The sequence below is a fragment of the Paenibacillus piri genome, assembly GCF_004354045.1.
GTDB lineage: Bacteria > Bacillota > Bacilli > Paenibacillales > NBRC-103111 > Paenibacillus_S > Paenibacillus_S piri.
This window is the reverse complement of record NZ_SMRT01000003.1, coordinates 57,672-115,342: the sequence shown is the minus strand read 5'-3', so window position 1 is coordinate 115,342 and position 57,671 is coordinate 57,672. Positions and strand designations below refer to the sequence as shown.

Annotated in this window: 47 protein-coding genes (2 of these 47 cut by a window edge); 11 read left to right on the top strand and 36 right to left on the bottom strand. The window is 52.5% G+C overall.

Annotation, left to right across the window (positions count from 1 at the left end; translation table 11 throughout):
* Window positions 1–506 carry the 3' portion of a methyl-accepting chemotaxis protein gene (locus E1757_RS08800; protein ID WP_133226864.1) on the top strand. Its footprint begins 751 nt before the window's first position, so the window shows 506 of its 1,257 coding nt (coding positions 752–1,257); its start codon lies beyond the left edge, outside the window; it ends in the stop codon at window positions 504–506.
* Between the two features lie 47 nt (window positions 507–553).
* Here E1757_RS08800 and E1757_RS08795 read toward each other — a convergent pair whose 3' ends face one another.
* Window positions 554–2,341 (bottom strand): M3 family oligoendopeptidase, encoded by a 1,788-nt coding sequence (locus E1757_RS08795; protein ID WP_133226862.1) that lies wholly within the window; start codon window positions 2,339–2,341, stop codon window positions 554–556.
* Between the two features lie 163 nt (window positions 2,342–2,504).
* On the opposite strand from E1757_RS08795, the gene E1757_RS08790 reads away from it, so the two are divergent.
* The 3 genes from E1757_RS08790 to E1757_RS08780 are packed head-to-tail and all read left to right on the top strand — an operon-like array spanning window position 2,505 to window position 4,064.
* A complete protein-coding gene (locus E1757_RS08790) occupies window positions 2,505–2,690 on the top strand; it encodes a YycC family protein (protein WP_133226860.1) in 186 nt (61 codons plus the stop codon).
* A 3-nt stretch (window positions 2,691–2,693) separates the two neighbouring features.
* A complete protein-coding gene (locus E1757_RS08785; protein WP_133226858.1) occupies window positions 2,694–2,933 on the top strand; it encodes a hypothetical protein in 240 nt (79 codons plus the stop codon).
* A 48-nt stretch (window positions 2,934–2,981) separates the two neighbouring features.
* Window positions 2,982–4,064 (top strand): GGDEF domain-containing protein, encoded by a 1,083-nt coding sequence (locus E1757_RS08780; protein ID WP_133226856.1) that lies wholly within the window; start codon window positions 2,982–2,984, stop codon window positions 4,062–4,064.
* A 669-nt stretch (window positions 4,065–4,733) separates the two neighbouring features.
* On the opposite strand, the gene E1757_RS08775 is transcribed toward E1757_RS08780, so the two are convergent.
* On the bottom strand, window positions 4,734–5,438 hold the full coding sequence (locus E1757_RS08775; RefSeq protein ID WP_133226854.1) for a DUF2225 domain-containing protein: 705 nt from the start codon (window positions 5,436–5,438) through the stop codon (window positions 4,734–4,736).
* A 47-nt stretch (window positions 5,439–5,485) separates the two neighbouring features.
* Complete coding sequence (locus tag E1757_RS08770) at window positions 5,486–5,881, bottom strand: globin domain-containing protein (RefSeq protein ID WP_133226852.1); 396 nt, start codon at window positions 5,879–5,881, stop codon at window positions 5,486–5,488.
* 535 nt (window positions 5,882–6,416) lie between these two features.
* Between E1757_RS08770 and ylbJ the strand changes: the two genes are divergently transcribed.
* The 4 genes from ylbJ to E1757_RS08750 all read left to right on the top strand — a co-directional run bounded on the left by ylbJ (window position 6,417) and on the right by E1757_RS08750 (window position 12,326).
* Window positions 6,417–7,676: a sporulation integral membrane protein YlbJ gene (ylbJ, locus tag E1757_RS08765; RefSeq protein ID WP_133226850.1), complete on the top strand. Its 1,260-nt coding sequence runs from the start codon at window positions 6,417–6,419 to the stop codon at window positions 7,674–7,676.
* A 209-nt stretch (window positions 7,677–7,885) separates the two neighbouring features.
* Window positions 7,886–10,438 carry an alpha-glucan family phosphorylase gene (gene glgP, locus E1757_RS08760; protein ID WP_133226848.1) on the top strand — a complete coding sequence of 851 codons (2,553 nt, stop codon included), beginning with the start codon at window positions 7,886–7,888 and terminating at the stop codon, window positions 10,436–10,438.
* Window positions 10,439–10,599: 161 nt separating this feature from the next.
* Window positions 10,600–11,274, top strand: a complete 675-nt coding sequence (locus tag E1757_RS08755; protein ID WP_133226846.1) for a flagellar brake protein — start codon at window positions 10,600–10,602, stop codon at window positions 11,272–11,274.
* A 224-nt stretch (window positions 11,275–11,498) separates the two neighbouring features.
* A complete protein-coding gene (locus tag E1757_RS08750; RefSeq protein WP_133226844.1) occupies window positions 11,499–12,326 on the top strand; it encodes an NAD kinase in 828 nt (275 codons plus the stop codon).
* A 62-nt stretch (window positions 12,327–12,388) separates the two neighbouring features.
* Here the strand turns inward: E1757_RS08750 and E1757_RS36410 are convergent, their stop codons facing one another.
* Both E1757_RS36410 and lipA read right to left on the bottom strand, forming a co-directional pair.
* Window positions 12,389–12,931 carry a YutD family protein gene (locus E1757_RS36410; protein WP_246079096.1) on the bottom strand — a complete coding sequence of 181 codons (543 nt, stop codon included), beginning with the start codon at window positions 12,929–12,931 and terminating at the stop codon, window positions 12,389–12,391.
* Window positions 12,932–13,145: 214 nt separating this feature from the next.
* Window positions 13,146–14,039, bottom strand: a complete 894-nt coding sequence (lipA, locus tag E1757_RS08740) for a lipoyl synthase (protein ID WP_281282488.1) — start codon at window positions 14,037–14,039, stop codon at window positions 13,146–13,148.
* A 141-nt stretch (window positions 14,040–14,180) separates the two neighbouring features.
* Between lipA and larB the strand changes: the two genes are divergently transcribed.
* Window positions 14,181–14,972 (top strand): nickel pincer cofactor biosynthesis protein LarB, encoded by a 792-nt coding sequence (gene larB, locus E1757_RS08735; RefSeq protein ID WP_133226840.1) that lies wholly within the window; start codon window positions 14,181–14,183, stop codon window positions 14,970–14,972.
* 3 nt (window positions 14,973–14,975) lie between these two features.
* Window positions 14,976–16,187: a nickel pincer cofactor biosynthesis protein LarC gene (gene larC / locus E1757_RS08730; protein ID WP_133226838.1), complete on the top strand. Its 1,212-nt coding sequence runs from the start codon at window positions 14,976–14,978 to the stop codon at window positions 16,185–16,187.
* A 182-nt stretch (window positions 16,188–16,369) separates the two neighbouring features.
* Here the strand turns inward: larC and larC2 are convergent, their stop codons facing one another.
* Complete coding sequence (gene larC2 / locus E1757_RS08725) at window positions 16,370–16,858, bottom strand: nickel pincer cofactor biosynthesis protein LarC2 (protein ID WP_133226836.1); 489 nt, start codon at window positions 16,856–16,858, stop codon at window positions 16,370–16,372.
* A 287-nt stretch (window positions 16,859–17,145) separates the two neighbouring features.
* Here larC2 and E1757_RS08720 point away from each other — a divergent pair, with 287 nt between their 5' ends.
* Window positions 17,146–18,180 (top strand): M23 family metallopeptidase, encoded by a 1,035-nt coding sequence (locus tag E1757_RS08720; protein WP_181956625.1) that lies wholly within the window; start codon window positions 17,146–17,148, stop codon window positions 18,178–18,180.
* 131 nt (window positions 18,181–18,311) lie between these two features.
* Here the strand turns inward: E1757_RS08720 and yunB are convergent, their stop codons facing one another.
* From yunB to E1757_RS08570, 30 genes are all read right to left on the bottom strand, one after another.
* Window positions 18,312–19,100 carry a sporulation protein YunB gene (yunB, locus tag E1757_RS08715; RefSeq protein WP_246079095.1) on the bottom strand — a complete coding sequence of 263 codons (789 nt, stop codon included), beginning with the start codon at window positions 19,098–19,100 and terminating at the stop codon, window positions 18,312–18,314.
* 345 nt (window positions 19,101–19,445) lie between these two features.
* Window positions 19,446–19,754 carry a hypothetical protein gene (locus tag E1757_RS08710; protein ID WP_133226834.1) on the bottom strand — a complete coding sequence of 103 codons (309 nt, stop codon included), beginning with the start codon at window positions 19,752–19,754 and terminating at the stop codon, window positions 19,446–19,448.
* Window positions 19,751–20,968 carry an MFS transporter gene (locus tag E1757_RS08705; protein WP_133226832.1) on the bottom strand — a complete coding sequence of 406 codons (1,218 nt, stop codon included), beginning with the start codon at window positions 20,966–20,968 and terminating at the stop codon, window positions 19,751–19,753. Before E1757_RS08705 ends, E1757_RS08710 begins: the two co-directional genes overlap by 4 nt.
* Before the next feature lie 293 nt (window positions 20,969–21,261).
* A complete protein-coding gene (locus E1757_RS08700; RefSeq protein WP_133226830.1) occupies window positions 21,262–22,569 on the bottom strand; it encodes a Gfo/Idh/MocA family protein in 1,308 nt (435 codons plus the stop codon).
* A 92-nt stretch (window positions 22,570–22,661) separates the two neighbouring features.
* Window positions 22,662–24,161 (bottom strand): extracellular solute-binding protein, encoded by a 1,500-nt coding sequence (locus tag E1757_RS08695; RefSeq protein WP_133226828.1) that lies wholly within the window; start codon window positions 24,159–24,161, stop codon window positions 22,662–22,664.
* Between the two features lie 59 nt (window positions 24,162–24,220).
* The gene (locus E1757_RS08690; protein WP_133226826.1) at window positions 24,221–25,093 is read right to left on the bottom strand and encodes a carbohydrate ABC transporter permease; all 873 of its coding nucleotides are present in this window, start codon (window positions 25,091–25,093) and stop codon (window positions 24,221–24,223) included.
* Window positions 25,094–25,125: 32 nt separating this feature from the next.
* Window positions 25,126–26,019 carry an ABC transporter permease gene (locus E1757_RS08685; protein ID WP_281282487.1) on the bottom strand — a complete coding sequence of 298 codons (894 nt, stop codon included), beginning with the start codon at window positions 26,017–26,019 and terminating at the stop codon, window positions 25,126–25,128.
* Window positions 26,020–26,490: 471 nt separating this feature from the next.
* Window positions 26,491–28,845 carry a helix-turn-helix domain-containing protein gene (locus tag E1757_RS08680; RefSeq protein WP_133226822.1) on the bottom strand — a complete coding sequence of 785 codons (2,355 nt, stop codon included), beginning with the start codon at window positions 28,843–28,845 and terminating at the stop codon, window positions 26,491–26,493.
* Window positions 28,846–29,218: 373 nt separating this feature from the next.
* Window positions 29,219–30,304 carry a lactonase family protein gene (locus E1757_RS08675; protein ID WP_133226820.1) on the bottom strand — a complete coding sequence of 362 codons (1,086 nt, stop codon included), beginning with the start codon at window positions 30,302–30,304 and terminating at the stop codon, window positions 29,219–29,221.
* Between the two features lie 337 nt (window positions 30,305–30,641).
* The gene (locus tag E1757_RS08670; RefSeq protein ID WP_133226818.1) at window positions 30,642–31,463 is read right to left on the bottom strand and encodes a carbohydrate ABC transporter permease; all 822 of its coding nucleotides are present in this window, start codon (window positions 31,461–31,463) and stop codon (window positions 30,642–30,644) included.
* Window positions 31,463–32,407: a carbohydrate ABC transporter permease gene (locus tag E1757_RS08665; RefSeq protein ID WP_133226816.1), complete on the bottom strand. Its 945-nt coding sequence runs from the start codon at window positions 32,405–32,407 to the stop codon at window positions 31,463–31,465. The genes E1757_RS08670 and E1757_RS08665 overlap by 1 nt, the downstream gene beginning before the upstream one ends.
* A 73-nt stretch (window positions 32,408–32,480) precedes the next feature.
* Window positions 32,481–33,815: an extracellular solute-binding protein gene (locus E1757_RS08660; protein ID WP_133226814.1), complete on the bottom strand. Its 1,335-nt coding sequence runs from the start codon at window positions 33,813–33,815 to the stop codon at window positions 32,481–32,483.
* A 286-nt stretch (window positions 33,816–34,101) separates the two neighbouring features.
* Window positions 34,102–35,661, bottom strand: a complete 1,560-nt coding sequence (locus E1757_RS08655) for a response regulator transcription factor (protein ID WP_165972023.1) — start codon at window positions 35,659–35,661, stop codon at window positions 34,102–34,104.
* A complete protein-coding gene (locus E1757_RS08650) occupies window positions 35,639–37,417 on the bottom strand; it encodes a sensor histidine kinase (RefSeq protein ID WP_133226810.1) in 1,779 nt (592 codons plus the stop codon). The genes E1757_RS08655 and E1757_RS08650 overlap by 23 nt, the downstream gene beginning before the upstream one ends.
* 21 nt (window positions 37,418–37,438) lie before the next feature.
* A complete protein-coding gene (locus E1757_RS08645) occupies window positions 37,439–38,797 on the bottom strand; it encodes an extracellular solute-binding protein (RefSeq protein ID WP_133226808.1) in 1,359 nt (452 codons plus the stop codon).
* Window positions 38,798–39,043: 246 nt separating this feature from the next.
* Window positions 39,044–40,612 (bottom strand): extracellular solute-binding protein, encoded by a 1,569-nt coding sequence (locus E1757_RS08640; protein ID WP_133226806.1) that lies wholly within the window; start codon window positions 40,610–40,612, stop codon window positions 39,044–39,046.
* A gap of 62 nt (window positions 40,613–40,674) precedes the next feature.
* Entirely contained in the window at window positions 40,675–41,547 is an 873-nt protein-coding gene (locus E1757_RS08635; protein ID WP_133226804.1) for a carbohydrate ABC transporter permease, read from the bottom strand.
* A gap of 14 nt (window positions 41,548–41,561) precedes the next feature.
* The gene (locus E1757_RS08630; protein WP_133226802.1) at window positions 41,562–42,533 is read right to left on the bottom strand and encodes an ABC transporter permease; all 972 of its coding nucleotides are present in this window, start codon (window positions 42,531–42,533) and stop codon (window positions 41,562–41,564) included.
* A 228-nt stretch (window positions 42,534–42,761) separates the two neighbouring features.
* On the bottom strand, window positions 42,762–45,029 hold the full coding sequence (locus E1757_RS08625; RefSeq protein WP_246079094.1) for a helix-turn-helix domain-containing protein: 2,268 nt from the start codon (window positions 45,027–45,029) through the stop codon (window positions 42,762–42,764).
* 512 nt (window positions 45,030–45,541) lie between these two features.
* Window positions 45,542–46,561 carry a CehA/McbA family metallohydrolase gene (locus E1757_RS08620; protein WP_133226798.1) on the bottom strand — a complete coding sequence of 340 codons (1,020 nt, stop codon included), beginning with the start codon at window positions 46,559–46,561 and terminating at the stop codon, window positions 45,542–45,544.
* Entirely contained in the window at window positions 46,548–47,030 is a 483-nt protein-coding gene (locus E1757_RS08615) for a hypothetical protein (protein WP_133226796.1), read from the bottom strand. The genes E1757_RS08620 and E1757_RS08615 overlap by 14 nt, the downstream gene beginning before the upstream one ends.
* On the bottom strand, window positions 47,027–48,355 hold the full coding sequence (locus E1757_RS08610) for a hypothetical protein (RefSeq protein WP_133226794.1): 1,329 nt from the start codon (window positions 48,353–48,355) through the stop codon (window positions 47,027–47,029). The genes E1757_RS08615 and E1757_RS08610 overlap by 4 nt, the downstream gene beginning before the upstream one ends.
* Before the next feature lies 1 nt (window position 48,356).
* A complete protein-coding gene (locus tag E1757_RS08605; protein WP_133226792.1) occupies window positions 48,357–49,193 on the bottom strand; it encodes an ABC transporter permease in 837 nt (278 codons plus the stop codon).
* A gap of 7 nt (window positions 49,194–49,200) precedes the next feature.
* Window positions 49,201–50,388, bottom strand: coding sequence for an extracellular solute-binding protein (locus tag E1757_RS08600; RefSeq protein WP_342774522.1), 1,188 nt, complete (start codon window positions 50,386–50,388; stop codon window positions 49,201–49,203).
* Between the two features lie 30 nt (window positions 50,389–50,418).
* Complete coding sequence (locus tag E1757_RS08595; RefSeq protein ID WP_133226790.1) at window positions 50,419–51,471, bottom strand: ABC transporter ATP-binding protein; 1,053 nt, start codon at window positions 51,469–51,471, stop codon at window positions 50,419–50,421.
* A 12-nt stretch (window positions 51,472–51,483) separates the two neighbouring features.
* On the bottom strand, window positions 51,484–52,308 hold the full coding sequence (locus tag E1757_RS08590; RefSeq protein WP_133226788.1) for an ABC transporter permease: 825 nt from the start codon (window positions 52,306–52,308) through the stop codon (window positions 51,484–51,486).
* 164 nt (window positions 52,309–52,472) lie between these two features.
* Complete coding sequence (locus tag E1757_RS08585; protein ID WP_133226786.1) at window positions 52,473–53,186, bottom strand: GntR family transcriptional regulator; 714 nt, start codon at window positions 53,184–53,186, stop codon at window positions 52,473–52,475.
* Window positions 53,187–53,499: 313 nt separating this feature from the next.
* The gene (locus E1757_RS08580) at window positions 53,500–55,233 is read right to left on the bottom strand and encodes a hypothetical protein (RefSeq protein ID WP_133226784.1); all 1,734 of its coding nucleotides are present in this window, start codon (window positions 55,231–55,233) and stop codon (window positions 53,500–53,502) included.
* 233 nt (window positions 55,234–55,466) lie between these two features.
* Window positions 55,467–57,035, bottom strand: coding sequence for an extracellular solute-binding protein (locus E1757_RS08575; protein WP_133226782.1), 1,569 nt, complete (start codon window positions 57,033–57,035; stop codon window positions 55,467–55,469).
* Between the two features lie 72 nt (window positions 57,036–57,107).
* A protein-coding gene (locus E1757_RS08570) for a carbohydrate ABC transporter permease (RefSeq protein WP_246079093.1) crosses the window boundary here: on the bottom strand, window positions 57,108–57,671 show its 3' portion. It continues 333 nt past the right edge of the window; the window shows 564 of its 897 coding nt (coding positions 334–897); its start codon lies off the right edge, out of view; it ends in the stop codon at window positions 57,108–57,110.

The window sequence follows — 57,671 nt, the reverse complement described above, 5'->3', positions numbered from 1 at the left end:
TCTCACTGAACGCTTCCATCGAAGCGGCCCGTGCGGGCGAGCACGGCAAAGGCTTCGCGGTCGTCGCCCAGGAGGTCCGCAAATTGGCGGAGGAATCGACCACCTCGACCAAGGAAGTGTTCCAGCTGGTGCGCAGCATCGAGGAAGGCATCCAGCAAGCGCTGGCGCATATGGCCGAGAACGAGCAAATCGTCAATCATCAGACCGTTTTGATCGCCGAGACGGAAACGGTATTTGCCGAGATCGTCAACAGCGTCAAATTTATTTCCGAGCAGATTTCATCCTTTGCCGGCGAGAGCGCGCAAATGCTGGAAAGCGCACAGCGGATTTCATCGACGATGGAAAGCATATCGGCCATTACGGAGCAATCCGCCGCCGGAACGGAGGAAGTATCCGCTTCGATGAATGAGCAGATTTATTCCGTACAAGCAATTGTCGAGCAGTCCGAGCAAATGACCAAGCTTGTGACCAAATTGCAGCAAACGATGCAGCTATTCAAGCTGTAGCGGTAATCGGGAAGCCGGAGGCATCGACCTGCCGGCTTCTTTTTCCGTTATTCCGTCACACGGAGAAATTCGCGAACATCCTCAACCGATAAGTCCATCGCACGCTGCCAAAAATCCGGCTGCCGCAGATCGACGCCAAGATGCTTTTGCGCCAGATCTTCTACGGTCATGCGGCCGGTATCGCGCAGCAGCGCGACGTATTTGTCCTCGAAAGCGGCGCCCTGTCTAAGCGCCTCGGCGTAAATGCCTGCGCTGAACATATAGCCGAACGTATATGGGAAGTTGTAAAAGGGAACCTCCGTTATATAGAAATGCAGCTTCGATGCCCAGAAATGCGGGTGGTACTCGGCCAGCGCATCGCGGTAGCCCTGCTTTTGCGCCTGCACCATCAGCTCATTCAGCCGCTCTGCGCTGACAAGCCCCTTGCTGCGCTCCTCATAGAACTGCGTCTCAAACAAAAATCTGGCGTGAATGTTCATATAGAAGGCGACCGAGCGTTGAATTTTATCTTCGAGCAGCGTCAAGCGTTCATCCTCGCTGGCGGCTCCTTTCATCGCCGCATCCGACACAATCAGCTCGGCGAACGTCGAGGCCGTTTCCGCCACATTCATCGCATAGTCCTGCGCCATAGCGGGCAGGTCGTTCATCACATGCTGGTGGTAGCCGTGCCCCAGCTCGTGAGCGAGCGTCGCCACGTTGGAAGCCGTGCCGGCGTAGGTCATAAAGATGCGCGTTTCCTCCGCAATCGGAAACGACGTGCAAAACCCGCCCGGCCGTTTGCCCGGCCGGTCTTCCGCTTCGATCCAGCGCGCTTCGAACGCTGTGACGGCGAAATCGGCCAGCTTCGGACTGAAGCGGCGGAACTGCTCGACGATCAGCTGCGCGCCCTCGTCGTAGCTGAAATGCTTGCTCCCCTGCCCGACGGGAGCTTCCACGTCATACCAGCTCAGACGCTCGACGCCGAGCAGCCGGGCTTTTCGCTGCAAATACTGCACGAAGATGTCCTTGCCCCGCTCGATCACGCCCCACATAGCGTCGAGCGTCTCCTTGGACATCCGGTTGATCGCCAGCGGCTCCTTATGAACGCCTTCCCAGCCGCGGCGCTCATACAGCTTCAGCCGGAAGCCGGCCAGATGGTTCAGCGCATCGGCGCAATAGTCGGCGTGTTCGGCCCACTGCTCCTCCCACAGCTTGAACAGCCGCCGGCGAACCGCCCGGTCGGGATGATGCATTTTATTGGCGGCCTGTCCGGCGGACAGCTCCATGACGCTGCCGTCTTCTTCATAGCGGATTCGGAACTTGCCGACCGTGGTGTTGTAAGCTTCACCCCAGCCGTGATAACCGTCGATCGCAAGCTCGTTGGCCAGCGCCTCCTGCTCCGGCGGCAGCTTCTCTGCCGCCAAAGACCGGCGCTCCTCGAGCGGGAAGGCGACATCGTGAAGCTCCGGAGCCTGCAGCCATTGTTCCCACGCGTCGTCGCCGATTTCCGTCAGCTGCTGGTCGAACCGGGTCAGCGCGGAGGCGAATGCGGCCGATAGCGTTTTGACCCGATCAGTCAAAATGAGCGCTTGTTTGTCCGCCTGATTTTCGGCGGCCAGGCAGGCGACGAACGAATCGGCTTCGCGGATTTTTTTGGCAATCGCTTGCAGCAGCTCCAGTACCGGCTGCAGGTCTCCCGCTTTGCCCATCTGCGAAGCTTTCCGTTCGTCAAGCAGCCGGTTAAACGCGGCTACATCGTTCCCGAGCTGATCCAGAAACGCCCGGAACGCTTCCGAGGCGCTTCCGCCCGTGAAAAAAACCGATAAATCCCATGTTTGCTGCAATGGGCTCTGCATCCAGGCATCGCACCTTTCTTTGGAAAGTACATACAATCTAATTAAACCATACTTGATGCCGCTGCTAAAATACCTTCCCCCAAATTTTGGTTGAATTGTTACTGCTGGTATGTTTAAATGATGACTATAGTTCTATAGTTCTATTGACAGGAGCTGACATATCATGAAACCTTTACAAATTTCACCAGAAACGGCACAAAAATTGGCCAAGCAGCTGAATGTCCCTTTGGAACATTTGATGCATATGCCCCAACATATTTTACTTCAAAAGCTGGCGGAGCTGGCTAAGCAGCAGACGGAACCCGGCGGGGAGCCGGACGGCTCGGATTCCTCGAATCAGAGGTCATAGCCGATGATTCCATTCGACCGGACCTGGCCCTATGAATTGGTTCAGCAGGACGTATATGTGCACGAATGTCCATTTTGCGGCGAATCGAACGTGCTGCTTCCGCTGAAACGCAACGATTTACCCGATATCAGCCGCGGCGTAAAGCGATTGCTCGTTTTTCCTTGCTGCCGCAACAAAATCACCTTGGTGGATGCAGACCGTGATTATCTGCTTGCTAACCAACCTTTAAGAACCCGAGGCTGACATCAATATTTTAACGATTGCCGGCTTTATCAGGAGTGGAAACAGCCTATGTACCATATTCCGTTTGCGAATGCCTGCACGCTTATCGCATTAAGCTATATCGCATTAAAATTAAAAAACAGGCTGTTTATGGAGCGTTACGAAGCTTTAGGCGCTCCTCTCTTGACCGGCTTGGCCTGCATCCTCATGATGCTTCAGCCAATACCCGACCATACGCTTACAACCGACCTTTCCTTCGCACCCATCGTCATGGCCGGATTGCGCTTCGGATGGCAGATCTCGCTGCTGTCCGCCATTATACCCTCGTTGTATGTTTATTCGATCGAAGAACCGTTCGGCTGGATGCGCATTGCTTATGACTTTGTCATCCCCGCCATCATAAGCTCCATGTTTCACCGTAAGGAAACGGATTCCGGATTTGCCGTCATTCCTTATATAGATGGCATCAAAATCTGCTCTATTTTGGCAATTGTAAGAGTAGCGATCAGCGGAGCGATGCAGCGGGATGTATCGTTTTATTTTTTCAGCGCCCATGTCATGATCCTGTTTTTATCCGTTGCGGCCGTCATCGTTCTCATAATTATGTATAACGACGAGAACCGCAATTGGATGCTGCAGCGCCGGTTGGAGCTCCAGGCGAATCAGGACGGGCTGACCGGCCTTCCGAATTTGAGAAGCTTCATGAATACCGCCGGCAATACGATACAGCTTCGGCCTGTGTCCATCATGATGATCGATATTGACAATTTCAAAAAATATAACGACACGTTCGGCCATCTTCAAGGAGACCGGCTGCTGTGCGAAGTCGGTCAAATTTTGCGCGGGGCGATTTACGAGCATGATTATGTGGCGCGGTATGGCGGAGAAGAATTTATCGTTCTAAGCCAAGTGACCGACTATGACGAGCTGAGCCATTACGGCCAAAAGCTGTGCCGCGCCGTGGAAGCGCATCAATCCGCCAGCAGGGAAACGGAGAGCACGACGGTATCCATCGGCATATCCGTATCCGCAGCCTCGCAGGATGAGCTGCTGAGGCTCATTTCCGAGGCGGACGAAGCGCTGTACGCATCCAAAAACAACGGGAAAAACCGCTTTACCTTTTTCAACGATATTTATATGGGGACCGGCTAATGTTCAGAATAGAGCCCGAGGCGCCGCGAGGCGCGTAAATGGCAAAAACGCTTCATGCCAGCTTCCTTCGCAGGAAAAGACATGAAGCGTTTTTTTATAATATCAGAATTTATATGTTTTCAGCGGAGCTGAATAATTCTGATATTGCAAGAAAACCTACATTTAAATCGCGGTCGCTCATCTTGGATAGGCCTCGATAGAGGTTTTTTTATAATATCAGACTTTATATGTTTTCAGCGGAGCTGAATAATTCTGATATTGCAAGAAAACCTACATTTAAATCGCGGTCGCTCATCTTGGATAGGCCTCGAATAGAGGTTTTTTTATAAGTTGAACCAATAAAGCGTGTCCATTGCATTCCAAAAGGGATGGCCTTGCAGCTTCAGACATCTTGTTTTGAGTTTCCTTGATCTTATAGGCCTTCGGCTAGAAGAAACTCAAAGCCAAAACTCGCCTGCAAGACCATTCCCTTTTTCCATTTCATTACGTTTATCTCGGATGTTCTTTGGTTCAACTTATATAGTTGAATAGCGTATAAGTTTTTATACGGACAAACGCGCCTGTCCTTTAAGGACGGCGAAGCCGTTTATCCTTATGTATAACTTGCTTTAACCTCGTATATGGTTGGCTTAATACGGATTGTCCAAAGGCGGGCAGCATGATGTTGTTTTACTTTTTCTCGCTCAGCATCTCCTCCGGCAGCTCCAGCTGCTCGGCGAGCATATCTTCCCTTGTCGTGACCCATTGCTCGCGGGAGGCGCGAATCATCGCGGCATCCATGATCCGCTTGTCGTTAATCACTCTGCCGAACCATTTGACCGCTTCCTTATAGTTTTTTAGCCTGCGGTTCAATTCACCCATCAAATACATCAGCCGGGCATTGTTCAGCTCCCCCGCTTCCGTTTCGAACACATTCGTATACTCATCCAAAGCAAATTGCAAAAACCGCTGCTCCTGCTCCACCTCTCCCCGATAACGGTACAGCCATGCGATATGATGCAGCAGCCCGGCGATCACGCGCCCCTTCTCGTTCCGGATCTGGGCACAAACGAGCGCGAGCTTGTACGCCTGCATCGCATCCTCCCAGCTGCGCTCGTTTCCGAGCTCCTTCGGCGTCCAATGATCCGCGACCTTCTCGCGGAATTCCTGGCGTTGCGCCGGCGACAGCTTGCCGGATGCGTTCTCGGAGTCGGCATATCCGCAAAACGGGCAGACGCGAACGACATAATAGTCGGGATTCACATCTTTGTAATGGATACAGAAATCGGTATCCGTATGCTTCGCTTTTTTAAAGCTCGGTCTCACTCTGGACGTTTCAAACGAGAACTGGCAGTAAGTGCATTCCACTTTGACATGATATAACGGCTCTACCATAAGCTACACATCCTTGAATAAAATGAATGCAAGTCCATATATGAGACTTATCCTTCCTTATTTACAAAATGATAGGCAGGCCCCTGCAGCCGCTGCAGTACCAGTTCGGCCAATCCGGCCTCCATGCCGATTTCGGCAAGCGCCTCCTTCATGCAGCCGAGCCAGGCGTCAGCCCGTTGAGGCGTGATTTCAAACGGCAGATGCCGCGCACGCATCATCGGATGCCCGTACTGTTCCGAATACAGCGGAGGACCTCCAAAAAACTGGGTTAAAAATAAATACTGCTTCTCCTTAACCGGATCTATATTGTCGGGAAATAACGGACCTATCAACGGATGGCTTTGCACTTTCGGATAAAATGCTTCCACCATGCTGCGGACTGTACCTGCGCCGCCGATCATTTCATACAACGTCGTTGGCTGTGGATTACGCGGATCGGACATCTCGTTACCTCACATATCTGAATGATGTATTTGAACAAACAAAAAAGATGCTAATGCCTGAGCGATTAGCATCCGTTAGCTGGTGGAAATAGCTGCTCCTTGCATCAGTTCTCCAAGTCCTCCTCGCCGGAGGTCATTAATGTTTCCCTAATGACATAGACGAACGCACATACGAGAATTCCAGCAATTACACCCATCATAAGGATCAACCCCTATTCTCATATTGGTACTATTGTACCATAATCGTAAAAATAATTCAGCATTTTTAAGCAAATGCCTGTTATTTTTATGCCTGCTTGTCCTGTTTCGTTCAGGCATGTCTCCCTGGCCTTGTACATATAAGTAACTGACGGGCCTTTCGTTCTATGAGCTAGGACTCGGAACCAAGCCGCAGCTGCAATGATGCAAGCGGAAGGCTTTCCTTACGGAAAGCCCAAGCTTATGCTTTCGATGCCGGCTTTCCTTACGGAAAGCCCAAGCTTATGCTTTCGATGCCGGCTTTCCTTACGGAAAGCCCTGAGGAGGTTTCCCCCACATGCCCTTGAAACAATTTTCCCCTGTATTCATCATCGCCATGACTATGATCGGACTAATGGGCTTAACGATTTTTTTTCCGGCCGAATCGTTCCATGCTTCGCTGAAAGGGGTTGCCATATGGTGGGACGTGCTGTTTCCCGCGCTGTTTCCATTTTTCGTCATTTCCGAAATGATGCTGGGCATGGGGCTCGTCCACTTTTTCGGAACGCTGTTTGATCCGATAATGCGGCCGTTGTTCCGTATCCCCGGAATCGGCGGCTTCGTCATGGCGATGGGCTTCGCCGCAGGCTATCCTATCGGCGCGCGGCTCACCTCCCAGCTGTGGGAGCAGCGGCTCGTCAACCGCGAGGAAGGCGAACGGCTCGTCGCGTTCACGACCTCATCCGATCCGATCTTTCTGATCGGGGCGGTATCGCTCGGCTTTTTCCAGGATGCCGGTCTCGCCGGAATATTGGCCGCCGCGCATTACGGTACGGCCATCCTGCTCGGGCTGCTGATGCGCTTCCATGGTCGCAGGGCAACTGGCCCGTCACATGCCGAGCCTGCAGCTCCCAGGCCGTTGGGCGCATCGTCCAACATTATCGCCCGCGCCTTCGAAGCGATGCATGCCGCCCGCATGCAGGACGGCCGCGCCTTGGGCGATATGCTGCAGCAGGCGGTGCGCACGTCGCTGCAAAATATTCTCGTCGTCGGAGGACTGGTTGTATTTTTCTCCGTTGTGATGGAGATTATGACTTCGGCGCATATAATGAGCATTTTTTACATAGGCATTAATTCGGTGCTTCAATTTTTCGGCGTCCCCCTCGCGCTATCGCAAGCGGTCGCTAACGGCCTGTTTGAAGTAACGCTGGGTGCGAAAGCAGCCGGCGGGGCCGGGGCTCAGATCGATCTCGTATATAAAACCGCCATCGCCGCCTTTGTACTTTCATGGGCCGGTCTATCGGTACACGCGCAAATTGTCAGCCTGCTCCATCATACGAACCTGCGTTATTTGCCTTTTTGCGCAGCCCGGCTTTTGCACGGTTTGATGGCGGCCGCAGCCGTTTTCGTTTTATGGGAGCCGTTGCAGCCTTATCGCGGAGCGATCGCCGCTTTTGTCCCGAATTTGGATGTTGCCTCCCCCATTACCACCCTGCTGAAGTATACCGTACCTTGGGGAGCCGTCTCGTTCGCCGCTGCTGTTTTGGCGCTGGTGCTTCTTTATCTTCTTTATCGGATCACGAAGCCGTGGATGAAGCTTTTGGGTAAATATAGATAGACGAGGAATCGTTTTCGGATACAAATGCCGAGCGGCTGGGTGTTGGAAATCCGGGAGTTAGAAGAAATCTTGGAGACAACGGTGAACGAAACCAAGATCCGCCGCCGGGCGGGCATCGACTCACCGGATTTGAAGCTTATAAAAATACGCCATTCAAAAAATAATAAGGGAACAACAAGACAAATTGTCAAAGGTTGGTGGAATCAGCCATGGATACCTTGTTTTCTTACCGGAACATGAAGCTTCCGAAAACGATCGAGCGGCTGCCGGAGCTTGCCTATAACCTGTGGTTCAGCTGGAATGACGACGCCAAGGAGTTGTTCGCCATGATCAGCCGGGAGCTGTGGGACCAGTTTCTGCACAACCCTGTTCGTTTGCTGGCCGAAACCCATCCGGACGTCTGGGAGCCGCTCAGTAAAGATACGGCCTTTTTAAAACAGTATGGAAAAGTTTTTCGCCAATGGGACGAATACAGCCATGCCGATACCTGGTTCGAAAAAACGTTTCCCGAACACCGTCAGCAGCAGTTTGCCTATTTTTCCGCGGAATTCGGCTTTCACGAATCGCTGCCGATTTATTCCGGGGGACTTGGCGTGCTTGCGGGAGATCACTGCAAATCGGCCAGCGACCTCGGACTTCCTCTCGTCGGAATCGGCCTGTTATACAAGAAGGGCTACTTTAATCAAAAAATAAATAAAGAAGGCAGGCAGCTGTCGGAAGCGGTCCGTTATGATTTTTCCAAGCTCCCCCTGCTCCCTGCTTTTAACGGGCAAGACGAGTGGTTAACGGTGCAGCTCCAGCTTGCCGACCGCACCGTTCAATTGCGAATATGGCAGGTGCTTGTCGGCCGGGTCAGCGTCTATTTGCTCGATGCCGATGTTGAAGAAAACAGCCCCTGGGACCGCGAACTGACTGCCCAGCTGTACGGCGGCGATCAGGATACCCGCATCGCGCAGGAAATGCTGCTCGGCATGGGCGGGGTGAAAGTGCTGCGTGCGCTGAATGTGCCGACCGCCGTGTATCACATTAACGAAGGACATGCGGCTTTTCAGGCGTACGAGCGGATCCGGGAACAGCTGGAGGCGGGCGTGCCGTTCCATGTCGCCGTGGAAATCATTCGCGCCAGTTCCGTTTTTACGACACATACCCCGGTGCCCGCCGGTCACGACGCGTTTCCGCTGCATCTGACCGACTACTATTTGAGCCCGCTGCTTACCCGTTGGGCGGAGCATAAGGAAGGCTTGATCGGGCTTGGTCTGGACGAAGGAAAACAGCTGTTCAACATGACGCATCTTGCCTTGAATACATCCGCTCTGCGCAACGGGGTCAGCAAGCTGCACGGGGAAGTGTCGCGGGAAATGTTCCGTTCGATCCACGGCCATATCCAGACGAACGAAGTGCCCATTTCCCACATAACGAACGGCGTTCACATGAACAGCTGGCTCGCCCATGAGTTGAAAGAGCTGTACGGCCGTTTTCTGCCCGGAACGTGGCTGACGAATCAGACGAACCATGATTTATGGAGGCAGGTTGAGCTCATCCCTGCGGAGTCGTTATGGGAAACGCATACCCGGCTAAAAGAAAAGCTGATCGGTTACGCGCGCTCCAACCTTCGGGAGCACCGGCGCCGAAACGATATGCCCGCTCATTTGGTCGAAGAGGTCGGCGGCTACTTATCCGGCAAAGCATTAACGATCGGTTTCGCCCGACGGTTCGCGACTTATAAAAGAGCTACGCTTCTTTTCAAAGATTTGGACCGGCTGGACCGGCTGGTCAACGATCCCGACCGTCCCGTCCAATTTATGTTTGCAGGCAAAGCCCATCCCGCCGATCAGCCGGGTCAGGATATGCTCCGTGACATTTATCTGGTATCCCGGATGGAGCGGTTCCGCGGTAAAATCGTCCTGCTCGAAAATTACGATATGAACATGGCGCGCTATTTGGTGCAAGGAGTCGACGTATGGCTGAACAACCCGCTCCGTCCTTACGAAGCAAGCGGTACGAGCGGTCAAAAAGCCGCCATGAACGGCGTTATCAATCTCAGCGTGCTGGACGGCTGGTGGGACGAAGCCTATGAAGGGACGAACGGTTGGCGAATCGAAGGGGACTTCAGCGCCGACCCGCAAGCGCAGGAACGCGAAAATACCGACTCTGTTTACCGGCTGCTCGAACAGGAAGTCATCCCGCTGTATTACAACCAGGGCCCGCTTCCGGCCCAATGGGTTGACAGAATGAAACGATCGATCATGACGCTGGCCCCCGTCTATAATACGCACCGGATGGTCATGGATTATACCCATTCGTCTTATATGCCGACATTGAACCGGACCTTATCGTTTTTAGCCGATCGTAATGAGCTGGCGGTCAAGGTCGCCGACTATAAATCGTTTATGAAGGCGAATTGGCATTTTGTCAAATTTTTGGAAATCAATGACGGCTCCGGCGAACGCGCCTTGAATCCTGCCGGAACGGTGAAAGAGCTCGGGCAGCCGCTCAAGGAAGTGACCGCAACGATTAAATTCGGACCTGTCTGGTATATGGACACCGCCGTGGAGCTCATCTACTACGAGGAACAGGAGGGCCATTGGCAGCCTGTTGTCGTAACTATGAGCCCGGTGAAGGAAATCGACAACCGGGTGATGAAGTACCGAGCCATGATCCCTTCCCATTTGCGGCATGGCGCCCATTTTTCCGCACGCATCCGGCCCGTCAGTCCGAATTTCGCGACTTCCTTCGAACTCCCTCTGATTACGACGCTGTAAAAAGCGCTGCGATCTGCTTACGCTCTATGCCCGGCCGAGATGGCCGTCCGGTATAGGGCGTTTTTGCCGTCCGAAAGGTCCGCCATTGTATTATTGGTCATTATTGATTATGATGGAGGTATTGTCCTTAAGGTTTATATTATTTTCTAAATGGTGATTCTATGAAATGGAACAAAGCGCTGGCTCTGGAACTCGTTACAACCGGAATGACCTGCAGCCTCATCATTGTCGGTGAAACGAAGGATGGATCGCCATTTTGCTACGAGGATACGTTTGCATTGCTTAAAGCGGATGAGCAGCAATTAGTTGCAGCTCTGGAATATCATTCGATGCATCCTTTGGAAAAATTACATCATGTTTGCTTTATCGAAATATCGTTCCGGGAACGGGGCGTTTTATATTATGCGTTTGTCGATTTGCTCGAGCTGGAAACGAAGCGCAGCATGTATTCGTTGACGCTGTCGCCTCCGCAGGAACTAAGCATGTTTCAAAACCGGCGCTTTAACCGGATCAACCTGCAGTCCCGGACACCGTTAACGTGCCGCATCGTCGGCGTCCGCAAAACGTCCACCCACCAGGGCATCGCGTTTTCCGGACAAATTCACGATATTTCCGCGGGCGGGCTCTCGTTTGTAACGAATACACGTATTTTTTATCCGTTGTATTTGGAGCTCAGCTTTATACTGCCCGACCATCCGAATCCGTTCGTCGTTCATGGCGAAATTGTACGCGTCTCTCATTACAGCAGCGATTCGTACCGGATTGCCGTGGAATTCCGCAACTTGTCGGAGAGCCTGACCCACCAGATTGACGAATACTGCTCGCGCTACTCTTAAAGACGAGCAGGGCCGGATGGTCATCGGCGCTATACAGGCAATGCTAACCAAAGATAAGCGGCTTCGCCGACCTTCTGGACGAGCGTGTTTATCAAGGCAGTGCAAAGCAAAGTATACATATCCATACTTTCCTTACAACGAAGAAAGTTTTTGCTGACACAAAAACTCAGTAACGCTTACGAAGAAAGTTTTTGCTGACGCAAAAACTCTTAGGAGGGACCCCCTTGAAATATAACGTTGTACACCGCGGTGACGATCTTTCCATCCAGCTGATGCAGAACTTTCACCGTCTCGTTCAGCAGCATGGCTTAATTCTTGAGGAGCAGCATCCCGACATCGTGCTTTCCATCGGCGGCGACGGAACGCTGCTGCATGCGTTCCACCAATACAAAGACCAGCTGGAAACGATCGCTTTCGTCGGAATCCATACGGGACGTCTCGGGTTCTTTGCCGACTGGAAGCCGGACGAGGTGGAAATGCTCGCTCAAGTGATGTGCGAAAGCGCCGAATTGAACGATCTGCGGGTAGTAAAATATCCGCTGGTCGAAATCCAGATTACAACGCCGCAAGGCATTGAAACGCAGTTGGCGCTCAACGAATTCACGTTGAAAGGCGTCGACGCCACTTTAATGGCCCAACTGCACATTAACGATGAGCTGCTGGAAACGTTCCGCGGCGACGGCATCTGTATTTCTACGCCTGCAGGCAGCACCGCCTATAATAAAAGCTTGGGCGGCGCCATCGTTCACCCGTCGCTCGACGCGATTCAGATTGCCGAGATTGCGTCGATCAACAATCGGGTATTCCGGACGCTCGGATCCCCGATCATTTTGCCGAAGCATCATCATTGCGACATTTATCCGAGAGCCAATCAAAATATTTTATTGTCGCTGGATCACGTCTATGTACAGCGCAACGACGTTCTCTCCATTCGCAGCATGGTCGCGGCAGGCAAAAAAGTGAAATTTGCCCGCTTCCGCCCGTTTCCTTTTTGGAGCCGGGTACGCGAAGCGTTTATAGGTTACGAGCCCCTCAACGAAAACAGGCACTGACCTAAGGTCAGTACCTGTTTTTATATTATTGCGGAAACCGGTTATGATAAGGCACGCTTACACTAAGTAGGCTTTACGGTTTTGGTCCCGTGCGAATTGGGCTGATCGTGCCTGGCCTGCTGATGGTGCGGCTTCGACGACTGGTTATGGTGCTGTTTGCGCTGCTGGTTGTGCGGCCGCTGTTTGTTTTGCTGCTCTTGATGCCGTTGATGACGCTGTTGTCTTGGTTGGTTCGCCTGCGGCTGCTCCTGCTCCAGATCTTGCTCCTGCTCATCCAAATCAACCAGGCTCTCCTCTGCCAAGCCATGCTGCTGTTCGCCGGTCTGATGCTTGGAAGGGATACGTTCGATAATGAAATACGCGCAGCCAAAATTACAATACTCGTTCAAATAGTCCTGCAGCGTGGCGATTGAGGACTCCTTGGTCGCTTTAGGGTGAGTTTCTTTAAAAAAACCGCGCAGCCGCAGCTGATTATAGCCCCAATCCCCAACGATGTAATCATACCTCTCCAACACTTCGCTGTAGCGTTCTTTGAACGCATCCGGCTTCCATCCGTTTTTATGGTCTACTACTACTTCGTATGTTTTGTTAGCAATGTGGATCACTCTGAATGTATCCCTCCTAAGAGTTTCGCTGTGCGAAACTTACTTCGTAAGCTTATGCTTAACTTTGCATTAGCAAAGTTAACTTCGTAAGCATCTACTGAGTTTCGCTCTGCGAAACTTACTTCGTAAGCATCTGCTTAACTTTGCGCTAGCAAGTTGACTTCGTAAGCTTATGCTGTGTTTCGCTGTACGGATCGTAAGCTGTGCCGTTCAATTATGCCTGCTGGGCCGACTTCACCTGCTCATGCGCATGATAGGAACTGCGGACGAGCGGTCCCGATTCAACATGGTTGAAGCCCCGCTTCATCCCTTCGGCTTTCAGCTCGGCGAATTGGTCGGGCGTATAATACTTTTTCACCTTTAAATGATTGACAGTCGGCTGCAAGTATTGACCGATCGTCATAATGCTGCAGTCAACCTCGCGCAGATCGTCCATCGTTTGCACGATTTCCGCCCATTCTTCGCCAACGCCCAGCATAATGCTCGACTTGGTCGGTATGCCGGGGGCGATTTGCTTCGAGCGGGCGAGCAGCTCCAGCGACCGGCGGTATTTCGCTTTGGAACGCACCTTATCCGACAGACGCTCCACCGTTTCAATGTTATGATTCAAAATATCCGGCTTGGCCTCCAGCACCGTTCTTAACGAAGCCTCGTTGCCCAAAAAGTCGGGAATCAACACCTCGACGCTGCAAAAGGGAAGCCGTTTGCGAATCGCCCGTATCGTCGCCGCAAAAATCGAAGCGCCTCCATCCGCCAGATCGTCGCGCGCCACGGAAGTTACCACTACATGCTTCAGCCCCATCTGCTCGGCCGCTTCGGCCACGCGTTCAGGCTCCTGCAAATCAAGCTCCGTCGGCAGGCCCGAAGTAACCGCACAGAAGCGGCAGGCCCGCGTACAAATATCGCCCAAAATCATAAACGTCGCGGTGCGGTTTGCCCAGCATTCGTGGATATTCGGGCATTTCGCTTCCTCGCAAACGGTATGCAGCGTTTTATCGCGCATCATATTTTTTAATTCCTTGTAATTTTCACCTGTTGCCAATTTAATTTTCAGCCACTCGGGCTTGCGTTCAATTGGAGTAGACATAGGTTTAGTCCCTGCTTTCAGCTTGTTTGTCCGTACTCTTGAAGCTATTATATCATGAAAGCCATAACAATCCACTTTCCTTTTGTTTTATGATAAACTAGAAAAGTATATGAAATTTTAACGGTACCTTATTGCACACCGTTTCGGGGGAATATGGCTCATATGATCAATTTGGAAGCTGTTCTAAAGCTTGTCCGTTCCGGAGACCTTGATATTGCCGAGGCTCACAAGCATATCGACGATTTAATGAATAAAAACAACGAATCCGGTTTCCGGATCGACGATCTTGGCTTTGCCCAGCTCGATATTGACCGGGAACGCAGAACCGGCTTTCCTGAAGTCATTTACGGCGAGAGCAAGAGTGCAGAGCAAATCGCGGCCATTTTTCAAAGGCTGATGCAACATTCCGACAAAGTTTTGGCAACCCGGGTCAGCGCGGAAAAGGCGGCTGTGATCCAGCAGCAGCTCGCAGGCATCACATACCATGAAGCGGCTCGCGCGCTCGTCTGGTACAAGAATGGGGAAGCGCGCTCAGCGGACAGCGACGGCTATGTGGCGGTCGTTTGCGCGGGCACATCCGACCTGTCGGTCGCCGAAGAAGCGGCGCTGACGGCCGAGCATATGGGCTGCCGCGTCGAGCGCGTTTACGATGTCGGCGTTGCCGGCATTCACCGGCTGTTCCGCCGGTTGGAGCTGATCCGCGGCGCGACGGCGATTGTCGTTGCCGCAGGCATGGAAGGCGCGCTGACGAGCGTGCTCGGCGGGCTTGTGTCCAAGCCGGTCATAGCGGTGCCGACCAGCGTCGGCTATGGCGCCAGCTTTCAAGGCTTGGCGGCGCTGTTGGCGATGCTCAATTCATGCGCGCCAGGCGTCTCGGTCGTTAACATCGATAACGGGTTTGGGGCCGGTTATAACGCCGCACTCATACATAAAAACACGGTAAAGAGGGATTAAGCGATGAAAATTGCCTATTTGGACTGTTTTTCCGGAATTAGCGGCGATATGACGCTGGCGGCGCTGGTTGATGCTGGGGCCGACCGTAATTATATTGAGGAAGAGCTGCGCAAAATCAAGATCGAGCCGTTCTCCCTTGAGTGGAAAAGGGTCAATAAGAAAGGGATCTCCGCTTTAAAAATGGATGTCCTGATTGATCCGAACTCGCCTCCAACCCACCATAGACATTATTCCGAAATTGTAAAAATCATTCACGGCGCCGGCTTCAACGAGCGGGTCGTCAAGCTGAGTCTTGCGGTTTTCGAAAAAATCGGGATTGCCGAGGCCAAAATTCACGACATTCCTCTGGAAACCGTTCATTTTCATGAGGTCGGAGCGATTGATTCCATTGTGGATGTAATCGGCGTTGCGCTTGCATTGGATTCGCTGGAGGTCGAGAAAGTTTTATCCTCCCCTGTCGTACTCGGCTCCGGAACGGTCCGCTGCGACCACGGGATCTATCCGGTGCCCGCACCTGCTACACTCGAAATGATGCGCGGACTTCCGATTGCGCCTACCGCCTATGCGCTGGAGATGACGACACCGACAGGAGCAGGAATTATCGCCGGTACGGTTGACGAATTTGCCAAAGGCTACCCTCCGATGATTGTCGATTCGATCGGCTACGGAGCCGGTACCCGTGACTTGCCGAATCAGCCGAACGTGCTCCGGGTCGTCATAGGCCGGGCGGACCCGATGCCTCATAAGTTCCAGATGCAGCACTATGAGGACCTGCCTTCGCACGGCCATCATACCGTGCATGAGCATCATCATCACCATGATCATTCGCATGACCATGATCATTCGCACGGCCACGATCATTCGCACGGCCACGATCACGCGCACGGCCACGATCATTCACACGGCCATGATCATTCGCACGGCCACGATCATTCGCACGGCCACGATCATTCGCACGGCCACGATCATTCGCACGGCCACGATCATTCGCACGGCCACGATCATTCGCACGGCCACGATCATTCGCACGGCCACGACCACGCGCACGGCCACGATCACGCACACGGCCATGATCACGCACACGGCCATGATCATTCGCATGGTCATGATCATGCACACAGTCATGACCACACACAGGACCATGATCATTCGCACGCGCAGTGCCATGAAAATACAGGCGATCATGTCCATGGGCAAGCCCATCTCAAGCAGTAGCGGCAAACTCCCGGGCAGCCTTCCGCATCATAATAATAGAGCGAAGAGTCCCCAGGTCTGCCAGGGGCCTCTTCGCTGTGTCAGTTCATGTTAAAAAGTTGTGCTCAAGTTCAGCGGGGTGAACCGCTTCATCAGCCGCAAACGGAAGGTCTGCTTCATCCAGGCAGCCAGCCGACTGCTTCCTACAGCATATCGCTGTGCTTCTCCCCGTTCAAAAACAATCGTCTGACCTCGTCATACACCTGCTTGAGCGGAACGCCGTATTGCTTGGCTGCCTGCTCGCATTCCTTGAATTCCGGCGCGAATTGAACCATTCGGCCCCGGTGATAGCCGACTTTCACGTGAATTGCGCCCCAAGGAGTCGCGACCTGCTTGAATTCGCGGGCCAGCCGGTGGCAGGATGCCCTTAAATACCGCAAACCGATAGTGGTCGTTTCGCGGAAAATCACTTCTTCCATCCGCTCGAGCCGGCTTTCATCCACGAGCACGTTCAGCATGACGCCGGGGCGCCCTTTTTTCATAATAATCGGTATCCAATACACATCATTAGCACCGGCCTCAAACAAGCATTCGCCCACATAGGAGCATAATTCAGGATTCATGTCGTCGATATTGGCCTGCAGCAGCAGCATCCCCTCGTCGATATGCTCCTCCCGATGCTCAAACCCCATCCCGCATCCTCCTTCATATTTTTATAGCCAATTTATGATGATACGACTATGTTCATTTTCCGACTAGCTCGTCCAGCCGCATACCGGATCGGACATGGTCCTTTCTTATAATATCATTATAAGAAAAACGTCGATCGTCGTCTATTCAAGGATGAGCGACCGCGTTCAAAAAGACCGGCAACCGGATAGATCCTCCTGTTTCCGGGTTTCAATTGGATAAAAGAAGCTGAAGCTCCATATCCTAATCCCATACACAATTACTGGCCGACGATGGAGGTTAACCGGACATGGCTCAATATTGGAAGCAATCCATAATTATGGCAACGATATGTGGAACTGTCCTGCTTGGGGTATGGCCGGCGCAGGCCGCTCCCGAGAAGAAGGCAAACAATGCGCCTGCCGAAACGAAGTCGATGAAAGCCATTTTCGCCGAACGGAAAGATACGTTTGAAAAAGTCAGCGCTTTAACCGGAATTCCGTGGTATTACTTGGCTGCCGTCGACCAATACGAGCGGACGATCAACCTGGCCAAAAAACGGACCGTGGATAATACGACCACCGGAATTTATATTACGGAACTCCAATGGTGCGGGATGATGAATCCCGATCATGAAGACACGGTTGAAGCAAGCATCGCCCTGTTCGACGGGATGGGCAGGGACGGCTCCGGCGATGGGCTTGCCGACCGTAAAAACGGCCTTGACGTACTCTACTCCATGGCCATGTATATGCTCAAGCGCGGCACGGCTCAGGAGGATCTGAGAATCGGCTTATGGGAATATTATCAAAATACGCGCAGCGTCGAAAGAATACAGCAGTTCGCCGGCATCTACTCCAAGTTCGATACGCTCGATTTGCACGAGCATACGTTCGTAATGCCGCTGAAGGCCGATTATACATACCGCAGTACCTGGGGGGCAAGCCGCGGCTGGGGAGGCTTCCGCATTCATGAGGGAACCGATCTGTTCGCCGGGTACGGCGTGCCTGTCCGAAGCGCGACCTACGGCATTATCGAGGTTATGGGCTGGAATCCTTACGGGGGCTGGCGGGTCGGCATCCGCGATTTGAGCAATGTGTATCACTACTTTGCCCATTTGTCGGGCTACAGTAAGGAAGTTAAACAAGGAGATATCGTCAAGCCCGGACAAGTAATCGGCTGGGTCGGCAGTTCAGGGTACGGCAAACCGGGCACATCAGGCAAATTTCCCCCGCATTTGCATTACGGCTTGTACCGCGATAACGGCTTGACGGACTGGTCGTTCGATCCGTATCCGTTTTTGCGCAAATGGGAACGGGAAGAACGATTGCGCAGCAAAAAATAGCGTTCCTCTATTCATTCCATGCCCGACTAACCTAAGAAGCGTATCTCATGTATGCTGAGGATACGCTTCATTTGATCGCTCAGTCCAACGTCTTCGCCTGCGATTTCGCAAGCATGCAGCTAAAACGGTCGTTATTTCTTTTCCTCCTTCGCGGGACCTTCGCCATGTTCGCCGCCCGAAGCCGGATTCGATGCTTTGGGGAGACTCAGCTGCGGCAAAGTAACGCCCGGCGGCAGTGCCGGGCTGCCGCCGGCCGGATTGCCTTTGGCGTCAAAATAATATGTCGGCACATCCCCCACGACCAGCGCATACGAGATCGGCACCTCCGTCTCCACCACTTCCGGCACCGTATCCAAAGGAATAATTACCGATACCTCCGCGGTAATCCGGATATATACCTCAACGAGAATCATGTTGATTCCGACATTTTGCGGTCGCGTGTCCAAATCCACCTTAACCGCGCCGGCCGGCACGAGCCGGATCGGAATGTCCGGTCCGAAGGAGGCCAGAATCGGGCTGTTCAGCGCCTGCCCTAACGGAATATGCTCCGGGATGCTTTTCAGACTGCTGAGCTGATCCTGTACCGTTTTTATCGTATCGGCTGTAATTCTCATATGCTCTGCATAATTCAGCATGAAGCCCGTAATTTTACCGTTGCGGTCGGTTTTCCAGTCGATGAGCTTTTCAAAATTGGTGTTTCTGGCAATCCGGTCGGAGATCGCCGTATTGATGGACTGCGTCGCGATCTGCTTGACCCGTACTTTCGCCAGATTCGTCAATGGCGGCTTCAAATTTTTCTCAATATAAATATAGGATTGGAGCGAAAACAAAAACACGATAATCAACAGCAGTATAAAGTTGCGTTTGATCTTTTTGGAACCTGCGGGTCTGCTTCTCCATCTTCGCCTAAGCACAAGCATGTATGCGGCTCCCCCTGTACATATTTGCTGCAGCGGCACGTACGCCGGAAAGCTCCCCGGCTTATCCGATTTCAGCGATCAATCGAATGGCCTGACGCGACTGGCCGGTTATCCGATTACGACTTTATCGGGTTAAGACCCCCACCTCTAAGGTGGGCCTTGAATCAGGTGAGGTAGAGTCCCCATCTGATTCCCCGATGTTCAGCAATGCTGAACGAGTTCACTAGCGTAAACCTTACGGTTGCCGCCAGCCTGTACGTTACAGTTTATGCGGCCCAGCCATAAAAAAGAAGCCGGGATTAGCTCCCGGCTCCTTCCATCCGGCCTTAAATCTATATGCCTGCTTCATCCGGGCAAGCATGACGCAATAAGCAGAAGCAGCAGCGAAACGCTTGCCAGCAGCATCGTCGTCCGTCCGGACAGCTTCCGGTTCGCCGGGCTTTTCAACCAGCCGGAAAATTGCAGCCGATTGCGGTAAACGATTTGCAGGAGCAGCACATTAGCGAGTCCGGCCATCCACCACATATTCCCGCCGGGCGCGACGCCAATCATGCTGTAAATCGCCCCTTCCACTTCACCCAAAATCGCCAGCCCGAGCGCGAAAATGACGATAAACCGGGCAAACTCCGCGAAAAATGCCAGCCATTTGATCAATGCGTGCTCGCCTCCCATTCCTTGCCCTTCTGTGCGGCCTGCCTGGAGCTCACGTGTACGACTGCGCCGGTAACGACCAGCAGCAGTCCCGTCGCGACAAAAATCCAATGAATATTAAGACCGAGACCAAGTACGCCGCCGATTAACGGCCCGGCCATCGCCCCGAACTGGTTGGCGCTCGTCGTTAACCCGAAGGAGCGGCCGCGGAACTCGGCATCCGTATGATTGATGACCATCGTGTTAATGGAAGGCGTGACGCCTGACATGAAAAACCCGAAAATAAACTGCACAGCCGTAAACAGCCACAGCTGCTGAACGAAATATTGTGTAGATTCTACGGCGCCTGCGATCAGCAGACAAATGCAAAGGATATATGTATAACTGTATTTTTGCCCGATCTTTCCCCAGAAAGGCGAAGCGATAATGCCGGCGATACCGATGATAGAGAAAATAATGCCCGATGTCAGCACGGCTCCCTGCAGCTTCCCTTGAAGATCGGCGATATGTAGAGTAAGAAACGGCTGGATCATATTAATCGACAGCTGGAAAATAAACAGCAGCAGCAGCATAAGCATCAACATCCGGTTGCCCGCCGCTTCCTTCCACGTCTGGAGTACGCCGACCTTGGCGGCGCTCGCCTGATTGCCGTTTTTCCCTTCGTCCACCCAGAAAATAACGGCCAACGCAGCAGTCAAAATAATGCAGGCCGCCACGACGAACGACATCCTTAGTCCGAACCAATCCGCCAATATCCCGCCAAAGAGCGGACCGAGAATGCCGCCGGACATCGTTCCCGCCTGCATCATGCCGAGACTCCAGCCCATATGCTGCTCCGGCGTCTTCGAGGCGACGATAGCCATGGAAGCCGGAACGAAACCGCCGACAAAGCCGTGCAGCAGCCTGACTCCCATCAGCTGCCACGGATTTTGGACTATCGAGAATAATGCGTATATGACCGCGATGCTCAATCCGGCGCGAATGACCATTTTGCGTTTTCCGTAGCGATCGGCCAGAGAGCCCCAGAAGGGCGCCATGATCGCCCCGACAAGGAAGGAAGAGGAATATACGATTCCCGCCCACAGATTGACCGTTCCTTGGTCCACCCCAAGATCCAGCAAAAACAACGGCAGAAAAGGCACCGACATCGTATAGCTGGAGCTGCAGAGCAGCACGCCTACCCACAGTATCCACATCGTTCGCTTCCACGGTTCCATACCGACCACTCCGATACGTTATATGATTTATCGTTAATGGTACCCCTTTCAATCGCAAATTGAAAGATCGTTTCCTAAACGTAATATAGTTACTTAAACGTTAGTATTGGACTCCGGAAGTCCCCATCCACAACCGCCGCTAAATCCCTTTTCCGGCTGCCGATCCAATGTCGATATTTCCCGAGAAATAAAAACCGAAGGTAGCGACGGCCCAGGATAAGTACAACAAGCAAAGAACTCCACGCCATTGTTGCGCATGGAGTTCTTGGATCGATTGCCGGATCATTCCCGTCCTATTTGGAGGATAGCGTAAGATTTCCCGATAAAACTTCGTCGATTCGCACCGGTCTTTTTTCCTTGACGGAACGCCATACCGCTTCGCCTGTACCGATGGAATCGGCTCCATCCAGACTGCCGGACAAAATCGTGTAAGGACGTTTCGGATCCGGTCCGAGGAACAAATCCTCAAGCAGCACCGGGTCGCCTCCGCCATGTCCGCCTTCGCGATGCACAACATGAATCGTTTCCTTCGAGCCGAACAGCGGGAAGTAATCGATAGTTTGCACCGGCGTCGGGAAAGGCACCCTTGCAGGCATGTGGAATTCCGTCGTTTCCAATCTGCCCTTCGTTCCGTTGATCGCCAGACGGTAGCCTTCGTACGGCACGGAAAAGTTGACGGAGTAGCTGAGCAGAGCCCCTTGATCGTAACGGACCGTAGCCGTGTACGTATCCTCGATATTGATCTCGGAGTCGAAAATACAGGCGTCCGGACGGTAGTTGCTGTAAGCCTCGGTCGGTCTCATATTGCCTACGGCTCCCAGATGGTCGTCCTTGACATTCAAATTTCGGCTGCGTGTCGACCAACGGGTATAATAGCTGCAGTCCTGCTTCACCTCACAGGTGCTGCAATGGCGTCCATCCTCTTTCTTCGGATTCAGCTCGCCTTCCGGACCGTAGTAATTCAATGCCCCGAACGCAAAAGCTTCCACCGGTCTTTGTCCGATCCACCAGTTGACCAGATCGAAATGATGCGAGCTTTTATGAATGGACAAGCCGCCGGAATTTTCGCGGATGCGGTTCCAGCGCTTGAAGTAGCTTGCGCCATGGTACGTATCGATGTACCAGTTCAAATCGACCGATGTGATGCGGCCCAACTTGCCATCCAGCACCATTTCTTTAATTTTCGTATGGATCGGCGCATAACGGTAGTTGAACGTGACGGTCACTTTGCCTTTGCTTTTCGCCTCGGCATCCATAATCCTGCGGCAATCCGCCCCCGTCGTCGCCATCGGCTTCTCGGTCAGTACGTCCAGATCATGCTCCAACGCCTGAACGATATAGCCGGCATGCGTGTCGTCACGACCCGTTACGATAATAACGTCAGGCTTCGTTTCGGCGACCATTCGTTTAAAATCGTCCGGACCGTATTCGCGTACGTCGGCCAGCGAAGGAAATTTGTCTTTGCATATCGTGTGGCGCCTCGCATCGATATCCAGCAATCCCACCACTTCGCAATGATTCGTAAAAGTATTCAGCATAGGTCCGATAAACATCGACATAGCCCGGTTGCTGACTCCGCAAACCGCATATCTTTTTTTCATGTTAAGCCCACCTTTGCAATTAAGATTTAGAATAAGATGAAGATTATAATAACGCAGCTGCGCCGCGAGCTTGCCAATTTCGGATGTGTCGCTTATTTCGAAGGATGTATCCTTTCGTAATCGGCCTTATACTCGGCCATAATATCCTTGCCGCCCGCCTGTTTCCATCGCTCGATTTCCACCTTCCAGCCGGCATCGTCCAATTTCCCCATAATGTAGCGGGTTTGAGCGTCGCCGATCAGCTGCTCCAGCTCTCTGCCGCGCTCGGCATATGTCGTGGACAGCAGGTTCAACGCCGGGTTCGGCAGCACATACCGGATGTTGTCCTCAGCGATCTGTTGGGCTTTCTCGCCAAGCGGCGTGTCTTTCAGCGGCGGAACGTTATAGCCTTCAATCTGCGGCAAATTGTCGCGGTAAGGCTTCACATCCCGTTGAAAAGCGGTAAAATCCTTGTACTCGGTTTTGTCGCCGGACTTGACATAATGCTTGCCTTCAATACCGCGAAGCAGCAAGGCGGCCATCTGCGGGTCCATCATATGATCCAGAAACGCCAGCACCTTTTTGACGTCTTCTCCGGTTTTGACCGACGATCTCGGGATGACGTAGAAGCCGTTATTGCCCGTTTCCCCGGCAACGCGGATGCCCCCGGGCCCGCGCATCGGCTCGACGTCGACGACAGCCCACGGATCCGTCCTGGACAGTCGGTCCTGCTGGCTTTTCGCGTTTTGCGCGACGGCGACGCGAATCCCGGCCCGCCCGGAGTCGTACAGCTTCTCCGCTTCCGTCTGGTCGAGTACGGCGAAATCCGGATTGATCAGCTTTTCGCCGTACAGCCGCCGGAACAGCTTCAGCACGTCCTCGTACTCCTTCGTCATGAAATCCGGAACAAAGCTGCCGTTCTCGATCGTCCACTTGTTTGGCGTTCCTAGGCAGACGGCCAATCTGCTCATCAGCGAAGCCTGTCCTTCGTTGTACTTCTTGTACAGGAGCAAGCCGTACGTATCGTTTTTGCCGTTTTGATCCGGATCCTTCAACGCGAGCGCCTTTAAGACCTCGTACCAATCGTCAATCGTTTCCGGCTGCCGCAGCCCCAACCGGTCCATCCAATCTTTGCGGTAAATGAACGCGGCCCGCCCGATATCGCGGAAGTTGGGAATGCCGTATATTTTGCCGTTTACGGAAACATTATCGTAATACTGGGCATGCTGGGCGCTTAAATTCGGATATTGCGGCAAAAAAGGCCCGAGCTCCCAGAACAAATCCGCCTGCATCGCTCCGATGATATGCGGCGTATATTCCGCCCTCAGCAGCTTCGGCAGCTCGTTGGAGGCAATGAGCACGTTTATTTTGTCGGTATAGGCAGCATTCGGAATCCACTGAATATCCAGCTTCGTGTTCGTATAAGACTCGATGAGGCGCTCGATTTCGTTTCCTTTGTCGGGCACCTCGCCGACCTGCGCCACGGCGATGGACAGCGGCAGCGGGGCTTGCTCAGGCAGCGCAGCCGCTTGCCGGGACTCTCCGCTGCAAGCGGTCATCGCGGCCGTCGCAGCAACTGCGCAAGCCATAGCCATAGACGGCCTTGCCTTCATGCCATATCCCCCCGCAGCGCTGTTCTCGCCTTGTCATTTTCGATAAGCCGTACGCTTTATCAGCCTTTAACCGAACCGAGCATAACCCCTTTGGCAAAATGCTTCTGCAGGAACGGGTAAACCAGCATGATCGGAATCGTCGCGAACACGATAACAGCCATCCGAATGGTCAAAGGCTGAATCTCCGTCTCCTCGAAGCTTGTGTCGCCGATCCGGCTTTGCGCCAAAATAACGATTTCGCGCAGCAGCACCTGCACCGGCCATTTGGTATTGTCGTTAATGTACATGATTGCGTTAAAGAATTGGTTCCAATGCGTTACCGCGTAGAACAGTCCGAACGTCGCCATAGCCGGCAGGGACAACGGAAGCACGATCCGGAACAATACGCCGACATCGCTGCAGCCGTCGATCCGCGCGGAATCTTCCAGGCCGTCAGGAATTTGCTGGAAAAAGTTTTTCAAGACAATCAGGTTAAACGCGCTGATCGCATTCGGAATCATAAGCGACCACAGCGTATTCGTCAGACCCATCCCTTTGACTACAAAATAGGTCGGAATCAGCCCGCCGCTGAACAGCATCGTAAACAAAACGGCCATCAATATCGTTTGCCGGCCGCGCAGTGTAGGGCGGGCCAGCGGGTAAGCCATCAGCGAGGTGAGCAGCAGGTTGATCGCCGTTCCCACCACCGTAATGTAAATCGAAACGCCCAAGCTTCTAATGAGCGTGTTCGTCGAGAAAATGTATTTGTAAGCCGATAACGACCATTCCTTCGGGAATAAAATAAATCCGCCCTTGGCTACCTCATGCGGGCTCGTGAACGAAACCGCCAAAATATAAATAAAGGGAAGAATCGTAATCAATGCGATGACCGACAATACGATATAGTTAACGCCGTCAAAAATTTTATTGCCCAAAGTATTATCGTGATTCATATAGGTTCAGCCTCCTTATCTCCAGCTATATTTTAATAGACGCCTTCTTCACCGAATCTTTTCGCCAGCCAGTTAGCGCTGATGACGAGAACGAGTCCGACCACAGACTTGAACAGGCCGACCGCGGCGCTGTAGCTGAACTGCGACTGCGTCAAACCTTTCACATATACGTACGTGTCGAACACTTCCCCAACCTCGCGGTTTGTCGGAGCCAGCATCAGGAAAATATGTTCAAAACCGGAATCCAGGAACGATCCTAACCGCAAAATGAGCAAAATGACAATCGTGCTGCGGATCGCCGGAAGCGTAATATGCCACAGCTGTCTCCAGCGGTTGGCGCCGTCCATCCGTGCGGCTTCATACAGCTGCAGATCGACGCCGGACAATGCGGCCAAGAAAATGATCGTGCCCCAGCCTACTTCTTTCCAGATCGACTGCGTCACAATCATCGTCCGGAACCATTCCGGCTCCAGAAGGAACGCGATTTTTTGACCGGTAATGGCGAACAAAATTTCGTTGATAACCCCGCCTTCGGTCGTTAACAGCATATAGAATACGCCGACGACAACAACCCAGGACACGAAATGGGGAACATAAACGAGCGTTTGGACGAACCGTTTGAACCGCTCTCTGCGCACCTCGTTCATCATCAGAGAGAGCACAATCGGCAGCGGGAAAAAGAATACCAGATTATACACGGCCAACAGTGCCGTATTCCTGAACAATTCCAAAAATTGAGGCTCGTTGAAGAAGCGGGTGAAATGCTTCAAGCCGACAAACGGACTGTTCAGCATCCCCAGATGCGGCTTATAGTCCTGAAAGGCCATAATCAAGCCGTACATCGGGACGTATTTGAAAATAATGAAAAACAGCACCCCCGGCAGCAGCATCAGGTACATCCATTTGTCGCGGATCAGATCTTTCATTAAAGGGCTGCGCTGTTTAACCTTTACTTTGGCATTTGCATTATTCGCAAGTAAACTCATGAGCTGTCCTCCCTACTTTGTGTCGATTGACTTATTTGATTTTATTATCACACCTAACCGGAGAACAGGCTATCGCTATAATTAAACTTGTTGACGAACATCGGCTTTGTTCCGGTTTGACGCCGTTTTTACTGGCGAATACGGCCGCTGCCGGGAAGCAATAGTCGGAATTCAACCTGCAATCAACTTATTTTAACCTGTCGGCCCCAGTGTAAATAAAGCATATGGCTCGCGCCGCAGCCTTCTTGTCGAATCTTGTAATGGAAGCTCAGTTGACCATTTTGACCAAAGATTAACGGCTATGCCGTCCTTAAGGGATATGCGCGTTGGTCAAGGTTGTGCGATGCTTACGACAAAAAAAGACCCGGGGGCGGGTAAGCCTCCAGGTCTGCTGCGCCGGCGATAGCACGGCTACTGTTTATTATATTGGTCCCGGTATTGCCCCGGGGTCACGCCGACAATTTTCCTGAACGTGCGGATAAAGGCGGTCGTATTCGTGTAGCTGAGCTTTTCGGCAATTTCGGATATTTTCCAGTTCGTGCTCTCCAGCCAGCTCTTGGCCATGTTCATCCGGTAGTCCGCCAAATATTCGCTGAAGTTGATGCCCATTTCTTTCTTGAACACACGGCTTAAGTAAACCGGATGGAAATTCAGAATCGATCCGCATGCTTCCAGCGATATTTCCTGATCGAACCGCTCGTGCACAAGCTTGACCATCTGGTTGGCGATATTCAAGTACTGCGATTCCGCCTGAAGATTCAGGAAAGCGATAATCGGCTCGAACAGCACCGTTTTAAACCAGCGTATAATATCCTCAAGCGTATTTAGCTTCATGAAATGTTCGAACGACGCCTTTTCGCCAAGCACATTGTTGACCGATCCGCCCTGCTCCTGCACAAGCTGGAACGCTTTGGAGATGAGCTGCATCATGAGCGCCGGATACTCGTTGAAATGAATGCCCTTCTCCACGATCGCGGAAATATATTTATCGAAAACGGCATCCACCCGTTCGACGTCGCCCAGCTTCAGCGCATTCACCAATTGATCCTCGAGCATTTTGAGCTGAGTGTAAACGGTGACCTCCATCGCCTTCTTGCCTGCATCGATATCCTCAAAATGGACAATAATAGCATGACCCAGACTCATTCTGCATTTCAGCGCTTCGAGCGATTCCCCGTAGCCTTGAACGGCTTCGGTTACTTTCCGGAAAGGCCGGCTGATCCCGATGCTGACCTGGAGCTGCAAAAATTCGTTCACTTTCTCTTTCACGAGCTCGGCGGTTTGATGGAGATACGCTTTCAGCTCTTCCTCATCGTCCGAATCGCTTGTAATCAGCGTCACCTGCGACTGATCGAGCAGCACGGGACTGAACCGGCGATTTTGCGGCACGAGCTCGCCCACAATATTATTAATGGCAAACAGCAGCAGTTCCCTGTCATGCTCGCCGTAACGGGACTCCTGAAGCGCATCGATCTGCAGAGTCAGCACGCCAAGCCGCTTCCAATCGGACGGAAAGCCGTACATTTGGGAACGATAAGCAAAATCGTTATCGGACAGCTGCCCGGAAAACAATTTCAGCACGAAAAATTCTTTCAGCTGCGTCACTTGTCCGCTTACCTGCTGCTGCAGCTGCTTTTCCGTACTGAACAAGGTGCGGAAACGCTCTTCGATGGACACAAACTCATCCTGATACCGATCGTCCTGCCCTTCAACCTGAATGCCCCGGGTAAATTCGAATAAACGTTTAATCGGGGAATACATTTTCCGGCTGCCGTAAAAAGCGAACAGGGCGATCAGCAAAAATAAAATCGCACACACGAAAAACGTAATCCATGCTATTTTTTTCGACTGCTTGGTAATGTCCTCAATAGATACTGCGGATATATAGACCCATCCGTTATAAGGCGACGACCGGTATGAAACACCCAGTTCGGTGCCGTTGACGCTGGTGTTTAAAAAACCGGATTCTTCATCGGTCGCCCGCACTTTTTGCAGAACAAGCTCATGAATGGCTTTATTCGTTTCGGGATCGCTGTTCTCGCCCAAAAAGTTGCGCCCGTCCCGGTCGAGAATGAATACATCGCCGAGCTTTTTGTTGTTGGATATAAGGCTCTTGACTTGACTGTTTAAAATTTCAACGACTAAAAGCGCTTTCGGTTGGCCGGTTGTGGGAACGACAGGAATTTTGTACACCATGCGAATGGAAGGAAGCGAGGTTGTTTCCTCCACAGCGGCGTCAGCTGCCGACTTATCGTCGGAATCGGCCGGTTTATCGGCGTTATCCCCAGTCTTGCCGGTTTTCACGCCGCTCGTCACCCAAAACAGACTGCTGTTCGGATGCTTGGCGTAAGCTGCGAACGTATCGCGTTCGGCGGCGCTGCTGTATTTTCCAAACGAGGCGAAGCTGACTACCCAATCCTTTTGCAGGTTGATCAAGTGAGCGTCGCGGATGCCGGCAAACGTCTGCAGATTATACAAGCCGGTCGATAAATTCCGGACCTCGATAAAATCGTCCGCCGTCAGGCTCGCATTGAGCGCGCCGTTGACCAGCGGCGAATTAATGTATTGCAGCGATGTCAGCTCCAGCGTCTTTAACACCTGTTCTACGCGCATCTGCGTCTGCAGCAGCACCTGCATATTGCCTTCCTTAACCTTGTCTTCGATATCGTTAGATGCAATAAGATAAGAAATGAGTCCTATGGAAATGACAGGAATCGCCGCGAGAATGAAGCTAAAGCTGAAAAGACGCAGCAAATATTTAGGCATGGCGAATTCCCTCCTTGCATGATTTTGAACAATTTCGACATTATCCGACAGTCCGGGTACCATTATACCTTATGAAAAAAAAAGCTGCAACGAACGAATCATACATATAATCCCTTATTTTACATGATTTAAATTTAATTAACGACTCTTAGCTCTTCGAACCATAAAAAGGTCCCACCCCTTTTTACACTGGGATGGAACCGCTGAATGGAACGTTTGGCCGAGCTGCTCAAGCTTCGGCATAGTCCGGCCGCACTTTATCCGATTACGACTTTATCGGGTTAAGCCCCCTACCTCTAAGGTGGGCCTTGAATCAGGTGGGGTAGAGTCCCCATCTGATTCCCCGATGTTCAGCAATGCTGAACGAGTTCACTTACGGCTGGAAGCCGAGCGGATAAAACCGGACGCAGGTCGGCTGCGAAATCGCGATATGCTGCCCGGTCGATGTCAGCCTGCCGCTCTCCTTATCGACCTGAAACAGCTGTACGGAGTCGGAATCCTTGTTGGCCGCAAACAAATAACGGCCGCTCGGCGACAGGCTGAAATGGCGCGGATGACTGCCCAGCGTGGATGTATGCTCCACAACCGACAGCATCCCGTTCTCCTGATCAATCGAACAAACCACAATGCTGTCGTGGCCGCGGTTCGATCCGTACAAATACGCGCCGCATGGGGAAATTTGCACCTCGGCACAGCTGTTCGCCGGTCCGTCATACGCTTCCGGGAGCGTATTGATGATCTGGATCGGCTCCAGCTTGCCTGCCTGCCGGTCATAGGATAGCACAGTGAGCGTCGAGCTCAATTCCTGAATGACATAGGCGTAAGGCAGTGTCGGATGGAATGTCATATGCCGCGGCCCCGATCCCGGAGCCAGTCGAACCTCATCATGCGGCTGCAGCTTGTGACGCTCCCGGTCCAGCCGGTATACGACGATTTTATCCATTCCGAGATCCGGCACAACCACGAATTGATCGGACGGATCGGTATAAATCGAATGCGGATGCGCGCTCTCCTGGCGTGCCGGCATGATGCTGCGTCCTTCATGATGCACTTGATCCGACAGCTCGCCGATGCTGCCATCCTCTCCAAGCGGCAGCAAGGAAAGCGTGCCTCCGCCGTAGCTGACAAGCATCAAGTATTGTCCCGCCTGATCCGTATTAATATGGGTTGACGATTTATCCGCTGTCGGCTGCTGCCCCATATAGGCAAGCCTGCCTGTTGCTGTGTCAATCCGGTAAGCGACGGCAGCGGATTTCTCAGGCTCCCCTGCAGATTGCGAGAAGGCGTACAGCGTCCCGTGCCGGAGGCTGGGCTTCAAAAATGACGGGTCCTTTACATCCGATACGGAGTCGACAAACGTCAGCTCCCCGCTCCGCTCGTCAAACTCGTAAATATAAATGCCCGGCGCTTCCTTCGCTGCATAAGAACCGAAATAAACCATATACTTTGCAGTTTCCATACATTCATCTCCGCTCTTTATAAATTATTGTTGATCCCTGTAGATGATTGCCCATCTTATTGTATCCTATTTTTGCTAAAAAGGAGAAACGGTGTCCAAGAAAAACCGAAACGAATGCCGCTAACCCGTATCCACCGGGTTTCGTCAAGAGTGCAAGCAACTCTTGACCTTACTTTTGGAGGAACCCCCGATTGGAAGCCCGTGTTCCATAGAATTCGGCTGCGCAACATTTTCCTGGTAACAAAAAAACCACACCTCCATTGTTAGATGATGTCCAACAATAGGGGTGCAGTTCAAGGATGCGTATGCATCGTGACGGTTTTGCGGGTTAAAGTAATTACTTGACGGCGCCGCCGGTCAAGCCTTTGACGATTTTTTCCTGAGCGAAAAAATAAACCAGTAAGATCGGCAAGCTCGCCATCGTCAAGGCAGCCATCAAGGCCGGCACATTGACGGTCAATTCCCCGTAGTACTTTTGCATCCCGAGCGGAAGCGTCATGTTCTCGGGACTTGTAATCAGCACCAGCGCGAAAATAAATTCGGTCCATATATGAATGAAATTATAAATTACAATGGTGGAGAGCGCCGGTGTAATCATCGGAAGAACAATGTTCCAGAAAATACGCCGGTGGGAGCATCCGTCAATCTCCGCCGCCTCTTCAATTTCCCGCGGAAGCTCGGACATAAACTGCGTAAGAATAAAGATCGAAATCGGCAAGCTGAATGCAATATAAGGTCCGAGCAGCGCCATCAGCGAATCATAGATACCCGCATCCTGAGTCAGCTTGAAGATAGGAATTAGCGTCGAATGGATCGGCAGCATCATCCCCGATACAAACAGCATGAACAGCGCCTTGCTCATTCGAAACCGGATCCGGCTTAAAGGGTAGCTGGCCAAAGCGGCGAATAAAACGATTAAAATGACGGAAAGCGCCGTAATATAAAGACTGTTCGCAAAATATCGGGTCAAGCCTTTCTCGAAAGCCAAGACGTAATTGCTGAACTGGACCGGTGTAAATAAGGAAAACGGATCTTTAAAAAACATTTCCTGCGTCTTAAACGAAGTCAGCACCATATACAGGAAAGGATACCCGGTAAAAACAAGCAAAATAAGCGAAAGGATATATAAAGGAATCGTTTTGAAGGTACTTACGGCCATTAGAATGCCTCCTTCTTTTTCCGATTATATTCCATGTATTGGATGGTGCCTGCCACGAGAAAAGCAAGCAAAAACATCATGAACGCCACTGCGCTCGCAAAGCCCATATTGAAATGAATAAATGCCTGTTTGTACATGTAAATCCCCAGCAATTCGGTTTTACTGTTCGGGCCGCCGCCCGTCATAATGTAGAAAATATCGAACGCTTTTAATGAGCCCACTATCGCCAAAATGGAAGACGTTACGATGGTTGGGAGCAGCATCGGAAACGTAATGCTCGCAAATCGGGTCCAGGGACCGGCGCCGTCAATCGCCGCCGCCTCATACAGCTCCTCGGATATGCCGACAATCGCAGCTTTAAATAAAATCATATAAAACGGAGAGTACTGCCACACGACAACAAGCAAAATGGAAGCCATGGCCGTTTTTTCGTCGCTCAGCCACGCCACATTATCGATGCCGAATAAGCCGATCAGTTTATTTACGGAGCCGTTCAACGGATCGAACATAAATACCCACAACAAACCGATCGCAACCGTAGACATCAAGAAAGGCATAAAATAAACGGTTTGAAAAAACCGCATTCCCTTAATCGGAGCGAACAGCAGAAGCGCCATTAACAGTCCAAGCGGGATTTGAAGAAATACGGACGCTAACACCACCTTCAGGTTGTTGGCCAAGGAAACCCAGAAAACCGAGTCGGCAAACAGCTTGGCGTAGTTGTTGAAGCCTACGAACGTTTTATCCGCTCCGCCCTTCCAATCGTATAAGCTGTATTGAAACGTCCCGAATATCGGGTAGACGATATAAATTAAATAAACGAGGAGAGCGGGAGCAATGAATAAAGCGACGGTGATTCTTTTACTCCTCGCTCTCCTTCTTTTCATTTGCGACTGCGTCTTTGCGATGCTGCCGAGAGTAGAAGCAGTTGTAGTTGAATCCATAATCTTCACATCCTCCGCGCCTTAGTTTGGAGAGAGGGGAAATCCCCTCTCTGCCGGTTCAAAGCTTTTCGTCTTATTTAAGGATTTGCTTTGCCTTCTCTTCCATCTTCTTCGCCGCTTCTTCCGGTGTCATCGACAATCCGAACAGCGCCTGCGTCGTATCTTTGTGCAGCTCGGCCAAATCCGGCGGCAGCGTCTGGTCATACGGCCAGTGAATATCTTTGGCCTTCTCGGCAAATACGCCCAGTCTTTTTGCAAACTCATCCTTGTAAATAACGCCCTTCACCCCAACCGGAGAACCTGTACGGTCGGAATAGCTTTGCGCCGTCTCCTGGCTCGACAGCTCTTTGATCAGCTCGATGGCCAGATCCGGATTTTTAGATTTGGCGGATACGGACCAGACCGGAGCGGACGAGCCTCCGACATCGGACGGATCTCCCTTGCCGTCAGGCACCGTCGGGAACGGGAAGAAATCGAGCTTCTTCTCGAATGTAGGAGCCTCCGACCGCACATTGTTAACAATGGAATTGGACATAACGAGCATGGCCGCCTGCTCCGTATAGAGAAGCTGTCTGCCTTGTCCGGCGTCCCAAGGAATACCGTTAAAGCCTTTGTTAAATGCGTCCCGCTTCACCAGGTCTTGAATATATTTGCCTGCCTGCACGTACCCCGGGTCGTCGAATGTTTTACCCGTACGTCCCAAGGCTCCCTTGAACAGCTCCGGACCCGCTACCCGATCGGCCAAATACATGAAGTAGTATGCTCCCGGCCATTTCGGCTGATTCGCCAATGTGAGCGGAATGACCTTGTTTTGCTTTAACGTATCGATGACCTTCAAAAACTCGTCCCATGTTGCCGGCGGCTTTAAGCTGTATTTGTCAAAGATGTCCTTGTTGTACCAAACCATCGTAAGCGACAAGCCTAACGGCACGCCGTAATTTTTGCCGTTGAAGGTAGCGTTGTCCAATACGGTTTTCACATAAGAATCGGTATTGATCTTGCCGGTAACATCCAGCACGTTGCCTTGATTGACGAATTCCTTCAGCCAGCCGCCGCCCCACGAATGGAACACATCGGGAGGGTTGCCGCCGGACATGGCGACAGCGAATTTTTGCTTATAGGTATCATTCGGCGTCTGCAGCGTTTTAACCTCAACGTCAGGATGCTTTTTCTTAAACCGTTCCACCGCTTCCAAATAAACCTTTTCCTTATCGCCCGGGTCAATATACCAGAACTCCAATGTTTTCTTCTCTCCGGGTTTACCTGCATCCGCCGCCTTCGTATCGGCCGGTTTGGCCGCAGGAGTGTCCTGCTTGCCTGCGGTGCCGCTAGCAGCTGGAGATGTGCCTCCGCATGCCGCCAATAAAAGCATGGATGAAACGGTCAATGATGCTGCTGTTTTTTTCATACTGCAACCCCCCTGATTTGTGTATGCAAACGATTTCATTTTAATGCTTGCCTAGCTGTCTTGCTGTTCCTATTGTAAAAATAATTCCCCATTTGATAAAGGGGAGTATCTTCATGATTAGGTTAGAGTATATTCAGGAATATTGGCGGGCAAGCTGAATTTCCCCGCTTGCTTTTATCCGATTACGACTTTATCGGGTTAAAACCCCCGCCTCTAAGATGGGCCTTGAATCAGGTGGGGTAGAGTCCCCATCTGATTCCCCGATGTTCAGCAATGCTGAACGAGTTCACTTGCCGGTCAGTTCTTCCCTGTATTCGGAAGGGGTTTGCGCATGGTACCTTTTAAACTGCTGACTGAAATATTTGACATCCTCATAGCCGACCGCACGGGCAATTTCGCTTATTTTGACAGAAGGGTCCATCAGCATTTCCTTCGCAAGCTCCAATTTCTCCTGAATCAAATAATCGCCGAAGGTGGTGCCTGTCACGCGTTTGAACACCTCGCTGAAATGGCCCGGATGAAGATGAACATACTGCGCAGCCTGCTGCAAGCTCAGCTTGCCGCTTCCGATATTTTGCCTGATATAGGCGATAGCCTGCTGTACATAGGCGGAGGGGCCCTTCGATACGCTCACATGGTACGTAGTCATAACCGTCTCGAGGTATTGCTCCAGCTTGTCGCGCATCGCCGCATCGCCGCTGCTGCCGATTGTGGAATAATCCGAGACGCCGTCCTTCAACGCATCCGTTTCGGCAGCCATTCTCTCCAGCCAACGAAATCCTGCCAAAGCCAGCGATTGGATATAGGAGGAGTAAGATTCGTACGTGACCTCGGGGTGGTCCAATTGCTCGGAAACCCGGGTACTGATCCACTGGTTCAGGCGGATGGAATCATTCGCCGTCAGCAGCTGCGACAGCTCGGCCTCCTCCTGGCGGGAGCATACCGTTTTCCAGCCTTTGCGCCGAGCGATCATGCTGTAGCTTAATATGCGTTCGTGAGTGAACATTTCCCAATATTTCGTCGCTTGAACCGCCTGCTTGTACGAAACGCTCAGCTCTTCAACGGCTGTCACGGATAGACCGGCAGCGCAGTACAGCGTGCATTTCAACAGCTTCTCGATGACAGGGAAGCACTCCCGGTACCTTTCTTCCTCAAGCGATCCGCCGTCATGCCGAATAACGGCCGTCAAATAAGGCTTGCCGGCCAGCGTCTCGCAGTCCATAATCTCGCGAAGCATGTTTTCCACTGCAAATTGCAGCAAAGGCCCGCTGCCGCTGCCATCCCCCCAGCCTTCCGCCTTTATCATAACCGCTTGAAAGCGGCTCTGTATCCCGGTTTGCGCGCCCTTGAAAAACGGAACATTTTCCTCCGCCATCTGCAGGTCCAAACCGGTATCTCCGGCCAGCAGCTTCTCAAACCAATGCTTGCGTATTTCTTTTTCCTTTTGATGCACCTTGCTGCTCGCTTCCCATTTGGAACGGATCCGCTGAGCGGCACGAAGCACTGCCTGAATAATATCGCCGGGACGGCTTGTTTTGAGCAAATAGTCGCTTACGTCGTTGCGGATCGCCTGCTGCATGTAGGCAAAATCGTCATACCCCGTCAATACGATGATTTCCAAATCGGGCATTAGCGCCTTGGCCTCCGCAGCCAAAGTCAGTCCGTCCATCTCTTCCATTCGGATATCCGTTAACAGCAAGTCCGGCTTTTCAACCGGCAGCCGTTCCAAAGCTTCCTCTGCGGATTCCGCAGGCTCCAGAAAATGAAAGCCGAGCTGCTTCCAATCAATGACCGTTGCCAGACCGTCCCTAATGATCACTTCATCATCCACGATCATAATTTTCATAATCATGCTCCTTTACCGGAATAATAAACGAAACGCGCGTTCCATGGCCTTCCTGACTTTCCAGCGATAATTGAGCGGCAACGCCGTAATGAAGCAGAAGCCGTTCGTTGACATTGCGCAAGCCATAACTGCCCGAATGATCGGGAATGTCCTCGGCGAGCGGCTTCAGCAGCTCCTGCGACAGCTTGGCCAGCCGCTCCCTGCTCATGCCCACTCCGTTATCATGCGCGGTGAACCGTATGCCTCTCGGCTCTTGAACGGCGCTGATGATGATGATCCCATGCCGCCTGTTTTTCTTAAAACCATGAATCATCGCATTTTCCACCAGCGGCTGAAGCAGCAGCTTCAGCATGGGCAAGGACCCGATTTTCGGATCGATGTGAAAGTTGAGGTCGAATTTGTTCGGATAGCGGATGGACTGAATCAAGGCATAGTTTTTAACATGGTCGATCTCCTGCCGCACCGTGCAATAATCTCTCCCTTTGTTCAGGCTGAACCGAAGAAAATCGCTGAGCGCGCCGACCATATCGGCGATCTTATGCTCCTTGCTCATCAACGCGATCCAATGGATGGAGGACAGCGTATTGTACAAAAAGTGCGGATTAATTTGCGACTGCAGCGCCCGGATGTCGGCTTCTTTTTTCCTTGTCTCCAATTGGATCAGCTGCTCTTTGAGCCGCTTAATATGCTCGCCCAGTTTATTGTAGCTGCCGACCAGCTGCCCTACCTCGTCGGGGGATTCGAATTGATACAAAGGCATCGGCTCATTCGGGTCGAAACGGACCAGAAGGCGGCGCAATATTTTCAACGGTTTGGTTACATGGCGGACAAGAAACAAAATTAGCCCCGATGTCAGCACGGCCGCCAAACTGACCGCAGTGCCGGTCAACAGCCATATATACCGGTTTTCCTTACTATAGAGCTCATACGGAACAAGTCCGACCAGCGTCCACCCCAAGCCGGGAATCCGGTTATACAGTACTGTTTTTTTATCATGGCCTTCGCCGTAATTAAAAGAGCCGTCGGACAGCGTCATATCGGATACCCGCGATTGTGGAAACAGCGTCTCCCACTGCTGGGCGAGCCATTCTTTGCGATTGCCGGAAATGACGTCTCCTTGACGGTTCAACAAAATAATATCGCCTTGCCCGACACCGAAGTTAGGGCTCCCCAAATAACGCGAAAGCACGGATTCGTTAATGCTGATGGAAATAAAGCCGAGCGGCTCGTAATTATCCCCGCTTTTGACGCCCCGCAGAAATGAGAATACATTCTCCGAGCCGTGGATGGATTGATTCATGTATAACGGCGTCCATCTTTTCCCGTTTAAGTCCCAGTCCTCAATCACTTTCGATAAATTGGAATAATAAATGCTTTGCGTATGCAGCGGCATCGTTTTATTTTTCGAATAAATCGTAATATTGGATATATATTCTTTCGATTGCATCAAATTCATCGTCATGGCCAATATCCGCATGCGTTCGGGCGAGTCGAAGTCAAAGCCGCTCATATACTGCTGCACGTCTTTATCGCCGGTTAAAAAAACGGACAGCCCTTCCACATCCTGCGCGATGAATTGAAGCGTCGCTTGAATCCTTCGGAGCGAATCGATTCCCGTCTGCTTCGTCTTTTCCTCATTAACCCGTGCAGAGGTCATATAAGAGAACGCCCCGAGAAAACATAAAGGTATGATGGTGGAGATCAGCATCATGACCGACAGCTTGCCTTGGAGGGAAGTGCTTAAGAAGCGCCGCATAATTTTCTCCCTTTCACCGGTTTATCTGAATTTTCCAAGCACATTGGCCTGGGTATCCTGCAGTTTTTTCGCCAGCTCCTCGGGGGAGCCGCCTTTCAGCAGCTCCTGAATGCCCTGACTTAACGCCTCTACAGCCGCTGTAGTCAGCTGCGTTTCATAAGCGGGCAGCAGCGTCACCTTGTTCACCAGCTGATGCAGCTCCACAAACAACGGATGCGCCACGCTCCGGTCCACATCGAGCCGGTAGCTGACCAGCGTGTTGCTGTTCAATATTTTTCTTTGAGCTTCCGGAGCAGCCAAGGCGTAAATCAGCTTGAAGGCGGCTTCCCTCTGCGCCCCCTGCAATTGACTGTTTACCGCGAAGCCCGTCCCGACAACGCCGGAGGTCGACATGGGCCGTCCTTTCCCTCCCGGCACGTCAGGCAATAAAGTAATATGCGTAGCCTCCAGCACATCTTTCGGCGCCTGGGCAATCATATTGCTGACCACGGAGCCGCCCTCGATTAACATGGCGGCCTGCTTCCGGTAATATAGCTGCTCCATTTGAATATGATCAATATAATTGAAATTTTCTTGAAATGCGTGCGCTTTGGCGAGCTGCTGCATTCGAGTAAGCGCATTCACAAATGTCGGGTCCGTAAACCTCGCTTCATTTTGCGCCACCACGTTCAAAAACCAATCCGTGCCGGTCACCCTGTCGGCGAGCGTACTGAAAATTGCGGATTGGGCGACCCATGACGATTTATTCCCCAATGCGATCGGAGTGACGCCGTTCCGGTTGAACTTGCGTACCGCCTCCATCAGCTCATCCCATGTTTCAGGCACCGATACATCGTACCGGTCGAAGATGGCTTTGTTATAAAAGACGAAAGAAGTAGGCGCCATCGACATCGGAACCGAATATTTATGCTCGTCCACCGTAAACGAATCGAACGAATGCGGCATGAAGCCGGCGACCCACTCGGGCTGCGACTTTAATAAATCGTCGATCGGCTGGATTAATCCCCCTCTTACAAATTCGCGGGTCATCGAGTCCGGCCAGATGAGAAATACATCCGGCAGTTCCCCGGCCGAAGCCATCGTCTTTAAACGCGATCTGTATACGTCGCGAATAATCGGCTGTGCCCGCAGCTCTACCTGCGGATTTTCCCGTTGAAAGCGGTCCAACAAGCTGCGCATCGTCGCGGAGGTCGAATCCTGCCCCATCCAATCATGCCAGACGGTTAACGTGATCTTCTCCTTTCCGTCGGAGCCGTCCCCTCCCGTCACCGGCTGCTGCGCCGGGAACGTAAAGGGCGTGCAGCCCGGGGTCAGGAGGCATACGGATAACAGAAGGAGCAGCAGGCAGCTCCGATTGGACCATGGATGGTTAATTGTCATCAGACATGAACCCCGCTTTCCTTATTGCAATGTGGTACAACCAAATTCAAAAACTGTGCACATATTCTACCACAAAAAAATACAAGTCAATATTAAAATTTTATTTGTTGCAAAACGCACCGGGAATAGCTTATACGTCTGCGCCCGGAGGGGATGAAGGTGAGGTTAATGAAACAAGCCGGGTCAGGACGTTGCTCCTGCCCGGCTCATTTCATTGTTCGAATACGTAGGGTAAAGCTTTTAGCTTCATTTCTTTTTCATTTCCTGGTACGCTTTCAGCTGCTCGTCCATGACTTCCTTGCCGCCGATTTTCATGTACTCGGCCACCATATCGTCGTAAACTTTATCGAAATCGGCCGGCTTTGCCGTTACGGATTTTACGTACACTTCGACGGCTTTATCGCCAAGCGTCTGGCTGTATTTGATTTGCGCTTCGATCGGTCTTTCAAATCGCGCAGGCAGCTGCCCGTCCTGCTCCCCGATTTTGATGCTGTTCATCGTAAAATCTTTATACTTGGGATCGGCCGCATTCGCCTTTAATGTTTTCTCGGGATCGCCCATATCCTTGCCGTTGATCAGCATGCTGTAGTCCAAATAGTTGTACATGACCTTCTTGGCTTCATCCGTATCGAGAAACAGCGGAATGCCGTCCTCGCCCATTTTGTATGTAACGCCTTCGGTACCGTTTTGCAGGTCGAAAATAACTTTGTAATCCGACATCCAATTTAAAAACTTGATAACCTCCACAGCCCGTTTGCTTGATTTCGGGATCATCAGATGGGCCGATAGCGGATGGTACACCGTCTTCACATGCTTGCCCTCGTAATTGGTAAACGGATCGACAGGCAGCAGCGTGGCGCCCGGAACGTTTTTCTGCAGGGTGGAATAATAGGCCATATAAACAGGCTCGTTCGTATTGGTAATGGCAAATCCGATCTGGCCATTGACCAAATCCGCCTGAAACTTTTTGCCGTCCTTATCGAGCGCAAAATCGGGACTGATCAACCCTTCGTTATACAGTTTGTTTAAAAAGCGGTATCCGTCCTTATTGCCCGGCTTCATCAAATCAGGCAGCGTATAATATTCTTCCTCGGTCATTTTTTTCCAAAATGTTCGGACAAGCGGATCCAAATTGTTGTTGTACCTGATCCCGTAAGGGATGACCTTGCCTCCCGTATTGCCCGGATCCTTTTCCTTGAACGCTTTCAGCACCGCATAAAATTCATCGGTTGTTTTGGGCGGCTGCATGCCCAGCTTATCGAGCCAATCCTTGCGGATAATTGGCGTGTGCGTTGCCAAAATAATTCTCTTGGCAGGGATCGTATACTGCTTGCCGTTAATAACCCCATAATTCAGCAGCTTGTCTCCAAGGTATTTTTTCAAGTTCGGCCCATGCTGGTTTAACAAATCCCCCAGCTCGGTCAGCCCGCCCTGCTTGATCCAGTTTTGTACGGCAGGGTCGCTGTAGGAAAAAATCAGATCGGGCGCCTCGTTTGCCGACATCAGCACGTTCAGCTTGGGCACCTCTTCCGTCCGCGGAACGGTAACGAACTCAATCTTAATGTTATTCGGATCGCCAAATTTCTCCTGTATATATTTGACAAAATAGCTTTCCGTCAGCGGCGGGGCGCCCGGCGGCGTATTTCCGCGGTCGAACAGCTCGATTTTGAGTGTTACCGGGCTTCCTTTTTTGCCGCTGTCCTGGGCTCCCCCGCCCGGGCTCTCTCCTCCCGAGCAAGCGGCAAGCGCACCGGCAAGCAATGTAAACGTAAGCGGCCAACTGACTATTTTGATCTGCGATTTTTTAAATTTCATAGTATTCATCTCCCTGTTTCCATTTATTTGGAAGCTTGCGTAAAGCTGCATGCATGAGCCCGTTAGCCCTTTACGGCACCGATCATCATACCCGATATAAAATAGCGCTGAAGCCATGGATAGACCAGCAAAATGGGAATGGTAGCGAACATAATGCTCGCCGCCTTCAAGCTTTCAGGAATCGGCGCAGTCGCGTTCATGCCTTCCGTAGCCGTCGAATCGCTCATTTGGTTGCTGATTACAAGCTGGTACAGCTTCAATTGGATCGGATACAGCTCCTGTTTCGTAATATAGAACAAAGCATCCATAAATCCGTTCCACCGGCCGACCGCGTAAAACAAGCTTAAGGTAGCGAGCACCGGCAAGGATAGCGGCAGTACGATGCGAAGCAAGGTGCCGAAGTGGGAGCTGCCGTCCATTCGCGCCGATTCCTCCAGTTCTTCAGGGATCGAGGAAAAGAACGATTTAAGAATAATTAAATAAAAAGCGTTGATCATGCCGGGCAACACCAATGCCCAGATCGTGTTGGTCAGCTTTAAAGATTTGACTAGCAAATATTCGGGAATCAAACCGCCGCTGAAAAACATCGTAAATAAAATGAGCAGCAAACAAAAATCGCGGCCCTTCAGCTTTTTCTTGGTGAGCGGATAAGCTGCGCAAATCGTCATGACCATGCAGATCACGGTAAACAGAACAACGAGTATAATCGTGAACAGCAGCGAGCTTATCATTTTGCCGTCTTTCAATACCGTTTGATAGGCTAACGTGCTCCATTCCACCGGAAACACCGTGACTTTGTTCGAAATGATAGCGGCATTGGAGCTTAACGAGACGGCCGCCAAATGAAGGATCGGAACAAGGCAAAGAAAGGATGCGGCCGTTATGACCACGATAATGGACGTGTCGATCCATTTGTCATTCAAGCTTCTCTTCATAGGTTCCTTCCTTTCTACCAGATGCCCTGGTCCGTAACTTTTTTCGAAATATAATTGGATGAAAGCAGGAAAATCAAGCCTACGACAGCCTGAAAGAGCCCGATTGCCGTCGCAATCGTAAATCTGGCGGATTGGACGCCCACCTTGTACACAAACGTGCTAATCACATCGGATACGTCGGTGACAAGCGGGTTCCCCAATACGAACGGACGTTCGAAGCCAATGCTTGCCATATGCCCGATATTAATAATCAGCAAGATCATAATCGTCGGCTTAATGCCGGGCAATGTGATGTTCCATATTTTCCGCAGCCGTCCGGCTCCGTCCACTTCCGCAGCTTCGTACAGCTCCCGGTTGATCCCGGTCAACGCGGCCAAATAAATGATCGTGCCCCAGCCCGCATTTTGCCAAACTCCCGCGCTTACATAAGTGACGACCCAGTACAACGGATCGGTCAGAAATGGAACCGCTTTCAATCCGGCCGCTTTTAATAAATGGTTGACCAGTCCGGTGTTGGTAGACAACAGCTGGTAAATCATGCCGCCAATAATGACCCAGGAAATAAAATGAGGCAAGTACAGGATCGTCTGCGCGCCCTTCTTGAACCATTTGATCCGCAGCTCATTCAATAAGACTGCCAAAACAATCGGCGCCGGGAAGGACACAACCAGATCCAGAAGATTGAGCAGAAGCGTATTGCGCAGCACCTTGTAAAAGTCTTTCATTTGGAAGATTTCACGAAATGCGTCAAACCCCGCCCACGGGCTGTTCCATATTCCCTGAAACATATTAAACTCTTTGAAAGCAATCGTCACACCGTACATCGGTATATATTTAAATACCAAAAAGTACAGCATCGGTACGGCCAGCAATGCATACAGCTGCCAATCCTGGGCGAAGGAAAGCATGCTTCTTTTCCATACGGTCGATCGTGCCAAAGCTTTGCGTGAAATCGTGTTTTGTACCACTGGCTGCTTGCCGGGCATAATACTCCTCCTTTTCAACAACGGTATCTATACCGTATTCCAACCGCCGTATCAGGGTCAATTTACAAGATTCGCCCGCTTATCAAAAAGTAAGAACGCACCCCGGTTCCTATCCGGACTTTGGCGTGCGTCATAGCTGGACGGCAAATAAGCGATTCCATCGAATCGCTTAACATTTTCTCACACTTATATTTATCGAAGACGAAGGGAATCCAACCGTTTTCACGCCTAAATACCGGAGCTGCCTTCCGCTCTTTTCCGATAGTCGCCGGGCGGAAAGCCGTACATATTTTTGAACGCCCTATGAAACGAAATCACATGCGCATAGCCTACCCGCTCCGCAATATGCTGCACCGGCAGCTCGGTCGTCAGCAGTAAATTCCGCGCTTCCTCCAACCGTATTTTTAACATGTAATCAATAAACTTTTCGCCGAACTCATCCTTAAACAGCTTGCTTAAATAGCGCGGATTCATCCCGAACTGTTCGCTGATTTGGTTTAAGGACAAGTCGGGGTCTGTATAATGCATTTCTATGTACTCTTTGACCCGGCGAATAAGAGCGTAATTGTTTTTGGCCGATCGCAGCGAGCGGATGCCGTTATCCAGCTGCGTCAGCAATGCGTTGATCCGTTCGCGCCACTCTTCCAGCGTTTCGGAGCTGCCTGCAACCGCCTCAAATTCCGCCTCAAATTCGTTATGCCACAGCGTGCTCACCTCTTCCGGCATTTCCGTTATTTCTTTGTGCAAATGGTATACCATATAATCGGTTATCGTTTCAATATCCGCCTGCGATATATAGCCCTGCTTCAGCGACTGAAACAATTGCGTATAATGGAACTGCCATCCGCCGTCGCCCAGCCGAAACGATTTGGCTATAGTCCGCACCAGCTGCAAATGGGGGAAAATCCGTCCCTCCGCTTTGGAATGCACATCCCCGCTTCCGATCATGGAGCCGACTCCGAATACAGGCTTGTACGATACGTATTCCTTGGCCTCCGAGTAAGACTGAACCACATCGCCCGGATAATGCGCCTCGGGTCCAATCCCTGCGGAAACGGTAAAATCCAGATTGCTCTTCACCCAATCCTGCAGCTTTTTCAGCACGCCGGTGATGTGATTTGCATCGTGCCCTGCGTTCAAATAGAAGACAACCGCCATCTGCTGCGGCTCGAACCATTCGCTCCAGGCAAACAGGTTATCGTTCTGGGCCGTTTCCTGCAGCACATTGCCCAATACAAATTTAAGCAAATATTGATCTCTTGAATTATAGGTACCGGTAAAATTCGCAAACCGGTCGATTTCAATCACGGCCACCATCAAACGCTGAAACTGCGACGGCATCTGAAGCCCGATCATTTCCTGCTCCCACTGTGCGGCGCTCATCGCTTTATGGCCTTCCAGCCAGTCTAGAAGCAGCTGTTTTCTGCGAAGCAGCAAATCGTCCTTATGAAGCTGCTCGTATTGACCCGCCCTTTCCAATAATCCGTCAATCGCCGCTTCAATATAGGTAAGCTCGTTGTTGAACGCCGCCGTTTTCACCAGCTCGCCGCTTTTTCGCTTCGTGTAGTTATGAATACGTCCGGCTATCGCCTGGATCGGTTTGTAATTCCGGTGCGTGATGTACGTAAACCAGATGAGTCCGGTTGCGATAGCGGCAATTCCTACGAGCATCCAGGATTCATTCAGCAGAGCGGCAAGCGATAATCGCTTGTCGGTTTCTCCGCCCCCGGAGCCGTATTTCCAGCCGGTATAATCGGAAATGATGTAGCGGGACGCCGGGTCCTGCTTGGCTTCGCCATCATGAAGAGCGGCGGCGCTTCCGCTTAAGTCGAAAGGCTCCGAATTCACCGTAAGGAGCGAAATCCGTCCGGCGTCGATCCGCGTTAAGTCTTTGACAAAGCCGACAATCGCCTGCACCTTGATATTGACGACGATAGCCCCCTGCTTTTTCCCGGTATCCGGATAAAATTTGACCATCGTGACGACCCGTTCATCGCCTGATTCATGGGAAAACTCTCTAAACGGCCGGGGCTCCGTCCATACTTGCGCATTCGTGTCGGAGGAATAAGCATTCAGCAAAAAGCCGCGGTCGCCGAACTGCTCTACCGGAGAAAGCGCGCTTCTCGATAAAACTTTACCGCTTATGGCGTTGTATACATAAATAGTGTTTGAAAAAGGAAGACTGGAGGAGAGCTCGTCCATTTTTTGAGAGATACGAAAGTAGTCATATAACGCTTTATCGTCCGTTTCCGCAAAAAATTGCTTTAATGCCGCATTCATATAAATTTCCTTGATGACGATCCGTTCCGTCGATTTCAAATTCGCGTCGATGACCTGGGATACTTTCGTCGCGATCGCTTCATTCGTCCTCACAATCTGCTTTCGGGCGGAATCGTTCAATACGGCAAAAAAAGAAAAAATCAAGACAGATATAACGACGAAAAAAATAGGCGTATAGGACAACAGCATCCGGTAGTACCAGCTCATCTTCATCATTCAGCCTCCTGCAAGCGTAAAAATTAGGAACAAGCAGCTTTGACGGTTATCGATGTTGTGACGCATGTTGATGCTTGATGACCATGCCGTGAGTCGTAGATTTAAAGGCGATCGTGAAATGGAAGAATTTTCCCTAATCGTAGCATTCCGATAACATTAATTCAATAAGCAATCCATCTGGCAATTAACCTTGTGTCGATTTTTAGGAGGCGCCCTTCCGGGCCCTTCGCGGACAACAGTGAACTCGTTCAGCTTTGCTGAACATCGGGGAATCAGATGGGGAATCTACCCCACCTGATTCAAAACCCACCTTAGAGGTGGGGATCTTAACCCGATAAAGTCATAATCGGATAAAAACAGCCGGCCAGGAATCCCTGACCGGCTCACTTGCCATGTTGAAAGCCCCGCTCGTATTAGCGCGGGCATCCTTCTCTTCCATAATTATGAAGCCTTTTATAGCGCCGAGCCGCCCGGCATTTGGCTGGGCCTTCGTCAATTTCTCTTTTCGATCATTATTCCGTTTCGAAATAGATCGCGTTGGTAAAAGCGATCATCGTCCGGCACCCGTTCAACATGCCGTGCAGCTCTGCGCGCAGCCACGTCATAGCGGATGCATCGATAAGTACAGCGGCAGCGCTCGATCCGGCCGGCATCGCGACGGATTGGATAATCCCGGCGTTCCCGACAAGCCTGATCTCCAGCGTCTGCTCCGGCAGCGTCCACACAGATGCCCGGCGTTCAAAATCCAAGCGAACGGATACCTCTACGTTTCTGCTGCCGCCCGCCAGCGTCAACACTTCTCCAATTCCCGCCGCAGACCCATCACCTGCCGCCCTCATGGTCAGCAGCGGCCCCATCGAGACGGCGACCGCACCTTGCGCAATGGCCTTAGCCGGGTTCTCCTTCGCTATATAAGTGACGGCTACGGGTTCCCGCTCTGCTGCGCCCGAAGCGGAATCGTGCCAATCCCGGCCGCATGTTGCCGCCACGCGATATCCGCGGTTCAACACTTCCGTCCAAAGCGCAAACGCCCGCTGATTGCTCGTGCGCACCGAGGGAAACGTACCCGACCAAACCTCGATAAAATCGATCTTGTGCCAATCCGCGATCTCATACTCCCAATAACAGCCGGTACACATGGGGCTTCCTACCCTGTACGGATGAGCAAGGCCCGCCAAGGCGCCGAGCGCCTTCGCCTCGTGCAGCCCTTGCGCCAGGTCGCCGGGCCCCAGCATACGCCAATCCGCATAGTCTCCCTCTCTCAACCCGAGCAAGAGCATATGTCCATAGAAGGTCGTCCACTCGAGCCCGTTCAATATGGATATACCGGCTGCACGTTCAACCTCCTCCTTGCCGAGCAGACCGGAGGTTGTATTATGGTCGGTCAGCGCGATCCAGTCCAGCTCCTGCGCCGCTGCGCCAAGCGCCAGCTCGTAGAGCGTATGGCGGCCGTCACTGTGAAGCGTATGCGTATGAAGCTCGCAAGCAAGCCATCGATCCGGCGCGATGGCTCCTGATTTACGCAAGTCCATCCCCGGTCCCCTCCTTCCACCCCGATACCCGCAGTTCATACGTACAGTTTTCGGTCACGATTGCATGCACGCTTACCGTGATGCGCCACACACCCGGAACCATGGGGCCCGGCAAAAATCCGGGCGACGCTTCGCCGAAGCCGATCCGGTGCGCCTGTTCCGGCGAATGCCGGTGCGCAGCCCCGCGAAACCTGTGCGGATCGTCGAGCGATAGCGTAAGTAAATTTTGCAGCGGAAGAGCTTGTTCCCAACGCTCCATATAGCTGCCAAGCTGCGGCTCCTCCATATATTGGGGCGCTGCCGTCCGAATGAGCTCCAGCGCAACCCTCTTATCCTCCAGCAGCTTCGGCGAATAACTGAACTTGACCGTCAGCCCGTCCAAGCCTGCCTGTACCGGAAACGCGTACATGATCTGACTCTTGGACGCAACGGGCGTCAGTCGGCCTTGTACCTCAACCAATGTTCTCATAACGCGCACCACAACCGGCCGACCGGCGCATCAGCCGTCAAGACAAGCTCCTTCTGCGTCTCTACAGATACGGTCGGCATGCAATCCTCTTCCAGCATAAAAGCTTTCAATCCGCGAACCGCGACCGTCCGGTCGCCGCCTTCAAGCAGCTCCGCTTCGATCGCTTCAACATCGCTCATTACCGTTCCTTTGGGCAGCTTCACCGTCGTTGAAAACCATTCGTACGGCCCATTGTAAGCAGCCCGGAACTCCCCGATCCTCCAATCTCCGAACGAGCTCGAATAAACGGTATCGCTGCCTTTAAGCCGGACGCGCACATCCACGCACGTGCGTTTCTGCAGCGTCGGCTCCGCAGCCCGCTTGGAAGTCTGCACGTACAAGTAATCCCGCACATCCGTCACCTGCCAAGGCTCCGAGCCTGTGCCGACGGCAATAAGCTGCGACAAGTTACGGTGCCGCTGAAACTCCCAACCCATCATCCGGTACGTGAACGGAAATGCATCCATGACTCTCTCTCGCGGCTCGACGGCCGGGTTCCAGCGATAAACCGGGGCAAGCATAAGCCGATATCCCGACGTCGGGATATCCGTTACCATGCCATGCGCGCTTGCCGATTGCAGCGCCGGATGACCGCCAAGCATATATTCGCCCCGAAATTCGGTCGTCACATGATGAAGGCCTTGATAGGTCGCTTCGACTAATCCCCCGTCCGGCCCCAGCACGACGCGCAGCGTCCATTCGATATCGGTGAGGCGCCCCCATTTGGCCATCAGCATAGGCGCCGGCGTCCCCTCGTCCTCATGGCTGTAAATCACGTGATATTCCAATACTGTCCCCGCCTCGCCCTGCTCCAATGAATAGAACATAAGCAGGGGCGTATCCGTATATCGGCTTTCAGCCGGATGCTCTAAATTTCTGCCGTACAACAGCGGGGCATACCGGTAAACCAAACCGGGCTCGGAGTCGCGGTCCACCCGGTGGATAACAGCCTCCTTCGCTTTCGCCTGCCGCGTCCCCGGCGACGACAGCTCGTGAAACCGCAGCTCCAGCTCATAAGAGCCTTCCTCCAAATAGCCCAGCAGCCGCGGATACTCGAGCCAGCGGTCGCCGTAGAACAAGATGATATCCTGATTGTAGAAACCATTCAGCAGCACCTGCAGCATCGCGGATTCCCGCCCTTCGATCAGCCAATCTCCGTCGCAAGCCGCAGTAAGCGTAAACTCCGCAATCCCGGCCTTCTCCATGTTGAAGTGAAGCCTCACCGCCCGTCCGGCATCAATAGCCTCCGGAGCCGCCGGCTTGTAGTGCATAACCAATTGTCTCATCTTATTGTCGCTCCTCCTGAATCATACTGCGAATGTAAAAATACCCCATAAACGAGCAGAGCAGGAACATGAACACCGCCGTGGCGCTTGTTCGGCCGATCTCCTTGTAGACGCCGAACATCTGCTCCATCGCAACTCCAAGCATCTGCGGCGCATTCGGGCCAATCAGGAAAGGTGCGGTAAAGCTGCCGATGATGCCCATAAAGACGAAAGTCATCGAAACGAGCATCGTCTTGTACGAAAGCGGAATGATAAAGCGCACAAGGATTTGCAGCCGCCCGGCTCCCGCATCCTTTGCGCTTTCCACGATGGAATTCGGTATGCCTGCCAGTGCGGAGCTGAGCATCATTGTCGTGAAAGGGATGTTGAACCATAAATTAGCGAGGACGATACCGCTGTAGCTGTAAATGATTTTCGGGAAAGAGTCCCCGCCCGCCAGCAGCACAAACCTTGCAAGCCAGCCGTGATTGCTGTACATCGAAATAATGCCGTAAGTGCCGATAACCGACGGGATGAACATGGGAATAAAATAAAGCCGGCGAATCCAATCGGCTATCTTCCCTTGGTTGAATCTCAAATACATCGCCAGCATGTAGCTGACGAAGATGACGATGACCATCGAGACCAGTGTCAAGCCGATCGTGAAGCTGATGTTGCGCCGCATAAATTTGTCGGCAAACAGGAATGCGTAATTGCTTAGCGTAAACGCTCCGGTGCTATCGTCCTTGAAGCTCTCCAGCACGGCAAGCACGATCGGGATGACGACGACGAGCAGCAAAATAAGAAAAGAAGGGATAACCATCGCTATCCCCAAAAAATTATGCTGTTTATTTTTCATCGCTGTATTAGTTGCCTCCGGCGACTTCCCGCTGCCAACGCTTGTTAATTTCGTCGCCTAACGAGCCGATGGTAAAGGTGCGGTAGCCTTTCGCCACGCTTTCGAATTTCTTCTGCAATTCATCCGGCATCTCGGACCACTTGATTCCCGGATAGCCATACATTTTGTTGATAACGACCGTCTGAGCTTCGGGGGTCAATGCATAATTGATGAACTTCTGCGAAGCTTCCTTCTTCTCGGACATCGCCGGGATCGCGATGTAGGACGGACCGCCGGTAAAAGCGGGCTGAATTTGAGTCAGCTTGACGGTCTCCGGAAGCATCTTCTTGCTGAGCTGCTCGAGACCCATATCGGACCATGCCGGAATCATGTCGACTTCGCCGCTGGCGAGGATGTCAAGGGTGCCCTGGTTTTTCTTCGGATATACGCCTTTTTGGTACATGAAAGGACCGAGTTCCTTGAGCAGCGCAAAACCTTTATCCCACTGCTTCATGATAGCCGGATCCTCATTGTGGATTGCGTCGGGAGGCAGGAAGTTATAGATGGCAGTCTGTACGAACGAAGAGCCCGAGCCGCCTGTAGCAGGATCGTTGTAAGCGAACTTGCCCGGATGCTTGCGGATCCAATCGTACAGCTCGTCCGCCGTCTTCGGCGGCGTCGGTACGTTCTTGCTGTTGTATGCGAGCACGACGGACGAAGCGCGGTAAGGCACGGCAAGCTGATGGACGTCGTTCATGTAAGCGGAGTCCACCTTGCTCAAATTCGGGATGATAGTCTGATCAAGCTTCTGCCATACGCCGTCCTTCTCGCCTTTGGTCAAATTGCTCAGGCCCGTCTCGAAAACGTCAATGTCTATGCTCTTCTGCCCGGCTTTCTTGGCGCCCAGCAATTTATCGACTGCCGCTCCTTCAGCTTGCCCGTCCGGCAGGTGTACGAGCTTCACCTTGATACCCGGGTTCGCCTTCTCGAATTGCGGAGCAAGCGTCTCCCACATTTCCTTCACGTTGGCAGAGCCGGAGAAGTAAAAGTTGATCTCGACCGGTTTGGCGCTGCTCGTTTGCGCCGAGCCCTGCGCGCTTCCGTTCGATGCGGCCTGCTCGACCTTGCCGCAGCCGCTAAGGGCGACGGCCATCGCTGTTGCGGCGAGCGCCAAAGTTTTGCCTTTCAGCATTCTTTTCATCCACTGTTTCATCATATTGCTGCCTCCTCAAGGATTGTTTTGAATTTATCCTGCATATGCGGTTACCCGCGCAAAACCAATAGGTATCGATTGTCCGTGATGCAGCGAAGCGGCTCGCTCGCGAGGCACGAACAGCTTGACGGGCCCGGCCTCGGTGTCCGCCGTCACTTCGGCATAATGGCCGAGGATCATCACTTGACGTACGGTTGCCGGGAATACATCCCTGTGTTCTTGTACTTGATCGGCAGTTTCGACAATGAACACATCCTCCGGGCGGATGGCTGCGGTGACCGTTCCCGCGAGGTTGCGTTCGACCGGGAAGCGTCGGCCCTGAATATCGACAGAGGCGCCGGCGCCATGCCCTGACAGAAAGTTCATCCGTCCGATGAACTGTGCGACGAAAAGCGACTCGGGATGGTCGTAAATGCGCTGCGGCGTATCGATTTGCTCGATGCGTCCGGCATTCATGACGACGATCCGGTCGGAGATCGACAGCGCCTCCTCTTGATCGTGCGTTACGAATACCATCGTGAGCCCCGTGCTCGCCTGGATCTCCCGCAGCTCTTCGCGCATCTCCAGGCGGAGCTTGGCATCGAGCGCCGAAAACGGCTCGTCCAGCAGCAGTACGGCCGGCTCGAGAAGCAGCGCGCGTGCAACGGCAACCCGCTGTTGCTGTCCGCCGGACAACTGGCCGGGCATCTTGTTCTCGGTGCCGGGCAGGCGGACAAGATGCAGTGCTTTATCGACGGCGGCCCGAATCTCCTCCTTTTTAACGTTCCGGATTTTCAAACCAAAAGCGAGATTATCGAATACGGTCATGTGCGGCCAAAGATTGTAGCTTTGGAACACCATCGCCGTCGGCCGCTTCTCCGGCGGTACTTTAAGCACGCTTTGGCCCTCGATGAGGATATCGCCGCTGTCAGGCTCCAGGAAGCCGCCAACCGCGCGGAGTACCGTCGTCTTGCCGCAGCCGGACGGGCCCAGCAGCGTAACGAGCTCGCCCTTGCTCACATCCAGATTCACGCCTTTCACGCCGTCACCCGTTTTGAACACCTTCTGAAAGTTCTTAATGGACAATTGAGGTTGTTGGAGAGTCATTGCGTCCGCCCCCTATTTGATTGTAAATCCGCTCGACAACACATCCGCATTGATGAAGCGGCGTGCAGCCAGCAAAAGAAGAATCGTCGGCAGCGTCAGGATAATCGAGAAGACGCCGCCTGCCGTCGTCGGGTAGTTCTGAACAATGGTGTACATGATAAGAGGCATGGTGCGGAAGTCCGGAATCCCTACCATAAATGTCCCCTGAGCCTCGTCAAGCGACGACAGGAACGTGAAGATCGAAGCTACGACAATGCCTGGAAGCGCCATCGGCAGCGTGATGTACCAGAACACCCGGAACGGTCCGGCCCCCGCGTCCCGCGCCGACTCTTCCTGGGAATGATGAACGCTCTTGAAGGCCGCTGCGGGAATCCACGTCATGTACATCAGCGTGTTGACCATATGGATGAGCACGACGCCGAGGAATGTGTTCATCAGGTTGAGCTTGAAGAAGAGAACAGCGATCGACACGTACAGACCCATTTTTGGAAAAGCATGCGTTAATAAAAACGAGAACAGGAACAGCTTGCTTAGTCGAAACCTGATTCGGGCAAACGCGTAAGCCGCCGGCAAGCAAACGATTACGGACAGGAGTGTCACGACGGAGGCAATGCCGAACGAAAGCGAGATGGATTCGATCACCTCGTTTTGCGTCAATACGTATTTCCACCACGAGAACGACCATTCCTGAGGCAGGATCGCGGGGAACTGCCACTTGCCGGAGAAGGCAAGTATCAACAGGTTGAGCAGCGGTCCCATGAAGAAGAAAGCGAAAATCAACAGGATCGACCATTCGATCCACGCTTTGTACGAGACGAGTTTAATGTTCCAACCCATAAAAGGCTCCTTTCAATCTCACAAGAGGTATAGACATCTTTAGGCTCTATGGATATATTAGCCGAAGATTATTAGAGGATCGTCAAATACAATTAAATATATTGTAAATGCGCAGCAACCCCGATCTGCGGGGCAGACCGGGGTTGCTAAATGGATATAGGCGGTTATGTGGTTCGTCGGATCCGGAAGGTAAACACATCGTTGCGCAAATAGTCGAGCGAGTACAGCACCGGCTTGTTCGCATCGTCATAATGCACCTGCTTCAAGAGCAGCACCGTCGTTTGGGGATGAAGCAGCAGACGCTGGCAGTTCCGATCGATATGCAGCGGCACGCAAATTTCAGAGTCTGCGGTTGCGATTTTGCGGCCGAGACGCTTCTCGAAAAAGTCCAGCAGCGAGCCATGAAATTTGCCCTCGTCAAAAGCATCCCCGGCAATGCTTCGCGGAATCACATTGATGGAGAAAGCGACCGGCTCGCCGGACGCCGTACGCACGCGCTCCAGGTTGACGACCGGGTCGTTCGGTTGAATGCCGAGCGCTTGCGCGGCCTCCGGAGAGCAGCCTTCGGTCTTGAGCGAGACGCGGCTTTCGCCCTCGTCCAATTGCGCCGTCCGGATAATATTGCCTATGCTTGCCAGCTTCTCAAGCGAGCTTGGGATCAGCGGAAGCGGTTGAATGACGAAAGTCCCTACGCCGTGCTTGACGAGCAATTTCCCCTCTTTCTCCAGCATCCGGACGGCCGAACGAAACGTTTCGCGGCTGACGCCGAACTCCTTGGCCATTTGCAGCTCCGAGGGCAAACGTTCGCCGATACGCAGCTTTCCGCTCTCCATCATCGATTCCAGAGACTGCTTGATCACGTACTGCTTAGCTTGCATAATTACCTCTACTCCTCTAGACATTATAAGTATTTATATTGTGACGCAGGAATTCAAATCTTGTCAAGACGTACTTCAGAACGTACTTCAGAACGTACTTTAGAACCGTACTTCAAAACCGTCATTCGTACCTCCCCTGACGAAAGACTCAATCGAATGCGATTTTAGCTCTTCTCGTTCATGTCGCTAGGGATCAATAAGGAAAGGGCAGACAAATTTAAGCATTCGTCTGCCCTGCCTATACTCGAAATCGTTGTCTTTCATGGTTCATGCATGCAAGCTTGCCGGAATCAATTATTAGAAAGGAGCTCATCTAAGCCCGCAGCAGAACCTGCTTCTCTGCCGGCTTGAGCGGCAGCGTCAGCTGCAGCGCCGTACCGCCGGCGCGCTGAAGCTCGGCATGCACGGCTGCGCCCGCATGCCCCCCGCCTTCGACGGACGCGGCATCCGCCGACGCGTCCAGAGCCGCATCCTCCCCCGCTTCGTCGCTTAAGCGGAACGCGAACAGCAGCAGCGCCCGCTCCATGCTGCGAAAGTCAAACCGCTTGCGATCGCCCGCATAGATCACATAGTCAAGACACAGCCTCTGCCCGTCTTGTACGAGCTCCCAGCCGGGCTGCCCGCCGTCGAAGGCGGCGAACAATGCGCGTACGCGCATTGTTTGTCCCGCCAACTGCACGGCAGCTTCCTCTGCCTCGCGTTCAGGGGCGGAAGCCTGAACCTGCTCCAGACTGCCGCCGATTTCAAAGCGCAGCCGCAAATCGGCCGCTTCGATCGTGCCGTCAATCGGGTCCAGCCCGATGTGGGTGTCGCCCCCGTTCGTGCAGAAGCCGATGCCGAACAGCACGTCCGCTTGCTCCTGCGCGCTCGTAAATATGGCCGACGAATAGTCGTAGCCGTCATGTAAAAAGCGCAGATGCATGTAGCTGAAGCTGTCGCCGTTCCGCACGTAGGCAAGCAGGTTGCGCCGCTGGTTCCACATGACGTCTTTACTGAACGTCCCGATGCTGACAGGTCCGTCCATATACGTCGTCGCCGTATTGAAGACGCGGCCCGTCTCGTCTTTATGGATGGCTTGCCGGATCGTAGCCGCCGCCGTCTGCCGGAACGCCGGCAAATAACGGTCAGGGCAATGAATCTCATTGCCGTACCAGTCCAGATTGTACGCAATGTCCCCGTTGTCCATCAAGGACAGCGTGCCGCCGCTGGCCATCTGCAGGAAAGACAGGACGCCCGGCGTCATCGCCGTGCTGTAGCTGCGGCTATGCGGCCCCGACCATTGGCGGCTCGGCGCATGGAAATGCTCGGCAACCATACGCCAAGCTACATCCAACATGTCGGCACTGAGCCGCTTTGCCTCCGGGTTGTGCGTCGAGGTATGAATGCTCGACAGCTCCTGGATCGCTACGATCGTATACGTCGGGCTGTTGTATTCCTGGAACGTCCCGAGCTCCTTCGTATAGTCGCTGAATTTGCGCAGCCGCTCCAATCCGTAGTCCGCGTACGGCTGATGCCCGTATAATTCCCCGGTAATCAGCGTTACGAATGCGCCCATGATCGCAATATTCGTGTAGCCGGGGCCGACGTTGCGCTTGATGATCGCATCGCATGCGCAGAACAGCGCCTGCTTGATTTGCGCGCGCAGCTCCGGACGGAGCAGCTCCGCATGCCGCTGCTCGGCCAATACAAGCCGCTTTCCGCAGAAATCGGCCCAGTTCCAATCGGGCGGAGCCATCATCGTCAGCGGCTCCTCCAGAAACCAGGACCAGATCCCAAAGGTGTTGTTCTCGCGGTTTTGATCCTGCAGGCTGATCACCTTTTCGATAATGCCGGAAGCCCGGTCGATGTTGTCCGTCAGACCGCTGTCCAGCAGCGCCAGCGCATATACCAATGCGGCCAGCGTAGGATGAGTATAATCCACATTTTTCAACGTGCTGTGGTAGCCGGGGGTATGAAACGGCTTGCGCACCATCCGCACCTCGCGGTCATACTCCCGGTGCCAGCTGTCCAGTTCCCGCAGCAGCATTGGTTTGGCGTCCATTGACATGGTCGTCTCACGCTCCTTCCTTTTCGATTATTGATTCGTTATGCAGCCATTGGCTTGGCAGTATTCCATGCTTCTCTTCCGAACAGATACACATTTGAAGCTTCTTACCATGATTGTTGTTGTTCCAGGCGTACCTCGCTCTCCGTAACCAGATCGTCTTGAGCATGACTGCGCCAACAATTTCCCGACCGAACAAGCCCCCGTCTCCATCCTGGGAGGGAGGCTCGCCCCGCTTACTTGCCCTTTACATTTTTCTCATACCACTGCTGGGCCAGCTTATCGACATTATCGCCGCCAAGCCGCTTCCATTCCTTGCGCAGCTGCTCAATGCCCCATTGCGCGTTGTATTGATTGCCTCCGGTGATGACCTTCGTCTCAATTTCCTCGGCCAGCGGCGCAAATGCGGTCGAGAGCTCGCTCAGCTCCGGAAACGTCGGGTTGAACGGGATATCGCGTCTGAATTTATTTTTCATCGCGACCTTCAGCGACTCTCCCTGTACCTTGGCGTATTCCTGGGAGATGGCGTCCTGAGCGGCCATAATCGGGAAGTCCTCCGGCTTCGGACTCCATTGGTCGAGCACCGCATATTCGGGAGCGTACAGCAGCTCCTTCTTGTTTTTCTCGGCATCGATCGCCTGCGGAACGCCGTTCACGAGCTTGTAATGCACTCCCTCCTGGCCGAAGCGGATATCGAACCAGTTTTTGTCGATCATCCAATCGAGCAGCTTCACGGCAGCTTCCGGGTCTTTCATATTTTTATTGAATACGATCAGCTTGTTGGCAGGCGGCTCCTGGAACAAGCCGAATTTCCCGTACTTCGTCGAGACCGGTTCGAGCGGCACGAGCTTGGCGTCCGGCACGTTCTGCTTCAGCTCGCGGTATTCGGCCGCAATGTTCCAGCTCGCCATGTATACGCCGGCCTTGCCTGTAACAAGCAGCTGCCTTTCCTTCTGGTAGTTTTTATCGGTAATGTATTCTTTGTCGATCAGCCCTTCGTCGAAATATTGCTTCAGCTGCGCCAATACATCGGTATACCTGTCGGTAAAGTTGCCTTTGACCAGCTTGTCGTTTTCCAAATACCACAGCCCGCCGTGAGCTGCGAACATCGCCTGGATGATGCCGGTATAGTTAAAGTTGAAGGCGGCGCCCACCGTGTCGTTTTTGCCGTTGCCGTCCGGATCCTTTTCTTTGAATGCACGCATAACCGTGACCAGTTCCTCCATCGTCTGAGGCATTTTCAACCCGAGCTTATCGAGCCAATCCTGACGAATCCACATCCCGTGATTGGCAATTGCGTCAATGCCGCGCGCGCTGGTTGCAATGTACGTCTTGCCGTCGAACATCGTATACGGCTTCAACTCCGGATGCGCTTTCAAATAATTTTTGTAAGTCGTGCTGTACTTCTCGATATAATCGTCGATCGGCTGAATCGCGCCCTGATCCTTCAAGGTCGACATGTAGTCGCGGCCGAATTCCCACATCAAGTCCGGCGCTTCTCCCGCAGCGATCAGCGTATTCAGCTTTTTGGTCGATTCCGTCCGGATAACCGGCACCCATTTCACGTTGATGCCCGACTTTTCATTAATAAATTTGGTCACCCGGTTGCTCTCGTACGTACCTTCGTCGCTCGCCACCTGGCCGCGGTCCAGGATCGAGACGCTGACCTCCAGCTTTTTCTTTTTGTCGCCACCGCTGTCCTTCGCCGTATCCCCGCTCTTGCCCGATCCGCCCTCCGAAGAGCATGCCGCAATCGTCAATAGAGCGGCCGCCAGCAGAAACGCCGTATGTTTTCGTTTTAACATCGAAAGATCGCCTCCGTCTTTTTCGTTTTTACGTCGCTTCAATCGCTCCGCTCCGCACTCCGCTCGCCGTGTTCACCCTTTGATGGAGCCGATCAATACGCCTTTTACAAAATATTTTTGCAGGAAAGGATAAATCGTCAAGATCGGCGCAACCGATATGATAATAGCCGCCGCCCGTATCCCTTCCGGTGTCACCAAATTTTGCATGGCGGCCCCTTCGCCGCCGTTGGTCGCATTCGAGTTGAGCAGATTTTGACTTGTCGTATCGATCATCTGCAGCAGCTTGACCATGAGCGACTGCTTGCCCGAGCCCGTAATGTACATCAGCACGTTCATATACGAATTCCACCAGCTTACCGCATAAAATAACGTCAGCGCCGCAATGATCGGCATCGATAGCGGCAGGATGATTTTCCAAATAATGACCAGATCATTCGCCCCGTCGATGGCCGCAGACTCCTCCAGCTCCGAAGGCAGGTTCTCGAAAAACGTCTTCATAACGAAAAAGTTATACGTGCTTAACAAGCCGGGCAGCCAAAGCGCCCAGTACGAATTCATAATGCCCAGCGTTTTGATCAAAATATAATTCGGAATGATGCCGCCGCCGAACAGCATCGTGAATGTAATGAACATCAG

Bases quoted from the DNA above. Each gene is read 5' to 3' on its own strand.
- E1757_RS08795 (WP_133226862.1), bottom strand. From the start codon at position 2,341: ATGCAGAGCCCATTGCAGCAAACATGGGATTTATCGGTTTTTTTCACG.
- E1757_RS08790 (WP_133226860.1), top strand. From the start codon at position 2,505: ATGAAACCTTTACAAATTTCACCAGAAACGGCACAAAAATTGGCCAAG.
- E1757_RS08785 (WP_133226858.1), top strand. From the start codon at position 2,694: ATGATTCCATTCGACCGGACCTGGCCCTATGAATTGGTTCAGCAGGAC.
- E1757_RS08780 (WP_133226856.1), top strand. From the start codon at position 2,982: ATGTACCATATTCCGTTTGCGAATGCCTGCACGCTTATCGCATTAAGC.
- E1757_RS08775 (WP_133226854.1), bottom strand. From the start codon at position 5,438: ATGGTAGAGCCGTTATATCATGTCAAAGTGGAATGCACTTACTGCCAG.
- E1757_RS08770 (WP_133226852.1), bottom strand. From the start codon at position 5,881: ATGTCCGATCCGCGTAATCCACAGCCAACGACGTTGTATGAAATGATC.
- ylbJ (WP_133226850.1), top strand. From the start codon at position 6,417: ATGCCCTTGAAACAATTTTCCCCTGTATTCATCATCGCCATGACTATG.
- glgP (WP_133226848.1), top strand. From the start codon at position 7,886: ATGGATACCTTGTTTTCTTACCGGAACATGAAGCTTCCGAAAACGATC.
- E1757_RS08755 (WP_133226846.1), top strand. From the start codon at position 10,600: ATGAAATGGAACAAAGCGCTGGCTCTGGAACTCGTTACAACCGGAATG.
- larB (WP_133226840.1), top strand. From the start codon at position 14,181: ATGATCAATTTGGAAGCTGTTCTAAAGCTTGTCCGTTCCGGAGACCTT.
- larC (WP_133226838.1), top strand. From the start codon at position 14,976: ATGAAAATTGCCTATTTGGACTGTTTTTCCGGAATTAGCGGCGATATG.
- larC2 (WP_133226836.1), bottom strand. From the start codon at position 16,858: ATGGGGTTTGAGCATCGGGAGGAGCATATCGACGAGGGGATGCTGCTG.
- E1757_RS08720 (WP_181956625.1), top strand. From the start codon at position 17,146: ATGGCTCAATATTGGAAGCAATCCATAATTATGGCAACGATATGTGGA.
- yunB (WP_246079095.1), bottom strand. From the start codon at position 19,100: ATGCTTGTGCTTAGGCGAAGATGGAGAAGCAGACCCGCAGGTTCCAAA.
- E1757_RS08705 (WP_133226832.1), bottom strand. From the start codon at position 20,968: ATGGAACCGTGGAAGCGAACGATGTGGATACTGTGGGTAGGCGTGCTG.
- E1757_RS08700 (WP_133226830.1), bottom strand. From the start codon at position 22,569: ATGAAAAAAAGATATGCGGTTTGCGGAGTCAGCAACCGGGCTATGTCG.
- E1757_RS08695 (WP_133226828.1), bottom strand. From the start codon at position 24,161: ATGAAGGCAAGGCCGTCTATGGCTATGGCTTGCGCAGTTGCTGCGACG.
- E1757_RS08690 (WP_133226826.1), bottom strand. From the start codon at position 25,093: ATGAATCACGATAATACTTTGGGCAATAAAATTTTTGACGGCGTTAAC.
- E1757_RS08685 (WP_281282487.1), bottom strand. From the start codon at position 26,019: ATGAAAGATCTGATCCGCGACAAATGGATGTACCTGATGCTGCTGCCG.
- E1757_RS08680 (WP_133226822.1), bottom strand. From the start codon at position 28,845: ATGCCTAAATATTTGCTGCGTCTTTTCAGCTTTAGCTTCATTCTCGCG.
- E1757_RS08675 (WP_133226820.1), bottom strand. From the start codon at position 30,304: ATGGAAACTGCAAAGTATATGGTTTATTTCGGTTCTTATGCAGCGAAG.
- E1757_RS08670 (WP_133226818.1), bottom strand. From the start codon at position 31,463: ATGGCCGTAAGTACCTTCAAAACGATTCCTTTATATATCCTTTCGCTT.
- E1757_RS08665 (WP_133226816.1), bottom strand. From the start codon at position 32,407: ATGGATTCAACTACAACTGCTTCTACTCTCGGCAGCATCGCAAAGACG.
- E1757_RS08660 (WP_133226814.1), bottom strand. From the start codon at position 33,815: ATGAAAAAAACAGCAGCATCATTGACCGTTTCATCCATGCTTTTATTG.
- E1757_RS08655 (WP_165972023.1), bottom strand. From the start codon at position 35,661: ATGAAAATTATGATCGTGGATGATGAAGTGATCATTAGGGACGGTCTG.
- E1757_RS08650 (WP_133226810.1), bottom strand. From the start codon at position 37,417: ATGCGGCGCTTCTTAAGCACTTCCCTCCAAGGCAAGCTGTCGGTCATG.
- E1757_RS08645 (WP_133226808.1), bottom strand. From the start codon at position 38,797: ATGACAATTAACCATCCATGGTCCAATCGGAGCTGCCTGCTGCTCCTT.
- E1757_RS08640 (WP_133226806.1), bottom strand. From the start codon at position 40,612: ATGAAATTTAAAAAATCGCAGATCAAAATAGTCAGTTGGCCGCTTACG.
- E1757_RS08635 (WP_133226804.1), bottom strand. From the start codon at position 41,547: ATGAAGAGAAGCTTGAATGACAAATGGATCGACACGTCCATTATCGTG.
- E1757_RS08630 (WP_133226802.1), bottom strand. From the start codon at position 42,533: ATGCCCGGCAAGCAGCCAGTGGTACAAAACACGATTTCACGCAAAGCT.
- E1757_RS08625 (WP_246079094.1), bottom strand. From the start codon at position 45,029: ATGATGAAGATGAGCTGGTACTACCGGATGCTGTTGTCCTATACGCCT.
- E1757_RS08620 (WP_133226798.1), bottom strand. From the start codon at position 46,561: ATGGACTTGCGTAAATCAGGAGCCATCGCGCCGGATCGATGGCTTGCT.
- E1757_RS08615 (WP_133226796.1), bottom strand. From the start codon at position 47,030: ATGAGAACATTGGTTGAGGTACAAGGCCGACTGACGCCCGTTGCGTCC.
- E1757_RS08610 (WP_133226794.1), bottom strand. From the start codon at position 48,355: ATGAGACAATTGGTTATGCACTACAAGCCGGCGGCTCCGGAGGCTATT.
- E1757_RS08605 (WP_133226792.1), bottom strand. From the start codon at position 49,193: ATGAAAAATAAACAGCATAATTTTTTGGGGATAGCGATGGTTATCCCT.
- E1757_RS08600 (WP_342774522.1), bottom strand. From the start codon at position 50,388: ATGATGAAACAGTGGATGAAAAGAATGCTGAAAGGCAAAACTTTGGCG.
- E1757_RS08595 (WP_133226790.1), bottom strand. From the start codon at position 51,471: ATGACTCTCCAACAACCTCAATTGTCCATTAAGAACTTTCAGAAGGTG.
- E1757_RS08590 (WP_133226788.1), bottom strand. From the start codon at position 52,308: ATGGGTTGGAACATTAAACTCGTCTCGTACAAAGCGTGGATCGAATGG.
- E1757_RS08585 (WP_133226786.1), bottom strand. From the start codon at position 53,186: ATGCAAGCTAAGCAGTACGTGATCAAGCAGTCTCTGGAATCGATGATG.
- E1757_RS08580 (WP_133226784.1), bottom strand. From the start codon at position 55,233: ATGTCAATGGACGCCAAACCAATGCTGCTGCGGGAACTGGACAGCTGG.
- E1757_RS08575 (WP_133226782.1), bottom strand. From the start codon at position 57,035: ATGTTAAAACGAAAACATACGGCGTTTCTGCTGGCGGCCGCTCTATTG.